The sequence below is a fragment of the Camelimonas lactis genome, assembly GCF_004342915.1.
GTDB classification, from domain to species: Bacteria; Pseudomonadota; Alphaproteobacteria; order Rhizobiales; family Beijerinckiaceae; genus Camelimonas; species Camelimonas lactis.
This window is the reverse complement of sequence record NZ_SLWL01000001.1, coordinates 629,764-687,434: the sequence shown is the minus strand read 5'-3', so window position 1 is coordinate 687,434 and position 57,671 is coordinate 629,764. Positions and strand designations below refer to the sequence as shown.

The 57,671-nt window shown below is 68.3% G+C and carries 38 protein-coding genes (2 of these 38 only partly in view); 20 read left to right on the top strand and 18 right to left on the bottom strand.

Annotation, left to right across the window (positions count from 1 at the left end):
- Positions 1–201: the 5' end (the start) of a chloride channel protein gene (locus EV666_RS02855; RefSeq protein WP_132002608.1), read on the bottom strand. 1,623 nt of this gene lie to the left of the window's left edge; the window shows 201 of its 1,824 coding nt (coding positions 1–201); its start codon is at positions 199–201; the stop codon falls past the left edge of the window.
- 274 nt (positions 202–475) lie between these two features.
- Here EV666_RS02855 and EV666_RS02850 point away from each other — a divergent pair, with 274 nt between their 5' ends.
- Positions 476–1,102 (top strand): CoA-binding protein, encoded by a 627-nt coding sequence (locus EV666_RS02850; RefSeq protein ID WP_132002605.1) that lies wholly within the window; start codon positions 476–478, stop codon positions 1,100–1,102.
- 109 nt (positions 1,103–1,211) lie between these two features.
- Complete coding sequence (locus EV666_RS02845) at positions 1,212–2,492, top strand: O-acetylhomoserine aminocarboxypropyltransferase (RefSeq protein ID WP_132002602.1); 1,281 nt, start codon at positions 1,212–1,214, stop codon at positions 2,490–2,492.
- A 1,039-nt stretch (positions 2,493–3,531) separates the two neighbouring features.
- On the opposite strand, the gene EV666_RS02840 is transcribed toward EV666_RS02845, so the two are convergent.
- Positions 3,532–4,650 (bottom strand): COX15/CtaA family protein, encoded by a 1,119-nt coding sequence (locus EV666_RS02840; protein WP_132002599.1) that lies wholly within the window; start codon positions 4,648–4,650, stop codon positions 3,532–3,534.
- A gap of 444 nt (positions 4,651–5,094) precedes the next feature.
- Here EV666_RS02840 and EV666_RS02835 point away from each other — a divergent pair, with 444 nt between their 5' ends.
- Positions 5,095–5,301: a DUF2842 domain-containing protein gene (locus EV666_RS02835; protein ID WP_132002596.1), complete on the top strand. Its 207-nt coding sequence runs from the start codon at positions 5,095–5,097 to the stop codon at positions 5,299–5,301.
- A gap of 269 nt (positions 5,302–5,570) precedes the next feature.
- On the opposite strand, the gene EV666_RS02830 is transcribed toward EV666_RS02835, so the two are convergent.
- Both EV666_RS02830 and EV666_RS02825 read right to left on the bottom strand, forming a co-directional pair.
- The gene (locus EV666_RS02830; protein WP_132002593.1) at positions 5,571–6,011 is read right to left on the bottom strand and encodes a Crp/Fnr family transcriptional regulator; all 441 of its coding nucleotides are present in this window, start codon (positions 6,009–6,011) and stop codon (positions 5,571–5,573) included.
- Positions 6,012–6,199: 188 nt separating this feature from the next.
- Complete coding sequence (locus EV666_RS02825) at positions 6,200–8,881, bottom strand: ABC transporter ATP-binding protein/permease (RefSeq protein ID WP_132002590.1); 2,682 nt, start codon at positions 8,879–8,881, stop codon at positions 6,200–6,202.
- Between the two features lie 368 nt (positions 8,882–9,249).
- On the opposite strand from EV666_RS02825, the gene EV666_RS02820 reads away from it, so the two are divergent.
- The 8 genes from EV666_RS02820 to EV666_RS02785 all read left to right on the top strand — a co-directional run bounded on the left by EV666_RS02820 (position 9,250) and on the right by EV666_RS02785 (position 21,440).
- A complete protein-coding gene (locus EV666_RS02820) occupies positions 9,250–10,539 on the top strand; it encodes a glycosyltransferase family protein (RefSeq protein ID WP_132002587.1) in 1,290 nt (429 codons plus the stop codon).
- Between the two features lie 63 nt (positions 10,540–10,602).
- Entirely contained in the window at positions 10,603–11,961 is a 1,359-nt protein-coding gene (locus EV666_RS02815; protein WP_132002584.1) for a glycosyltransferase family 4 protein, read from the top strand.
- 10 nt (positions 11,962–11,971) lie between these two features.
- The gene (locus tag EV666_RS02810; protein WP_132002581.1) at positions 11,972–13,156 is read left to right on the top strand and encodes a glycosyltransferase family 4 protein; all 1,185 of its coding nucleotides are present in this window, start codon (positions 11,972–11,974) and stop codon (positions 13,154–13,156) included.
- Positions 13,153–15,141, top strand: coding sequence for a glycosyltransferase (locus EV666_RS02805; RefSeq protein ID WP_132002578.1), 1,989 nt, complete (start codon positions 13,153–13,155; stop codon positions 15,139–15,141). Before EV666_RS02810 ends, EV666_RS02805 begins: the two co-directional genes overlap by 4 nt.
- Positions 15,142–15,407: 266 nt before the next feature.
- Positions 15,408–17,279, top strand: coding sequence for an ABC transporter ATP-binding protein (locus EV666_RS02800; protein WP_132002575.1), 1,872 nt, complete (start codon positions 15,408–15,410; stop codon positions 17,277–17,279).
- Positions 17,276–19,225, top strand: coding sequence for an ABC transporter substrate-binding protein (locus tag EV666_RS02795; RefSeq protein WP_132002572.1), 1,950 nt, complete (start codon positions 17,276–17,278; stop codon positions 19,223–19,225). Before EV666_RS02800 ends, EV666_RS02795 begins: the two co-directional genes overlap by 4 nt.
- Positions 19,222–20,238 carry an ABC transporter permease gene (locus EV666_RS02790; RefSeq protein ID WP_132002569.1) on the top strand — a complete coding sequence of 339 codons (1,017 nt, stop codon included), beginning with the start codon at positions 19,222–19,224 and terminating at the stop codon, positions 20,236–20,238. The genes EV666_RS02795 and EV666_RS02790 overlap by 4 nt, the downstream gene beginning before the upstream one ends.
- Before the next feature lie 5 nt (positions 20,239–20,243).
- Positions 20,244–21,440, top strand: a complete 1,197-nt coding sequence (locus tag EV666_RS02785; RefSeq protein ID WP_207906311.1) for an ABC transporter permease — start codon at positions 20,244–20,246, stop codon at positions 21,438–21,440.
- Between the two features lie 230 nt (positions 21,441–21,670).
- On the opposite strand, the gene EV666_RS02780 is transcribed toward EV666_RS02785, so the two are convergent.
- The 3 genes from EV666_RS02780 to EV666_RS02770 all read right to left on the bottom strand — a co-directional run bounded on the left by EV666_RS02780 (position 21,671) and on the right by EV666_RS02770 (position 30,254).
- On the bottom strand, positions 21,671–22,222 hold the full coding sequence (locus EV666_RS02780) for a PRC-barrel domain-containing protein (protein ID WP_132002566.1): 552 nt from the start codon (positions 22,220–22,222) through the stop codon (positions 21,671–21,673).
- 419 nt (positions 22,223–22,641) lie between these two features.
- Positions 22,642–24,891 carry a penicillin-binding protein 1C gene (locus tag EV666_RS02775; protein ID WP_132002563.1) on the bottom strand — a complete coding sequence of 750 codons (2,250 nt, stop codon included), beginning with the start codon at positions 24,889–24,891 and terminating at the stop codon, positions 22,642–22,644.
- Positions 24,888–30,254, bottom strand: a complete 5,367-nt coding sequence (locus tag EV666_RS02770; RefSeq protein WP_245514165.1) for an alpha-2-macroglobulin family protein — start codon at positions 30,252–30,254, stop codon at positions 24,888–24,890. Before EV666_RS02770 ends, EV666_RS02775 begins: the two co-directional genes overlap by 4 nt.
- Positions 30,255–30,662: 408 nt before the next feature.
- On the opposite strand from EV666_RS02770, the gene EV666_RS02765 reads away from it, so the two are divergent.
- Both EV666_RS02765 and EV666_RS02760 read left to right on the top strand, forming a co-directional pair.
- Positions 30,663–32,231, top strand: a complete 1,569-nt coding sequence (locus tag EV666_RS02765; protein ID WP_132002561.1) for a hypothetical protein — start codon at positions 30,663–30,665, stop codon at positions 32,229–32,231.
- Between the two features lie 399 nt (positions 32,232–32,630).
- Positions 32,631–34,169: a DEAD/DEAH box helicase gene (locus tag EV666_RS02760; RefSeq protein ID WP_132002558.1), complete on the top strand. Its 1,539-nt coding sequence runs from the start codon at positions 32,631–32,633 to the stop codon at positions 34,167–34,169.
- A gap of 103 nt (positions 34,170–34,272) precedes the next feature.
- Here the strand turns inward: EV666_RS02760 and otsA are convergent, their stop codons facing one another.
- The 3 genes from otsA to EV666_RS02745 all read right to left on the bottom strand — a co-directional run bounded on the left by otsA (position 34,273) and on the right by EV666_RS02745 (position 37,290).
- On the bottom strand, positions 34,273–35,691 hold the full coding sequence (otsA, locus tag EV666_RS02755) for an alpha,alpha-trehalose-phosphate synthase (UDP-forming) (RefSeq protein ID WP_132002555.1): 1,419 nt from the start codon (positions 35,689–35,691) through the stop codon (positions 34,273–34,275).
- A gap of 293 nt (positions 35,692–35,984) precedes the next feature.
- Complete coding sequence (otsB, locus tag EV666_RS02750; protein ID WP_132002552.1) at positions 35,985–36,785, bottom strand: trehalose-phosphatase; 801 nt, start codon at positions 36,783–36,785, stop codon at positions 35,985–35,987.
- 319 nt (positions 36,786–37,104) lie between these two features.
- Positions 37,105–37,290 carry a hypothetical protein gene (locus tag EV666_RS02745; protein WP_132002549.1) on the bottom strand — a complete coding sequence of 62 codons (186 nt, stop codon included), beginning with the start codon at positions 37,288–37,290 and terminating at the stop codon, positions 37,105–37,107.
- 399 nt (positions 37,291–37,689) lie between these two features.
- Between EV666_RS02745 and treS the strand changes: the two genes are divergently transcribed.
- Positions 37,690–40,971 (top strand): maltose alpha-D-glucosyltransferase, encoded by a 3,282-nt coding sequence (treS, locus tag EV666_RS02740; RefSeq protein WP_132002546.1) that lies wholly within the window; start codon positions 37,690–37,692, stop codon positions 40,969–40,971.
- A gap of 121 nt (positions 40,972–41,092) precedes the next feature.
- Here treS and EV666_RS02735 read toward each other — a convergent pair whose 3' ends face one another.
- From EV666_RS02735 to EV666_RS02705, 7 genes are all read right to left on the bottom strand, one after another.
- Positions 41,093–42,148 carry an NAD(P)H-dependent flavin oxidoreductase gene (locus tag EV666_RS02735; protein WP_132002543.1) on the bottom strand — a complete coding sequence of 352 codons (1,056 nt, stop codon included), beginning with the start codon at positions 42,146–42,148 and terminating at the stop codon, positions 41,093–41,095.
- Positions 42,149–42,517: 369 nt separating this feature from the next.
- Positions 42,518–42,838, bottom strand: a complete 321-nt coding sequence (locus EV666_RS02730; RefSeq protein WP_132002540.1) for a GCG_CRPN prefix-to-repeats domain-containing protein — start codon at positions 42,836–42,838, stop codon at positions 42,518–42,520.
- Between the two features lie 356 nt (positions 42,839–43,194).
- A complete protein-coding gene (locus tag EV666_RS02725) occupies positions 43,195–43,749 on the bottom strand; it encodes a hypothetical protein (protein WP_132002537.1) in 555 nt (184 codons plus the stop codon).
- Positions 43,750–43,971: 222 nt separating this feature from the next.
- The gene (locus EV666_RS02720; protein WP_132002534.1) at positions 43,972–45,174 is read right to left on the bottom strand and encodes an acetyl-CoA C-acyltransferase; all 1,203 of its coding nucleotides are present in this window, start codon (positions 45,172–45,174) and stop codon (positions 43,972–43,974) included.
- Between the two features lie 140 nt (positions 45,175–45,314).
- Positions 45,315–46,244: an SDR family NAD(P)-dependent oxidoreductase gene (locus tag EV666_RS02715; protein WP_132002531.1), complete on the bottom strand. Its 930-nt coding sequence runs from the start codon at positions 46,242–46,244 to the stop codon at positions 45,315–45,317.
- Between the two features lie 207 nt (positions 46,245–46,451).
- Complete coding sequence (locus tag EV666_RS02710; protein ID WP_376886328.1) at positions 46,452–46,877, bottom strand: MaoC family dehydratase; 426 nt, start codon at positions 46,875–46,877, stop codon at positions 46,452–46,454.
- Positions 46,878–47,388: 511 nt separating this feature from the next.
- Complete coding sequence (locus EV666_RS02705) at positions 47,389–48,585, bottom strand: ABC transporter substrate-binding protein (protein ID WP_376886330.1); 1,197 nt, start codon at positions 48,583–48,585, stop codon at positions 47,389–47,391.
- A 572-nt stretch (positions 48,586–49,157) separates the two neighbouring features.
- On the opposite strand from EV666_RS02705, the gene EV666_RS02700 reads away from it, so the two are divergent.
- From EV666_RS02700 to EV666_RS02675, 6 genes are all read left to right on the top strand, one after another.
- Entirely contained in the window at positions 49,158–51,992 is a 2,835-nt protein-coding gene (locus tag EV666_RS02700; RefSeq protein WP_132002522.1) for a bifunctional transaldolase/phosoglucose isomerase, read from the top strand.
- A 181-nt stretch (positions 51,993–52,173) separates the two neighbouring features.
- Entirely contained in the window at positions 52,174–53,205 is a 1,032-nt protein-coding gene (gene gnd / locus EV666_RS02695; RefSeq protein ID WP_132002519.1) for a phosphogluconate dehydrogenase (NAD(+)-dependent, decarboxylating), read from the top strand.
- The gene (zwf, locus tag EV666_RS02690) at positions 53,202–54,728 is read left to right on the top strand and encodes a glucose-6-phosphate dehydrogenase (protein ID WP_132002516.1); all 1,527 of its coding nucleotides are present in this window, start codon (positions 53,202–53,204) and stop codon (positions 54,726–54,728) included. The genes gnd and zwf overlap by 4 nt, the downstream gene beginning before the upstream one ends.
- A 153-nt stretch (positions 54,729–54,881) precedes the next feature.
- Entirely contained in the window at positions 54,882–55,637 is a 756-nt protein-coding gene (gene pgl / locus EV666_RS02685; RefSeq protein WP_132002513.1) for a 6-phosphogluconolactonase, read from the top strand.
- 8 nt (positions 55,638–55,645) lie between these two features.
- Positions 55,646–56,200, top strand: a complete 555-nt coding sequence (locus tag EV666_RS02680; protein ID WP_132002510.1) for a gluconokinase — start codon at positions 55,646–55,648, stop codon at positions 56,198–56,200.
- 45 nt (positions 56,201–56,245) lie between these two features.
- The gene (locus tag EV666_RS02675) at positions 56,246–57,088 is read left to right on the top strand and encodes a Cof-type HAD-IIB family hydrolase (protein WP_132002507.1); all 843 of its coding nucleotides are present in this window, start codon (positions 56,246–56,248) and stop codon (positions 57,086–57,088) included.
- Positions 57,089–57,098: 10 nt separating this feature from the next.
- Here the strand turns inward: EV666_RS02675 and EV666_RS02670 are convergent, their stop codons facing one another.
- Positions 57,099–57,671, bottom strand: partial view of an SDR family NAD(P)-dependent oxidoreductase gene (locus EV666_RS02670; RefSeq protein WP_132002504.1) — the 3' portion only. 222 nt of this gene lie beyond the right edge of the window; the window shows 573 of its 795 coding nt (coding positions 223–795); the start codon falls outside the window, past its right edge; the stop codon is at positions 57,099–57,101.

The following is a 57,671-nucleotide window of genomic DNA, read 5'->3' as shown; positions in this document are numbered from 1 at the left end:
CTGCGCCAGCGCATTGATGCCGAACACGCCGACGCCGGCCACCAGACCGATCAGCGCGCCGAGGATCAGCGGCGACAGTTCGTCCGCCCGCACGAACGAGCGCCAGCGCCGGCCCACGAGCACCCGCACCGCCCGGACGCGGCGGCGCGGCGTCCAGCGGGCTGGAGCCGGAGTCGACCTTGCTGTTTCGCTCGCAGTCATGTCCAATCCCCGGCGGCGCCCGCCCGCTATCCCCGCATGCCAGACCCCGCATGCCAGCCCCGCATGTCAGGCCCTGCATGTCAGGCCAACGCCAGCATGGCGCAGGTTTTACAGCTCCCGCCCATCTGTACGCAGCGTAACCCGAATCCGGCAATCCGGCTGTTTGCGCCAGAACACTTGCTTCCGCGGGCCATATAGATGGTATGAGGCAAGCAGGTTCATTTTTTGTTGTCGCCGGCCGCCTGCGCGTCGCCTGGCGCAGGAGGAAGAAGCCATGACCCGGCATCCTGGCGATGCGTCCGCCGCCGTGTCCCCGCCAGAAGCGTCGCCGGCGCCCCCTGGCGCAGGCGCCGATCGCCACGCGACCTATCCGGATGACCTGATCCGCTCCATTCTGACGGACGTGAAATCCATCGCCGTCGTCGGCGCCTCCAGCAACACGGTGCGCCCGAGCTGGATTGTCACCAATTACATGGCGAAGCGCGGTTACAGGGTGTGGGCCGTGAACCCGGGCCTTGCCGGAACCGAGATCGCCGGCTGCCCGGTGGTCGCCAGCCTGCGCGACCTGCCGGAGCCGGTCGACATGGTCGACATTTTCCGCAACGCCGCGGCGGCGGGCGCCGTCGTTGATGAGGCGCTGGCCCTGCCGGTTCCGCCCAGGGTCATCTGGATGCAGCTCACCGTGCGCAATGACGCGGCGGCGGAGAGGGCCGAAGCGCGCGGCTGCACCGTCATCATGGACCGCTGCCCGAAGATCGAATACGGCCGCCTTTCCGGTGAAATCTCCTGGAACGGCGTGAACTCCCGGGTGCTCTCCTCGAAACGGCGGGTCAACGCCGGCGGCAATGTGCAACGCATGACGCTGGGGTCCACCGGCCCGTCGTTCCGCGGACGGGGCTGAGCAACAGCGTCCGCGTTTCGCCGGCAATGGCGTTTGACGGGAGCCCGGGCGCTCATTTAAACATTATCACACGGGTTATATTTCAATATACATCCAGACGGGGGTAAATATGTCCGGACGCGAGCCAAACTTCCACACGCTGGCCGTTCACGCAGGCGCCAGCCCTGATCCCACCACCGGCGCCCGGGTGACACCGATCTACCAGACGGCGTCATTCGTGTTCGACGACGTGGATCACGCCGCCTCGCTGTTCGGGTTGCAGGCGTTCGGCAACATTTACACCCGCATCACCAACCCCACGACGGCCGTTCTGGAAGAGCGCGTCGCGGCGCTGGAAGGCGGAACCGCCGCCCTCGCCGTCGCCTCCGGCCACGCCGCCCAGATGATCGCCTTCCACTGCCTGATGCAGGCCGGCGAGGAGTTCGTCGCCAGCCGCAAGCTCTACGGCGGCTCAATCAACCAGTTCAACAATTCGTTCAAGAACTTCGGCTGGAACGTCATCTGGGCCGACAGCGACGATCCGGCCTCGTTCGACCGCGCCGTCACGCCGCGCACCAAGGCGATCTTCGTTGAATCCATCGCCAACCCCGGCGGCGTCGTGGTCGACGTGCAGGCGATTTCGGCCATCGCGAAGAAGCACAACATCCCGCTGATCGTCGACAATACCCTGGCCTCGCCCTACCTGTGGCAGCCGATCAAGGATGGCGCCGACATCGTGCTGCACTCGGCCACCAAGTTCCTGGGCGGCCACGGCAACTCCATGGGCGGCGTCCTCGTTGACGCCGGCACGTTCAAATGGGCCGGCGACGACCGTTATCCGATGCTGTCGCAGCCGCGCCCGGAATATAACGGCCTGGTGATCGCCGAAACCTTCGGCAACTTCGCCTTCGCCATCGCCGCCCGCGTGCTGTCGCTGCGTGACCTTGGCCCGGCGATCTCCCCGTTCAACGCCTTCCAGATCATCACCGGCATCGAGACCCTGCCGCTGCGCATGGCCCGCCAGTCGGAAACCGCGCTCAAGGTGGCGCGGCATCTGGCCAGTCATCCGGCCGTCTCCTGGGTGAGCTATCCGGGCCTGGAGAACGACCCCTATCACGCGCTGGCGAAGAAGTACCTGCCGCGCGGCGCGGGCGCCGTGTTCACCTTCGGCCTCAAGGGCGGCTATGACGCGGGCGTCAGCCTGGTGGCGGCGCTGGAGCTGTTCTCCCACCTCGCCAATATCGGCGACACCCGCTCGCTGGTGATCCACCCGGCCTCCACCACCCATCGCCAGCTCAGCGACGCCCAGAAGACCGCCGCCGGCGCCGGCCCGGATGTGGTGCGCCTGTCGATTGGCCTGGAAGACGCCGACGACCTGATCGCCGACCTCGACGCCGCCCTGCAGGGCTGAAGCCTGCCCGGGATGCGCCTGACGGCCCCTGACAGGCGCATCCGGGGGCGAAAATGCCCTCTCCGGCAAGGTTCTCTCTGCAAAGCCCTCTGTGGCCGGCCAGCGTTACGAAGGAGAACCGCCGGCTGGACGACCGCCCGGGCTCCGGCGCCCTGCAGGGCGCCCGCCTGTTCGGGGCCCCTCCGGCTGGGGCCGCGCGGTCCAGGCTTCGTGATGCAGGGGAGTTTTCGTGACGCGACGGGCGCGTGCTTCGTGACGCGTTCGTGACGCGGAGGATGAAGCGGCGGCGGCGCGGCTTGCGCCAGGCCCCAAGAGCGCGGAACCGACCCTGGCGGCGCTGAAAACGGCGTCACGCGCCATGCAACGGAAGGCTGGCCCCGCGCCAGCCTTTTGCTTGTCAAAATCTCGCTCACCCGACCTCCGGGACGCTGCTGTTCTGGCCCACGAATGGCGACAGCTACGTCAGGCGCGGCGACGCGCCTGACGCCAGCGACGCGGCTTGTTTCGCGCTGGCGCGCCCACGCACAGCCATTTCCCCTCAACACCGCCAGAAATTGTCACGACCACAACGCTGGTGGCCGCCACCGCCATACGCCATCGGGCAGGCACTACAATCGTCACCATAACGCGTCTCCCCGCCTGTTCTGGACAAGTGTAGGATTGTCACTGGTTTACGATTCCTTAATCGCGCGACATTCGAAACATAAATTACGTATAGCTTGCAGTTAAAATATGCTTCGTCAATCTCTTAAAGAATTCACCGCGAAACAACCGTCCGATTATTGAACATGCGTGATTCGCGGCGGTCACCGGCGCGACAACCCGCCTTTGTCATGAGACGCATGAACCTGTCCGGCAGTTCCACCTGTCCCGGCAATTTGATCGCATTGACGCCGTCGCCGGGAGCTCCGCACGGGGGCAGGCCATGAAAAACCCCGCCGGAGCGGGGTTGAAACATCGCGAACTGCCGTTCCACCGCATGAATCGCCTCCGGCCTGACGGGCCCGCGTTGGGGCGTCCGTCCTGGCCAGGCCCGGCCTTAACCTGCGCCCCCGCCGGCGCCCAACCTGCTTTCGCCCGCCCACGCCAGCCGGCGAAAGTGAATCACCGCCGTCACCAGCACCACCAGGGCGCACGCCTGGTGCAGCAGGCCGGCCCAGATCGGCACGGCCAGCAGCAGGGTCGCCACGCCAATGACGCCCTGGAAGGCGACGACGCCGGCCAGCGCCATGGCGCGGTGCGCCGCCCCGGCGGACGCGCGGCCCGCCGCCGCCAGCCGCCGCACGTCGATGGCGTGGAAAATGGCCAGCGCCAGCAGGATGTAGGCGCCCATGCGGTGATTGAACTGCACCGTCGGAATGGTCGCCAGCGCGTTCATCCACCAGGGATCAAGCGGCGCCAGCGTCGCCGCGTCGGGAATGAAACGCCCGTCCATCAGCGGCCAGGTATTATAGGTGAGGCCCGCGTGCAGACCCGCCACCAGCGCCCCAAGGCCGATCTGGATGAAGCTGCCCGCCACCAGCACGCCGGCCGTCCAGCGCGCACGGCCGGCCGATGCCGCTTCCGCGCGCGGCGACAGGCGGACAATGACGGCGACAACGCAAGCGAGCAGGATGCAGGCCGCCAGCAAATGCAGCATCAGCTTGACCGGGGCCACCGCCGTCATGCCGGGCTGCAGGCCCGAATGCACCATGATCCAGCCAATGGCGCCCTGCAACCCGCCGAGCAGGCCAATCACCGCCAGCATCAGCAGCAGGCGGCCACGCACGACGCCGCGCACGGCAAACCAGACCAGCGGCGCCATATAGGCGAGGCCAATGAAGCGGCCGAGCTGGCGATGCCCCCACTCCCACAGATAGATGAACTGGAATTCGCCCAGCGACATGCCGGCGTTCAGCAGTTTGTACTGCGGCGTTCCCCGGTAAAGATCGAATTCGGCCATCCAGGCGCCGTGCGACAGGGGCGGAATCGCCCCGGTGATCGGCTTCCATTCGGTGATCGACAGGCCGGAGCCGGTCAGCCGGGTGGCGCCGCCCACCACCACCATGACGAAGATCAGACAGCTGACGAAGATCAGCCAGTTGCGCACCGCCCGCAGGCCAGGCATCGCCCCCGGGGGCGCTGCGGCGATGGCGTCGTCGATGCTGGTTGTCGTCATGGCGCACTCCATACAGGCGTCGCGTGTCTGGTCGTCGCCCCCGCCTGTCGTATAATGCCCGTTCGCCGGCCCAGCCAAGGCGGACAACCGCCGCACCCCCGGCCTCTCAGGCAGGCGGCGACGGCGAAAGCGGTTTCAACCAGGGCGCTATTGGTCTAGAGGCTGTGCAGGCGACGTCAGCGCGGTCTGCTCCCCGGTTCCCGGGATGCTGCGCCGCTGGCGGACGCCCCCTGCGCGAAGAACAGTGGCGATTTCACCGTTCATCCCGAACCGCCAATCCATCCGGCGGGGAAGCGACCCGACGCCGGGGCGCCCTCGGGAAAGACCGTCGCCGCGCTTCGAACAGGCGCGTAAATACAATGGGTTGCGGCGTCTGGCGTGAACAACGCTTTCACAGGCGGCGCCCAGATCCCAGATGCCAGACCCCAGATCCCCGGAGACGACATGACCCGCCGCAAACGCAAATTCTTCGGCTCGATCGGCATGCTGGTTTTCGTGATGGTTTATGCCCTGATCGTCATGGTCATCGCCCAGGGCCGCATCCAGGAAGCCGGCAAGACGGCGCAGTTCGTATTCTTTCTGCTGGCCGGCGTTGGCTGGGTGCTGCCGGTGATGCCGCTGATCAAATGGATGGAGCGCGCCGACGACTGACAGCGCCCGCCGGCGCGGCGCGCCAGGCGGCAGCCCCCCGGGCTGGCGGATCAGGAACAGCAGGGGGGCGCCCCGCGACACCCACTGCATGCCCTGGGCCTCGCGCGGCCATCATCCAGCGCGGGGGCCTTGCAACGCACGGCGGAGGGCCTCTTCGGGACACGTCCACCAACGGCCGCGCCCTGGCGTAACCGCCGGACTGCGCGCGAACCCCGGCTGCGCGCAAACAACCGCGCCGCGCCGGGCATGACCACGGGCGCCGGGCGTCCTCAGTTGCGGCTGGCGAGGCGCGCGTTGGTGCGTTCGAGACGGGTGGCGATCTCGCGCATCACGGCGATCGCCATCTGCGGGAATTGCGCCAGCAGTTCGATGAACACCCGCTTGTCGATGCGCAGGGCCACCACGTCGCCTACGGCCGTGATGGTGGCGCTGCGCGGCGTCTCCGCCAGCACCGCCATTTCGCCGATCAGGTCGTTGCGCCCGAATTCGGCCACCTTGAGCTGGCCGTGGGCGGTTTCCAGCAGCACGTCGGCGGCGCCGTCGAGGATGACATAGGCGGCGTCGCCCACGTCGCCCTGGGTGAAGAAGCGCTGCCCGTCGGTGAACGTTACGCGCTCACTGGTGAACGCCAGCAACTTGAGCCGGGCCGGGTCGATATCCCGGAACATCGGCACCTGTCGCAGTGACTGGACTTCATTCTCAAGCGTCATTCCGCCTCCCTGGGCCAGAAGGCGGCCCGCCAGCATGCCCACGCGCAGGGCGGGTCGCCCGGCGTGGGGAAAACACCAAACCGGACGGGTGATCCTGTCGCCGGATCACCTCCCGCCCAGAGCCGAAACGACCCAGGCCAAATCACCCAAGTCAAATCACCCAAGTCAAATGACCCAGGCCAACCACCTCAGCCGGCGGCCGGGGCCGCATGGTGGTCGCGCACGACAACCGGATGCACCCCCTCAAAGCGCACCAGCATGTCGAAAACCTCTGGATCCGCCAGCGTTTCCCCATGCAACACCGCGACAATCGATTTGCCCGCCATGCGCTCCGAAATGGCGGACAACATCTCGCGGGCGTGGTTTTCGCCAAACGCTGCAAATACGCCGTCCAGGATCAGCATATCGGGATTCTTGATCAGACCTCGCGCGATGTAAACCGCCACCCGGTGCTCCGCCGAAAGCAGCCGGCCGGCCGGGCCTATCTGGTAGTCCAGGCCCACCCGCTCCACATCCAGCCGCAACGCCAGTTCGTCGATCAGCTCTGTCGTCTGCGCGGTGATGCGCGGCAGCGCGTCCGCCACGCTATGGCTTAGCCGGCCGAACGCCAGATTGTTGCGCAGGGGCGCCGCGACCGTCAGCCTGTCCGGATCGTAAAACTCGACGGCGCCGCGCAAGGGGCTCCCGGCAAGGGCGTCGTGCAGCCGCTTGCGCGCCCGCACCAGAGCCTGACGCAGGTCGTCGTTGAGCAGGCCCAGACGATGCTTCGGCTCGATATAATCCAGCGTCAGGGCCAGCAGGCGGGCGCGCTCGTCGTGGGTCAGGCCCTTGAGGCCCCGCGATTTCCAGCGGGCGACGATATCGTCGAAGTCGGCGATTTCATCGGCGTCGATGAACGAGAACTGCTCGAACAGGGGGTGCCCCGGCGGCAGGTCGCGGAAGATTTCGTTCATGGTGGCGGCGATGCTCGCGCCCATGCTGGTGAGGGCGTCCAGAATGTCCTCGGCGTCGAGCACCCGCGTCGCCAGCCGGTTTTCAGCCAGCGCCTCGCCCATGAAATCCGCGTGGACCGGCACGCCGAACAGCAGGTTTTCGGCGACGGTGGCCTGATTGTTGTAAAGCTCGAAATCAAACGGCTCGATCAGGTTCGAGAGCCCCTGCTCCTCCAGGCGCTGGCGCACGACCTTGCGCGCCTCCACCACCTTCTCCGCCAGGCGCGGATAGCGCTCCGGGTCCACGAGGCCCCACATGCCAAGCTTCAGCAGGGTCTCGCGCATCCCCACCAGTTCGAGCACGTCCGTCAGCCGCGCGTCGAGCGCGGTGGCGTCGTCGACGCCCGCCAGCTCCAGATCGAGCCAGCCCTCGCCCGTCGCCTCCAGCGCGCCCTCGGTGCGCAGGGCCTCCATGCGGCGCGCGCCCGTCAACTCCGGCGCGTCCTGCTGCCGGTGGCGCAGGCCGTAAACCAGGTTCTCGCGCAGGGAGCCCGCGAACAGCACCGGCTCCGGCCCCGCATAGGCAATGCGCCGCCCGGTCAGGTGCTCGGGCATGCGCGACAGCTCGAGGTCGCCGAACGTCACGGCGCCGCGATATTCGGTGATGCGCCGCGCCAGCACGCGCGCCACGGCGCCGGGCGCGGCGCTGTCCTGCGCCACCAGCGCGATGCGCAGGGGCAGCGCCCGGGTGAACGAGAGGTGCTCCACCAGCACCAGGCCGTGGCTGTCCGTAATGTGCAGATCGGCAAGCGCCACCGGGCCCTGCAGATGCGGCGGCTCGACGCCGGGCGGCAGCGGCGCCAGCGTCTCCCCCGGCAGCAGCCGGTCCGGCGAGAACTGCTGCACCACCTGCTCATATTTGATCTGCACGTCGAGACGCTGCTGGTCCCAGTCGATCAGCTCCTTCAGCGGCGGCGGCAGATCGCGGTAGGCGGCGATGACGGCGACGAGCTGGCCAATGTCCAGCGTGCCCTTGAGAGCGAAATAACCGCCGACGGCGTAGAAGAAAAACGGCGTGATCTGCGCCAGCAGATTATTGAGGAACTTGACCATGAATTTCCACTTGTAAATGCGGAAACGCAGGTCGAAGAGCGTATAAAGCCGCTCGCTCACATCAGCGCGTTCGTAGGCGGTGGCGTCGTTGTCGTGCACGGCCTCCAGATCATCCACCACCTCGCTCACCTTGCCGGCGAGACGGCGGGAGAGGATTTGCCGCTGCTTGCCAAGGCGAAGCTGCACGCGGCGCATGCGCGGGATCACCGTGAACTGGATGGCGACGATGCCGCCGGCGATCAGCCCCAGCCAGACGTTCTGCAGCATGATGAACGTCATGGCGGTGATCGCCTGGGAGCCCAGCAGCAGGGGCTGGGAGAAGGCGTCGCCGATGAAGCCGCCGATCGGCTCCACCTCGTCCTTGATCATGGTCGCCGTCTCGGAAGACTTCACGGTCTTCTGGGTTTCCGGCGTGAACCGCAGCACGATGGAGAACAGGTCAAAGCGCAGGCGGCGCAACATGCGCTCGCCCAGCGCCCCCTTGGCCACGTTGATCCAGTACTTGAAAGCGCCGTTCACCAGCACGAAGAACAGGAACAGGCTGGAAAGCCCGAACAGCAGGCCAATCTGGCCCACCTTGTAGCCGTCATGGATCGAGACATAGCCGCCGCCAAGATAGGACGGGAGTTCGACGCCAAGCTTCAGGAAATCCGTGGTGGGAAGGCCGCTTCTGAAGGCGCCGCCCTGGATCGCCTCGTTGACGATGCGTTTGGGCAGATCCAGGGACCAGTAATAGAAGGGCAGCGAGGCCAGCACGACCGCGAAGATGACCAGCTGGTCGCGCCGGGAATGGCGCCAGACGTACCGGAACAGATTTCGCTCCAACGTCTCTCCTCCAGGGGCTGGGCGGAGCCCGTGAGTAATCCCAAAACCGCCAGTTGCAAAGAGGGCCGGGCAAACCAGGACGCGAAGCGCCTCCGCATCCTGAATGGCGCAAGCGCCCCGGGGAGGCCGGATCGCGCAAGCCTAGCTGCGGATTCGCGTTTTTGACAGACATGAGCCGCCGGGCCGAAGCGCGCCGCGCGCCGTCCACATGCGGCGTCCCCGAAAACCATTCCCCTGGGGGAAGTTGTGCGCTGCGGCGTTTCCGAGTTGAACAGAAATGTTCTAGGCTATGGTTCAGGGGAGCCGGGCGGCGCGCGCAGCGCCCGCCAGGAGGGGCAGCATGGGCCGGCGGCCGCAATGAGGTCTTCATGATCGTGAAGGACGCCGGGGGGCGTGCCGGCGCACCAGACGCTGGAGCAAAAACAGGCGCGCGCGTGCTGATCTACAGCCACGACACGTTCGGGCTGGGACATTTGCGACGTTCGCGAACCATCGCCAACATTCTCGCCAGCGAGGCGTCCGACGTTTCGGTCATCATCGTCTCGGGCTCGCCGGTCATCGGCAGTTTCGAGTTCCGCCCCGGGGTCGATTACGTGCGGGTGCCGGGCGTCGTGAAGATGGCCAATGGCGACTATCGCACCCTCAATCTGAACATGGGCGTCGATGAAACCGCGGCGTTGCGGGCCCAGCTCATCCGCCAGACCACCGAGAGTTTCCGCCCCGACCTGGTCATCGTCGACAAGGAGCCCACCGGGTTTCGCGGCGAGATCACCGGCGCGCTGGAGCTGGCGCGCCGTCATGGCGCGCGCATCGTGCTTGGCGTGCGCGACGTGATGGATGACCCCGCCCTGCTGGCGCCGGAGTGGGAGCGCAAGGGCGCGCTCCAGGCGCTGGAAAGCCTGTATGACGATATCTGGGTCTATGGCCTGAAGGAAATTTACGAGCCGCTGGCCGCCTTCAACCTGTCGCAACGCCTGCGCGCCCGCACCCTGTACACCGGCTACCTGCGGCGCGGCCTGCCCAACGAACCGACGCTGACGCGCTACCCCAAAATCACCCGTGGACCGTTCATCCTGGTCACCAGCGGCGGCGGCGCCGACGGCGACGACATGGTCGACTGGGTCATCAGCGCCTATGAAACCGATCCGGGCCTCCAGACGCCCGCCCTGATCGTTTTCGGACCGTTCATTGCCCGCGACCGCCGGCGCGACTTCATGGAGCGCATCAACCGCCATCCGCGCCTCGCCGCCCTGTCGTTCGACAGCAAGCTGGAGACGCTGATGAACCGGGCCACGGCGGTCGTGGCGATGGGGGGCTACAACACCTTCTGTGAGGTGCTGTCCTTCGACCGGCCGGCGCTGATCGTGCCGCGCACCCGTCCGCGTCGCGAGCAGTATATTCGCGCCATGGCGGCCGAGCGGCTCGGGCTGGTCTGCGCCATTGTCGATGAGGACGGCGCCCGCGACCCGCTGCGCATGGCGGCGGCGTTGCGCCGCCTGCTGGAGCAGCCGCGCCCCAGCGCCGCGACGGCCTGCGCAGACCAGTTGCTGGGCGGCGCCGGCGCGATCCGCCGCGACTTCGCCGCCTGGCTCGACGCCCGCGGCGGGCGGGAGCCGGATGACAGCCTGGAGCGCCCCCAGCGCGCCGCCCACGCCTGACTTGCGCCTGCGGCGCCGGTATTCCCGCATGTCCCGCCTGAAGATGCTATAGCCCACGGCCAGATGACCCGCGCCCAAGCCCCTCAAGCCCCCGCCAGCCAGCCGCCCGCCGCCGCGAATGAAATCGCCATCGTCGTGAAAGGCTATCCGCGCCTGTCCGAAACCTTCATCGCCCAGGAAATCCTGGCGCTGGAGCGGCGCGGCCTGAAGCTGCGCATCATCTCCCTGCGCGAGCCCACCGACAGCGCCGTGCACCCCATGCACCGGCAGATCCAGGCGCCGGTGGCCTATCTGCCGGAATATCTGCATGAGGCGCCCATCCGCGTGCTGAAGGGGCTCGGCTGGGCCATGCGCCAGCCGGGGTTCAGCCGCATGCTTGGCGCTTTCATCCGCGACCTGCGCCGCGACCTGACGCGCAACCGCATCCGCCGGCTCGGCCAGGCCATGGTGTTCGCCCGTGAACTGCCCGCCAGCGTCGGACATGTGCATGTGCACTACCTGCACACGCCCGCCTCTGTCGTGCGTTACGCGGCGCTGCTGCGCCGGTCGGCCAGCAACCCGGCGGCCTGGAGCTTTTCCGCCCACGCCAAGGACATCTGGACCACGCCGGACTGGGAAAAGCGCGAAAAGATCGCCGAATCCCTGTTCGGCGTCACCTGCACCCGCCAGAATCTCGCCGCCCTGCAAGCCCTGGCGCCAGCGCCGGAGCGGGTCGCCCTCGCCTATCATGGCCTCGACCTGTCGCGCCTGCCGGCGCCGCCCGCCAGCCGCCCGGCCTGCAATGGCGGCGACCCGGCCAGCCCGGTGCGTATTGTCTCGGTGGGTCGCGCCGTCGCCAAGAAGGGTTTTGGCGATCTGCTCAAGGCCCTGGCGGGGCTGCCTGGCGATCTGCACTGGCAGTTCGTACATGTGGGCGGCGGCGAGTTGCTGCCGCGCCTCAAGGCGGAAGCGGAGCAGCTCGGCCTTGGCCAGCGCGTGGCTTTCATGGGCGCCCTGCCCCAGCCGGACGTGATGGCCCTGCTCGGCGCCGCCGACATGTTCGTGCTGCCGGCGCGAAAAACCCGCTCCGGCGATCAGGACGGCCTGCCCAATGTGCTGATGGAGGCGGCCAGCCAGAAGCTGGCCATCATCGCCAGCGATTTCGCCGGCATCCCGGAATTCATCCGCGACGATGTGGAGGGCGTGCTGGTCCCGCCCGCCGATTTCACCGCCCTCGCCAACGCCATCAATCTGCTGGCGCGCGAACCGGAGCGCCGCGCCCGCCTCGGCGAGGCCGCCTGGCGGCGGCTGCGCGCCGATTTTTCCATGGAGGGCGGCATCGACCTGATCGAAGCCCGGCTGCGCGCCGCCCTCGGCGCCGCCGGGGCCGTTTCGGACGAAGCGGGCGCCCGGTCCGCCAGACAACGCTCTGGCGCGGCCTGAGGGAGGCGGAATGGCCGGTCCCCTGGCGAACATTCCCATCGCTTTCTACGCGCCGATGAAGCCGCCGGACCATCCACGGCCATCCGGTGACCGCACCATGGCGCGCAACCTGCTGGCGGCGCTGGCGGCGGCCGGCTTCACGCCGCAGATCGCCGCGCGCCTGCGCAGCCACGAAAAGGCCGGCGACCCGGCCGCCCAACGCGCCATCCGCGACGCGGCCCTGCGCGAAGCCGACCTGCTGGTCGCGCGCTGGACCGCGACGTCCGCCCCGGACCGCCCGCGCCTGTGGTTCACCTACCATCTCTATGACCGCGCGCCGGACTGGATCGGCCCGGCCGTGGCCAGAGCGCTCGCCATTCCCTATGTGGTCGCCGAGGCCTCGCTCACCCCCAGCCGCGCCGATGGCCCCTGGCGCATCGGCCACGTCGCGACCGTGGCGGCGTTGCGCCAGGCCAGCGCCGTGTTCGTGCTGAATGAGAACGACAGGCCCTGCCTGCTCGGCGCCGCTGAACTGGCGGACGCCGCCATGGCGGAAAAATGCCACGCCCTGCCGCCCTTCCTGGCGCGACCGGCCCTGGCGCGGCCGCCGGCGCCTTCGCCCCTGGCGTCCCGGCCGCAACCCGGGGTGGTGCGCCTGCTGGCCGTGGCCATGCTGCGCCAGGGCGACAAGCTGGCCTCGTTCCGGGTTCTCGCCGACAGCCTCGCGCTCCTCGCTGGCCGGAACTGGCGCCTGACCATCGTCGGCGACGGTCCGGCCCGGGCCGAAGTCGCGGCGCTGTTCGCGCCGTTCGGCGAGCGGGTGGTTCTGGCGGGCCTGGCGCCGCCGGAGGCGATCGACGCCATCTATGCGGCGCACGATCTGCTGGTCTGGCCGGCGATCAACGAAGCGTTCGGCATGGCGTTGCTGGAGGCGCAGGCCAATGGCTGCCCGGTGCTGGCCGGGGATGCCGGCGGCGTCCGCGGCGTGGTGCGGAACCATGAAACCGGCTGGCTGGTGGCCAACAGCCCGCGCGCGACGCTGGCCGGGCGCTTCGCCGCCCGCCTCGATGACCTGCTGGCGCAACCGGAGTTGTTGCCGCCCGCCGGCGCGGCCGGCGTCGCCTTCATCCGCCAGCAGCGCAGCCTCGCCAGCGCCGCCTCCATCCTGCGGGATACGCTGACGCCGCTGCTGCCCAGCCAGGATGGTCCCCCATGAGCCTGCGCATCGCCATCATCGTCACCCATCTGCTTGGCGTCGGCCACCTGACACGCGCCGCCGCCCTGGCGCGGGCGCTGGCGGCGCGCGGCCACGCCGTGCAGTTGATCAGCGGCGGCCAGCCGACGCCGCTGCTGCGGGCTGAAGGGGTCGAACTGATCCAGTTGCCGGCGCTGCACGTGGTGGGGACAGCGTTTTCCGACCTGCGCGAGGGCGACGGCGCGCCATTGCGCCCGGAAACGGCCCGGCGCCGTATCGCCATCACCGGCGACGCCCTGCGCCGCCTGCAACCGCACGTGCTGGTCACCGAGCTGTTTCCCTTCGGCCGCCGCGCCCTCGGGACGGAATTCAAGGCGATTCTGGACGCGGCGGCGCAACTGGCGCGGCCGCCCCTCGTGCTGGCGTCGGTGCGGGACATTCTGGCCCGGCCGGCGAAACAGGCCAAGATCGACGCCGCCCACGCCCTGCTGCGCGCCCGTTATGACGGCGTGCTGGTTCATTCCGATCCGGCGCTGGCTCCGCTGGAAGCCTCCTGGCCCATCGCCAGCGACCTGAAGCCGCGCCTGCACTACACCGGCTATGTGGATGACAGCCGCCCGGCTGCGCCGCTCGCGGCGGCGGATCGCTCCCATGGCGACATCATCGTCTCGGGCGGTGGTTCGGCGGCGGCGCTGCCGTTGCTCAACATCGCCCTGGCGGCGGCCGCCGCCGACCCGCAACAGCGCCTCTGGCGTCTGCTCGTCGGCCACAAGGTGGCTGAAGACGCCATGGCCAGCCTGCGCCTGGCGGCGACGCCCAACGTCGTGATCGAGCGCGCCCGGCCGGATTTTCGTGAGCTGCTGCGCCGCTGCGCCGCCTCCATCAGCCAGTGCGGCTACAACACCGCCCTCGACATTCTCGCCACGGACGCGCCGGCGGTTGTGGCGCCGTTCACGGAAGCCGGCGAAACCGAACAGGCCCAGCGCGCGGCGCTGTTCGCCGCCCGCGGCCTTGTCCAGAACCTCGCCCTGGAAGGGGCGACGGCTGCAACGCTGCTCGCCGCCATCGGCGCGGCGCAGGCCGGCAGCAGGGCCGGCGACCATGGGGTGGCGGTGAACGGCGCCGGGCGCGCGGCAAAGATCATCGAACAGCTGGCGGCCGGCCGGACGCCTGTCGCCAGCCATGGCGCGCCCGCGCTGGTCGCCAGCCTGGCCGCAACCCTGCAACCGGCGCGGGCCGCCCTGGACCGCGCCGCCGACGCCGGGCGCACTGTCGCTTTCTGGCATCGCGACGACGACGCCATCGCGCCGACACCGCAACTGGAGCGGTTGCTGGAACTGACCCGCGCCCACGGGACGCCGCTGGCCATCGCCGCCATTCCCGCCCATGCAACGCCTGAACTGGCCGCCCGCCTCGCCAGCGAGAGGCACGTCGCCGTGCTGGTTCATGGCCTCAGCCACGAGAACCGCGCGCCGGGGGACGCCAGGAAGGGAGAATTCAGCCACGGCGAGCCGGCGGAGCTGGCGCAGCGGGCAGCGGACGGGCTTGCCCGCATCCGCGCCCTGTTCGGCGCCCAGGCGCGCCCGGTGTTCACCCCGCCGTGGAACCGGATCAGCCCCGCCCTGACGCCACGCCTGGCCGGGGTCGGCTTCGCCGGCCTGTCGACCTTCCGCCAGCGGCCAGCGCGCTTCGCGGCGCCGGGCCTGGTTCAGGTCAACACCCATGTCGATCCCATCGCCTGGCGGGGTGATCGCAGCCTGGCGGACCAGGCGACGCTCGCCGAAACATTGCGCCAGGCCATCGCCTGCTTCATGGCCGCCGCCGACCCCGAGCCTGTCGGCCTGCTCACCCATCACCTGGCGCACGACGCCCGCATCGACGCCTTCGTCGCCGGCCTGCTCGACCTCATCGCCAGCCACCCCGCCGCCCGCATAACGGCTATTGATGACGCGCTGGACAGAAAGACGGCGACGCCAGGCCAGGAGAAGGCGGCCACGCCACGGTAGAGGAGCGCGGTAGCGCCAGAGCGGAAGAGCCCGGCTGGTTGGGAGCAGAAATAGCCTGGAGAACGCGTCGGCGTGCGCATGCGGCTTCACGCCGCGCCGCCGCCAGCCCGCCGCCGGCCGATCCATTCCCCAGGCCTCCGGTTTTCGCGGCGGCGCTCTATAGCCTTGCGGGGCCAACCTGTTTAATGCTTGGGGAAGACAGATCCACACGCACGAATGTGGAATATCCGCCGCGATCTTGAGACGCCAAAGTCCGGGGGCACGAGTTGAGTGAAACGCCGCTGTTCAGCATCAGGGACCTGGCCGTGAACTTCACGGGCGCCGGCGTCGTCACGCAGGCGCTGCGGGGCGTTTCCTTCGATATTCCACGCGGCCGCACCGTGGCGCTGGTGGGCGAATCCGGCTCTGGAAAGTCCGTCACCGCCCAGGCGATGATGGGCATCCTGCCCAAGGCCGCGACCGTCACCGCCGGCTCCATTCTGTTCAACGATCCAGGACGCCCGGACGCGCCCCTTGATCTGGCGCGGCTGGACCCTTCAGGCAAGCAGATGCGCGCCCTGCGCGGCGACCGCATGACCATGATCTTCCAGGAGCCGATGAGCTCGCTCTCGCCCCTGCACACCGTGGGCGACCAGGTGACGGAAGCCTACATGCTGCACAACCGCGTGCCGCCGCATGTGGCGCGCGACGTGGCTGAAGCGGTGTTTGAGCGGGTCGGGCTGCCCGATCCGGCCCGCATCTTCAACACCTATCCGTTCGAGCTGTCCGGCGGCATGCGCCAGCGCGCCATGATCGCCATGGCGCTGATCTGCCGCCCCGCCCTGCTGATCGCCGACGAGCCCACCACCGCCCTCGACGTCACCACCCAGGCGCAGATTCTCGAGCTCATTTCCGACCTTCAGGCGGAAACCGGCATGTCCGTGCTGCTGATCACCCATGATCTGGGCGTGGTCGCCAATGTGGCCGACGACGTGGTGGTGATGTATCGCGGCCGCATCGTCGAATCGGGGGATCGCGAAACCATCTTCCGCAATCCGCAACATCCCTATCTGCGCGCGCTGATGAACGCCGCGCCCCACTTCGACATGAAGCCGGGCGAGCGCCTGACGCCCCTGCGCGAGGTCGCCGACGCGCGCCTGCTCGCCGCCCAGGCGCGCCCGGCGACGAAGCGCCCCGCCGGCCCGGTGCTGGAGGCGCGCGACATCTCGAAAACCTTCACCCTGCGCTCCGGCTGGTTCTCCGGCCAGACCCGCCAGGTGCGCGCCGTGTCCAACGTGAGCCTGACGCTGATGCCGGGCAAGACGCTCGGCCTCGTTGGCGAGTCCGGCTGCGGCAAGACCACGGTGTCGCGGATGATCATGCGCGCCATCACGCCGGATTCGGGAGCCATTCGCTACGACGATGGCGACGGCCTGCGTGACATCAGCACGCTGAAGGGCAAGGACCTGATGCGCTATCGCCGCGCCGTGCAATTCATTTTCCAGGACCCCTACGGCTCGCTCAATCCGCGCATGACGGTCTACCAGCTGCTGACCGAGCCCATGCGCATCCACAACGTCGGAACGGAGCAGGAGCAGTTCGAGCGCGCCAGCATGCTGCTGGCCATGGTCGGCCTCGACCGTCACGCCCTGCGCCGCTATCCGCATTCGTTCTCCGGCGGCCAGCGCCAGCGCCTCGGCATCGCCCGGGCCCTTGCCCTGTCGCCCCAGGTGCTGTTGTGCGACGAGCCGGTGTCGGCGCTCGACGTCTCGGTGCAGGCGCAGGTGCTGAACCTGCTGAAGGATCTGCAACAGGCGCTCGATCTCTCCTACATCTTCGTCTCCCACAATCTGGCGGTGGTGGACTACATGGCCGACGACATCGCCGTGATGTGCCGGGGCCACATTGTCGAGCAGGCCCCCAGGGAAGTGCTCTTCAACGCGCCGCTGCACCCCTACACCCAGGCGCTGCTGGCGGCGGTGCCGGCGCCCGATCTCGATCATCCGCTCGACTTCGCAAAACTGCGCTCCGGCCGCTTTTCCGAGCCCACGCAATGGCCGGAGCCTTACCGGCTGGCGTGCGGCGAGGCTGGCGCCATGCGCGAGGTCGCGCCGCAGCATTACGTGCGCCTGGGCGAAGCCGGGAGGGCGGCGGCATGACCGGCCATCGCCCCACCATAACCCGCCGCGCCCTGCTCTCCGCCGGCGCCGCCCTAGGCGCATCGCCGCTGCTCGGTCACCCTGTGTTCGGCCATGACGCCGGCGAGAGTCCGTTGCTGCGGGCGCAGGTGGCGGCGGGAGTCATGCCGCCGCTGAAAGAGCGCCTGCCCCAGGACCCGCTGGTGGTGGACCTGCCGGCCCAGGGGCGTCGCGCCGGAACCCAGGGCGGCGAAATGACGACCCTGATCGCCCGCGCCCGCGACATCCGCTATCTGTCGGCCAACGCCTACACCCGGCTTGTCGGCTATACGGAACAGTTGCAGTTACAGCCAGACATACTGGCCGGCGTTGATGTGGTTGATGGCCGGATTTTCACCCTGCGGCTGCGCCGCGGCCATCGCTGGTCCGACGGCCATCCCTTCACCAGCGAGGATTTCCGCTACTACTGGCAGGACATCATCAAGAACCAGGCGCTCACCCCGTCCGGCCCGCCGCTGTTTCTGCTGGCCGATGGCCAGGAGCCGGCATTCGAAGTGCTGGACGAGGTCACCGTCCGTTATTCCTGGCCGCGCCCCAACCCGCTGTTCCTGCCCACGCTCGCCGGCCCGCAAGACCCGTATATTTACCGCCCCGCCCATGTGCTTCGGCAATATCACATCAAATACGCCCCGGCCGAACAACTGGCGGAACTGGTGAAAAAGGCTCGGGTGAAATCCTGGGCGCCGTTGCACAATCGCATGGACGCCATGCTGGAGAATTCCAGCCCCACCCTGCCGACCCTGTTTCCCTGGCGGCCGGTGGAAGCCGGCGCGACGCAGATCATCTTTGAACGCAATCCTTATTTTCACCGCGTCGACAGCGCCGGGATCCAGCTGCCCTACGTGGACCGGGTGATCGCCAACATCGCCTCCGCCAGCCTGTTCGCCGCCAAGACCAACGCCGGCGAGGTCGATCTGCTGGCGCGCGGCCTCATCATGAGCGATATCCCGGTGCTGAAGCAGGGCGAAAAGGTCCATGATTACGCCACCCTGCTGTGGCGCATGGCCCGCGGCTCGGAGCTGGCGCTCTATCCCAATCTTACCGCGGCCGATCCCATGTGGCGGGCGCTAAACCGCGACGTGCGCTGGCGGCGGGCCCTGTCCCTCGCCATTGATCGCCACACCATCAACAACGCCCTGCTGTTTGGCCTCGGCAAGGAGGGCAACAACACGGTGATGGAGGGCTCGGCCCTGTTCCGGCCGGAATATCGCAGCCGCTGGGCCGGTCACGACCCGGACGAGGCGGCGCGGCTGCTGGACGGGATCGGCCTCAGGCTGACGTCGTCCGGCATCCGCGCGGCGCCGGACGGACGACCGCTGGAGGTGGTGGTGGAGGTGGACAGCGACACCGGCCTCGCCGTCGACACCCTGGAGCTGGTCGCCGAGTTCTGGCGCGAGGTGGGGATCAAGCTGTTCATCAAGCCGCAGGACCGCACCATCCTGCGCAACCGCGCCTATGAGGGGCGCGCCGTCATGGTGGCCTCCGCCGGCCTCGACAACGCCATCCCCACCGCCCAGATGGCGCCGACAGAACTGGCGCCGGTGCAGCAGGACAACATGTCCTGGCCGAAATGGGGCCAGTACGTCGAGACGAAGGGCAAGAGCGGCGAGGCCTGCGATGAGCCGCAGGCGAGACGGCTGCTCGTCGCCATGGACGCGTGGTTGAACGCCACCGACGATGCGGTGAAAGCGCGCGCCTGGCATGAGATGCTGGGCCTGCACGCCGACAACGTATGGTCGATCGGCACCGTGGCCGGCGCCCTGCAACCGGTGGCCCTGCGCAACGGATTGATCAACTTCCCCAAAACCGCGCTTTACAGCTGGGCGCCCACGTCGCTGCTCGGCATTTACCGCATGGACGAGCTGTTCTGGGACCGCCCGGAGCGTCGCGGGAGCAACCCGGCATGATCAGTTTCGTTCTGCGCCGCCTTGTCACCATGGCCGTGACCCTGCTGCTGATCAGCGCCCTGGTGTTCCTCATCATCAAGCTGCCGCCTGGCGACTTCCTGACCAACCAGATCGCCGAACTGCGCGCCCAGGGCGGCGAAGCCGCCGCCGCCAAGGCCGCGTTCCTCATCAAACAGTATGGTCTGGACCGGCCGGTGTGGGAGCAGTATCTCGCCTGGCTTGGCGTCTGGCCTGGTCCCAGCGGTTTTTCGGGCCTGCTTCAGGGCAACTGGGGCTGGTCGTTCGAGTATGACCGCCCGGTGAACGAGGTGGTGGGCGACGCCCTGTGGCTGACCCTGGCGATCAATATCGCCGTGGTGATCTTCGTCCACATCGTCTCGATCCCGATCGCCATCTATTCGGCGGCGCGGCAGTACTCGTGGGGCGATTATCTGGCGACGCTGCTCGGCTATCTCGGCCTCGCCATCCCCAACTTCCTGCTGGCGCTGGTGCTGCTGTATTACATGAACCGCTGGTTCGGCATTTCCATCGGCGGCCTGTACGACCCCAGATACGCCACCGCGCCGTGGAACTGGGACAAGTTCAAATCGCTGCTGCAACACATGATCGTGCCGACCCTGGTCATCGGGCTCTCGGGCACGGCGGCGATGATCCGGCGCATGCGGGCCAATTTGCTCGATGAACTGGGCAAGCAGTATTACGTCACCGCCAAGGCCAAGGGCCTGCCGCCGACCCGGGCCCTGCTGAAATACCCGTTCCGCATGGCGCTGAACCCGTTCGTCGCCGACATTGGCCACATCCTGCCCGGCCTCGTCTCCGGCTCCATCCTGGTGTCGCTGGTGATGAGCCTGCCGACGGTTGGCCCCATCCTGCTGGCGGCGTTGCGCAGCCAGGACCAGTTCCTGGCCGCCTTCATCCTGATGTTCGTGGCGGTGCTGACCGTCGTTGGCATGCTGGTTTCCGATCTGCTGCTGGCGTGGCTGGATCCGCGCATCCGCATGGGCGCGAGGTGAGCCGCATGAGCACGACCCCGACCATGGCCTTTCCGCCCACCGGACGCGACGCGCCCAAAACCCCGCACTTCGTCGATGACGCGCCGTTCGACCCAGGCGCCAGCGAGCCCACCGTCAATGAGGACGAGCGCTACCTGCGCGCCTCGGCCCTGACGCTGATCTGGTGGAAGTTTCGCCGCCACCGGCTGGCCGTCATCTCGGCCCTGGTGCTGGTGGCGCTTTACGCCAGCCTGCCGTTCGTGGAGCTGATCGCCCCTTACGGCCTGACCAAGCGGCACGGTGATTTTCTCTACGCGCCGCCGCAAACCATCCACATTTTGCACGAGGGAAGTCTGCATCGTCCCTTCGTCTACCCTTACAGCTTCACCTTCAACGAAGAGACGTTCACCCGCGATTACAAGGTGGACATGAGCCGGCCGCAGCCGATCCGGTTCTTCTGTTCGGGCGAACCCTACCGGTTCTGGGGACTGTTCGACGCCAGCTTCCATCTGGTCTGTCCGCCGAAGGACGGCGAGATGTTCCTGCTGGGCACGGACCGGCTGGGACGCGACATGTTCTCGCGCATCATCTATGGCGCGCGCATCTCGCTGACGGTGGGTCTGGTGGGCATCGCCGTGTCGTTCGCGCTTGGACTGTTCTTCGGCGGTCTCGCCGGCTATCTCGGCGGCTGGGTCGACAATGTCATCCAGCGACTGATCGAGATTTTGCGCTCGCTGCCGGAGCTGCCGCTGTGGCTGGCGCTTTCGGCGGCGCTGCCGGCGAACTGGAGCCCGCTGCTGGTGTTCTTCGGCATCACCATCATTCTGGGCCTGCTCGACTGGCCGGGCCTTGCCCGCGCCGTTCGCTCCAAACTGCTGGCGCTACGCGAGGAGGATTACGTCAAGGCGGCTGAACTGATGGGCGCCTCGCGCTCGCGGATCATCGGGCGCCACCTCATTCCCAATTTCATGAGCCACCTCATCGCCTCGGCCACCCTGTCGATTCCGTCGATGATCCTGGGTGAAACGGCCCTGTCGTTCCTCGGTCTTGGCCTGCGCCCGCCGATCACCAGCTGGGGCGTGCTGCTCAACGAGGCGCAGAACCTCGCGGCCGTGAACCTCTACCCCTGGCTGCTGGCGCCCATCATCCCGGTGGTGATCGTGGTGCTGGCCTTCAACTTCATGGGCGACGGCCTGCGCGACGCCGCTGACCCCTATCACTGACAGGCGCCGCCAGGGCTGGAGAACGGCCTGCGCCGTGGAGCCCGGCCGACGTCACGGCGCAGGCAGGCTTTCGTGCGCGCACTGGCCCTGGCCCGTCAGCGCTGTCCCCCATGGTCCCGGACGGGTTCCCGCACAGGTCGCCGCCCAGCCGGCGCGCAAACGCGAAAATGCCCGCGACAGGCGCGGGCACGGTGCGTTGCGAATGAGGATGTCAGGCGCGCCGGACAGCCTTATTTCGGCGGCCTGGCCGGCCCCGAGGCTTTCGCCCTGGCTTTCTGCTCGGCCAGGGTGACGAAGGTCGGGGCCTTTTCCAGTTCGTCGCGGGACAGGGCGACGCGAACCTTGTCGACCTTGCCGTCATCGCCGCGCATGACTTCAAGCTTGCCGAACGGCACCGCGACCTTTTTCTCACCGACGCCCAGGAATCCGCCCACGCCGATCACGGCGCCTTCCGTCGCCCCGTTCTGCCCCAGCATCAGATCCGTGATGGCGCCGACCGCCTTGTCATCGGCTCCGACGACGGTGGCGCCGATCAGCTTGCTGGCCATCCATTGGGAGCCATCCTGACTGCTGAAGAACGCCGTCGCGGGGGCGCTGGCGGGCGCCGCCACCGCGCCAACCGCCGTTGGAGCGCGGGTCGCATCCTTGCCCGTCGCCGTCACCGCGCCTGAAGCAGCCGGAGCCTCGCCATTGGCCTGCGCCAGCGCCGGGGCGGCCGTTCCCGCAGCCAGCGTCGCCGCCAGCGCAACCGTGCGGGAAATGGCCCCAAACCTGATCTTCATCAGTCACCTCTCAAAAAAACACCGCGCCGCGACGGCCCATCCGGCGCCACATCGGCCCGGAGCGCGAACGGCGCCAAACCAAAAAATCTCCGCGCGCCCCGGCTTCGCCCATGCGGCCTCACCTGGAGCCGTTTGGCCAGAACCAGTCTGGCCACCAGCTTTTGGCCAGATCTGTTCTGACCAGGTCATGGCGGCATATGGGAATTCCGTCCACACGCCTCAACCGGCCGCCGGCCGATGCTCCCCGCAGCGAACGGTCCCTTCATGGCCTTCATGAGCACACGCCCACCGCGACGGCCAGGCGCCGTGCGCGCCTTTGTTGCGTGCGATACGCCGACATTGGAGCTTTTTAAGGACTGCCCCGCGCTTTCCGTATGACGCCTGCCCCTACCCAGGGGCAGCGCCTCCAGCGGCCATCCTTATTCGATGCGCACCTGCACGCTGTCGCTGCTTCCGCGTGAATCCATCACCGAAACCCGGGCAAACCCCGCGCCGTCTGGCTTCCAGAAGCTCTGGCGTCGCATCTGCGCCTCGCCCACCGGCGCGCCATTGACGAACCAGCGCAGCGGCGGCGCTCCGCCGTTGGCGCGCAAGGCCAGATCAGGCATGGCCTCACCTGTCCCGGCTCCCAGATCGACGCGGGAGCCATCCGGGGGAAACGAGATGCGCAGGGGCGGAACCAGCGTCGCCGCGACGGTCTTCGGCGCCTCCTTGCGCAGATGCCGCAACGGCGGCGGCAACGTCGCCGTTGTCGCCCGCAATACTCCTGGCGGCTGCGGCAAGGGCTGCGGCTCGCCGCCAATGCGGGCGAAGACGTCGAACAGCACCGGCGCCGCCGCCACGCGTCCCACCAGCCCCGGAACCGACGCGCCGTCGGCCCGCCCCAACCAGACGCCCACCGTGTAACGACGGTCGTAGCCCACCGCCCAGGCATCGCGGTATCCCCAGGACGTGCCGGTCTTGAAAGCGATCCGACCCGTCACGGCGTTGGCCGGCGGCGGCGCCTCGCGCAGGGCGTCGGCCACATACCAGGCCGCCACCGGATCGGTAAGCCGCCGGCTCTGCCCCACCGGATCGTTCAGCCGCCAGCGCAGCGGAACCACATCGCCGCCCCGCGCCAGCCCTGTATAAAGCATGGTGAGATCGACCAGCGACACGCCAAGGCCGCCAAGCCCGACAGCCAGCCCCGGCGACGCGTCGTCCGGCATGACCAGCCGCGCCCCGGCGCCGCGCAACCGCGCCAGCAATTGTGGCGCGCCAAGCTCGGCCAGCAACTCCACCGCCGGCAGGTTCAGGGACATCTGCAACGCCTTGCGGGCGCTGACCGTGCCGAGAAATCCCATCTCGAAGTTCTCCGGCGCCCAGGCGCCGTAACGCGAGGGCCGGTCGTCCAGAACGGTTTCCGGGTGGGCCAGCCCCTGTTCGAAGGCGAGGCCATAGATGAACGGCTTCAGCGCCGAGCCCGGCGAGCGGATGGCGCGACTGGCGTCGACCGCCCCGGCCCGCTCCGCGTCGAAATAATCAGACGATCCCACATGCGCCCGCACCTCGCCCGTGGCGTTGTCGACAACGACAATGGCGGCGGAAATGCGCCGCCCCAGCGCCGCCGCCCGCTCCTGCGCCAGGGCCTGGAGAGCGGCCTGCAAACGCGCGTCAATAGCGAGCGTGACATTGGTTCCCGCCTTCGCCGCTGGCTCCGCGCCCTGGCCAGGAGCGCCCGGAACCAGGGCTACCGCCGCTTCTGGCTCCAGCGCCGCCATGTCGACGGGCGCGGCGGCGCCTGAACCGCCATTCTGCGCGGCGACAACCTGTTCGGCGACAACCTGTTCGGCGAGGTGCGGCGCCAGCATCGGCAACGCCCGTCGCGCCGTCGGCATGGCGGCGGCGTTGGCGCGTTCGGCTTCGGCGGCGGTCAGGGCGCCTGCTTCCAGGCCGCGCTGCGCCACCCGGGCCCGCGCCGCCATGGCCGCCGCCGGATGGCGATCCGGCCGCCGCGCCTCGGGGGACTGGGGCAGCGCCACCAGCAAAGCCACTTCAGCGGTGGAGAGCCGCGCCGGCTCCTTGCCGAAGTAGATCAGCGAGGCGGCGCGCACCCCTTCGATATTGCCGCCGTAGGGCGCCAGGGTCAGATAGGCGGCGAGCACCCCCTCCTTGCCCAGGCGCCGCTCCAGCTGCACCGCCCGCACCATCTGCCGCAGCTTGGCGGAAAAACTGCGCGTCTCGCGCGGCTCCAGCAGCCGCGCCGCCTGCATGCTGAGCGTCGAGGCGCCGGACACCACGCGGCCGTTGCGCGCCAGCTGCCAGGCGGCCCGCGCCACGCCGATCACATCCACGCCGCCATGGGCGTCAAAGCGCCGGTCCTCATAGACCTTGAGCAGATTGATGAAATGCGGATCGACCTCGGCCAGCTTCACAGGCAGCCGCCAGCGCCCCTCCGGCGTGGCGAAGGCGCGCAGCAGCAGCCCTTCCCGGTCCAGCGCCAGCGGCGACGTCCGCTGCAACACGCTGAGGTCGATCGGCCCCAGCGCCGCCGCGTAAGACCGCAGCGCGAGATAGGCGCCGCCGGCGCCCGCCGCCGTCACCAGCAGCGCGACAAGCCCCAGCCGCCGCAGCCTGCGGCCGCGACGCCCGCCAGGAGCGCCATCCCCCGCTGTTCCGGTCCCGCTCACGGCTTGCGCGCCGCCTCCACCGTCATGACGCCCGAGGCCGAACGGCCAAAGCGGTCCGGCCGGTACATGTCTTCCGCCGTCGCCGGCGGATGCACGAAGCGCCCTGGCGACACCACGCGGATGATATAGCCCACGTTGATGAACGCCGGCTGGCCCTTTCGCCGCTCATAGGCCACGACGAAGCGGTCATCGCGGAACTCGGTCGCCGACGGCGTCGCCTGGTCCTTGTCCATCCAGGCGAAGGCCGACAGGGACGCGCCCTCCACCAGCTTCGGGTTCTCGATCTCGACGCCGGCGGGCAAATGGTCCACCACCAGCAGGCGGGCGTTTTCCGCCGCCGCCTCGGTGATGCGCAGCACCACCGCCAGCCGGTCGTTCTGACGCAACGTCGCCGGGTCGACCTTCGTTCCATCGAGACGGTAATAGGCGCGTTCCACCTTGTAGCCGCGCGACAGCTCCGGCTCTGGCGCCAGCGGATTGCCCGAGGTCGTCACCGTCAGCTGCGCCGGTTCGTCCCCCGCATTGCTGATGCGAACCGGCTGGGCCAGCGCCGCGGCGTCCAGGTTGCGGAACAGGGCGCCCGACGTGGTTTCGCCATTGAAGCTGATGCGGAGCTTCTTCGCGTCCTTCTCCAGCGCCAGGGCCGCCAGCAACAGCCAGACGTTCTCCTGGGTGCTGGTGTAGGTCACCATCGCCCGCGCCTGCTCCACCACGCTCGCCGCCTGCTGCACCAGATCGGCGCCGACGCCCGCCTCGGCGGCCAGCGCGAGGATCGCCGCGCCGTCGCGCAGCCGCGAGCCATAATCAGCGCGCCACACGCCGCTGGTCTCGCGTTTCAGGCTGGCGACGGCGGCGCCAAAAGCGCTGTTGGCGCGCGGCCGGTCGCCCAGCAGCGCCAGCGCCGCGCCCACCTGGGCCCGGCCCAGCGGCGTGGCGATGTCCCTGATCTTCGTGTCCGCCAGATAACGCAGGTCGCCCATCACCGGCCGGCCGTTACGGGCCAGCACATAGATGGCGTAGGCGAGGCCATCGCTGCTGCTGGCGTTGAAATCACCCGCGTTGGCCACCGTGTTGCGCAGCCGCTCCAGCGCCAGATCGAACGGTTGTTGCGGCACGGAAAAGCCGCGTTCGCGGGCCCGGGTGAGGAAGTCGCTGACATAGGCGTCGAGCCAGACGTCATCGCCCCCCACCGACCACAGGCCGAATGAGCCATTGCTGTCCTGCCGCGACAGCACGCGGGCGATGGCGTCGTTGACGCGGCGGTCGGCGTCATTGTCCGCCGGCATGGCGTGCGCCGCCGCCAGCTGGTTGCTGTACAGCAGCGGCAACGCCTTGCTCACCGTCTGCTCGGTGCAGCCGTAGGGGTAGAGATCGAGCGCCCGCAGCAACGCCGGGGCATTGAGCGCCGTCGATTGCGTCGCCGCCACCGAGGCCACGCCGGTTCCAGGAACCAGATCGGCCAGCAATTCGCCGGTCAGCTCCACCGAGGCGCCAGGCGGCAGCGGCCGCACCGTGCGCCGCGCCAGCGCCGGCGCGCCGGGCTGGGTCCGCAGCGCCACGGTCTGGCTCGCCTCCACGTCCCTGCCGTTCACCTGGATGGCGAGCTTCACCACGCCCTTGCCCGTCGCGGTCAACGGGACCTCGAACGAGGCCTTGCCGCCCTTCGCCAGTTTCAGCGTGCGCGACAGGGCGTCGGCCGACGCAAGGCCGGGGCCAGCCAGATCGACATTGACGGCATAATCACCGGGCGCCGCGTCCACATTGTCCACCTGAACGTGCAGGCGCGACTGGTCGCCGATGGCCATGAAGCGCGGCGCGGTCGCTGTCACCACCACCGGATCACGCACCACCACGTCCGTATGGGCCGAGCCGACGCGCCCGGCGCTCCACGCCGTCGCCATCACCCGCACCGTGCCGTTGAACGACGGGATGTCGAAATTCACCACCGCCTTGCCGTCCGGCCCGACTTTCACCACGCCGGAGTAGCGCGCCAGCGGCTCCTGGGTGGGGGCGTCGCCCTGCATCAGCGCCGCCGCGTCGCCGCCGGAGCGCAGGGCGCCGCGCGCGCCCTGCATGCCGTCGATGAGATAGCCGTAAAGGTCGCGCAGCTCCGCCCCCAGCTGCCGCTGTCCCAGATAATAGTCCTGTGGCTTTGGCGGCTCGTAGCGCGTGAGATTGAGAATGCCCACATCCACCGCGGCGACGGTGACGAACGCCTCCTCGCCTGGCTTCAGCCCGGTCAGCGTCACCGGAATGGCCAGCGCGCCGCGCGGCCGCATCTGCGCCGGCGGCGCCAGCGTCACCCCAAGCTCACGTTGCTCGCGATCGATGGAGAACCACGACAGGCCAAGCGCCCGGCCCGGCATGCGCTTCGCCGCCACGTCCAGCGGGCGATGGGCGAACGCCACCGCATAGGCGCCCGCCCCCCAGTCCGCCTTCACCGGCACGTTCACCGTCGTCCCATCGGCGGCCAGCGACACCGCCTGCTCGTGCTGAACCCGGTCGGTGACGATCATCAGGGTGGCGGTGCCGGCGAAGCGGGCGTTGATCCGCGCCTGCATCATGTCGCCGGCCTTGTAGGCAGCCTTGTCCAGCGTCACCTCCAGGGCGTCCGGCGTATCGGCGCTGGCCTCCACCCCATAGCCCACATGGAAGGAAACGCTGGTGACGGCGCCGCCGCCGCCATCGGACGCCACCTCCAGTCGCCAGGAGCCCCAGTCCACCGGCGCGGCGATGCGCGCCGGCGCCCCGGCCGTCGCCTCGACGACCCCGTCGCTGACGCGGCGACTGGTTTTCACCGGCTCGGAATTCCAGCGGCCATCGCTATTGAACCACTGGTATCGCCGCTCGACCTTGTACAGGCTCCACTTCAGCGGGCGCGTCATGCGGGCGCCGTCAGGCTGGGCCATCACCACATCGAAATTCGCCGTGGCCCCGGCGTTCAGTTCGCTGAACAGCCGCTTGACGCCAATCACCGGACCGGAGGGCAGGATCGGCAGCGTCACCGAACGGGAAACGGCGCGGCCGCCGTCCTCGCCGACGCGCAGCGTCACCGTCGCCTGCAACGGTCGGGCGGCGGCCACGTCGCTCACCGGCGCCGAAACCACGGCCCTGCCAGAGCCATCGGTGCGAACGGTTTCCTCCAGTTCGGCGGTCACCGCCTCGAATTTTTCGTCGTCTATGCCAACCTGATAACCGTCCAGCCCCTTCACCGCGGTCGCCGGCGCCTCGGAGACGCCAACCTCGCCGCTCACCGTCAGCCCGGAGCCCGGCGCGCCATAAAGATAGCGCGCGTCCACCGTCACCTGCGCCGGCTCGCCCGGTTGCAGCAACGGCGCGGCCGGCTTCAGATTCACCTCCAGCCGCTCCGGCACGTAGTCCTCGACCAGGAAGGCGGTTTCGCCAACGGAATCGCCCTTCGGGTCCACGTAGGCCTTCACGCGCCACGCGCCGCCCTGCGCCCCGGAAAGCAGCGGGATCGACAGCGACCGGCCGCCCAACCCCTGATCCTCCACCACGGCGCGGCGGTATTCCACGCCATCGGGCCGGCGCACCACCAGGGTCAGCGGCGCGCCTGTCGTGGCCTCTGCCCGGTTATCGCGCAGCAGGGCCGTGAGAAACACCGTCTCGCCGGAGCGATAAACGCCGCGTTCGGTGAACAGGAACGCGTCCATCTGCCCGGGCGCCTCGCGGCCTTTCACACCCCGGTCGCTGAGGTCGAACGCCGTCTGCTCCAGATCAAGAAAGCCGTAGTCGCCATCGGCGCCGCTGGCCACCACCATGCCCGGGGCAAGGCCGCCCTTGCCACGCGCAAGCCCCGGATCGAAGGCGACAACCCCGCTGGCGTCGCTCTTCTGCGTCGCCAGCACGTCATTGTTGCGGGCGATGAGCCGCACCTCGACGCCGGAGACCGGCTTGGCGGTGGCGAGGGAGCGCACAACCGTCCTCACGCCATTTTCTGAAGAAACAGCCGTAAGCCCCAGATCGGAAACGACAAACCATTGCGTCGCCCGCTCGCCATAATCAGATTCCCGGTCCAACGGCACGGCGCCGACCGGTTGCGCGGTCATCACATAAACGCCCGGCTCCAGCCTGCCGCCCGTCGCCTCCTGCACCGGAAAAGCGGTGATGACGTCGGCGTTGAGCTGCGACTTCACCTCCAGGTCGCCGGACCAGACCTTGTAGCCCTTCTGGGTCAGCACCTCATCGACGCCATAGCGCGACAGCTGCGCCATGAAATTACCCGAGCGCACCGTCGGCAGCAGCGAACGGTCGCCGATGCGCGCCAGTTCGATCCGCACCGCGTTGGTGTTGACCGAAACAACCGGAATGCCTTCCTGGCCGGTGCGCGGCAGCACGTAATTGCGGCCGGTGAAGCGCGCCATGGCCGAACGGTCGCGGACGTAAATCTGGTAGTCGGCGTTGGCCAGCAGGTCTTCGCCAACGGCGGACGGCACCCCCTGTCGCAGCACCACGCCATAGGTCTGGCCATGCCTGAGCCCATCGACGCAAAGCTGCTGCCCCTCCGTCGTCACCGCCGCGTTGGCGGCGCCGGCCAGCGCCACGAAGGGCGCGAAATCGACCCGGCCGCGCGCCAGCGGCTCGGAGAAGGTGAAGCAGACGCGCGGCGAAGCCGCGTCGGAATCCACCTTGTAATTGGTGATGCGGAAGCCGTGCTTCTTGCGCAGTTCGGTCCAGATCGCCCGCACGTTTGGCGTTTCCACCAGCGCCAGCGACGCCGCATAGGCGTTGAGCGCCGGACGCCAGGAGCTGGCGGCGGCAAGCGCCGCGCCCAGCTCCGCCAGGGCCCCGGCCTTTTGCGCCCGGTCCGTCCCGAACTGGTAGCCGGCGTAAGCGGCGGCGATGGCGTCATTGCGCAACCGCCAGCTGTTGGCGCGATCGCCCGGCGCGGCCTCGCGGGCGGCCCTGGCCCAGAGCAGCCAGGCCGCCGCGTCCTTGCCATTGGCGACAATGGCGTCGCGGGCGGCGGCCATCGCCGCGCCCCACTGCCCCCGTCCCAGCGCTGATTCCGCCGCCTGGCGGGCTGGCGCGCCCGGCCGCTGGCCGGCGCCTGGTTCGGCCCGCAGCCGGGTTTCCAGCCGCACGGCGTTGCTGGCCAGATCCTCGCGCACGAACGCATCCGCCTGGCGGGCAGCCGGGTGGGCGGGCGCCGTCGCCGCGCCCTGGGCCAGCGCCAGTTGCGGCGCGGCGAGCGGGAGAAAGCCGGTCAACCCGGCGAACAGGGCCGCGGCGAAACCGCAGCGCCGCCGTTCATGGGTTTTGCCTGGGAGGCGCGGATGAGACGGCTTCGCGTCAGGCCGCGTCATCGCGACGCCCGCCCCGCCGGAATGCCTGTTGCCCATGCCATTTCTCCCTGACTGACCCGTCATGCCCAATCCAGGCGAGGGCATTCTGCCCCCGCGCCACACGGGCTTTCAAGCAACCCGGTCGCCCCCATCCGGTAAAAATATGTAATATCAACAGGATGGGAGACTAGGTTCTTTCCCGTCCCGCCGCCATGCGCGACGTCGGGCGAGTCTCCCGCGCCGCGCCGGTCGCCGCAAGACCATGCGCGCCACTCCGCCCTGTTTCGCGGGACCTGCGACGCGCCTGCAACGTGCCGGAGCGGCGCCAGCCATCGGCCAGCGGCCAGCCATAGCCGCGTGCGCCGCCTGTCACCACCGTGGAATTGACCTCCACCACACCGGCTGTTTGATTCCAGGCGCCCGGATGCCTTGATCGCCGGATGCCCTTGGGAAGAAGGAAAACGCATGAGCCAGACAGGAGCAATCGTTGGCGATCACGATCGGGCGGCGGGCCGGGCTGGCGCCCGCTCTGGCCGCGTCGGCCTTGCCTGTCTTGGTCTTGTGACCGGTCTGGCGCTGGCCGTCACGCCGCTGCAGGCGCAAATCCAGGGCCAGCCGCCAAACCAGAGCCAGGCAAAAACCCCGCGCCCCGGCAACGCCGCCGACAGCCAGCAACTGCAGCAGCAAAGAGAGCTGTGGGACGCATTGCCCGAGGTGGATCGCAAGGACGTGCAGGATTCGCTCGTCTGGCTCGGCTTCTACAATAGCGTCACCAACGGCGCCCTTGGCCAGCGCACCGCCGACGCCATTGCCGCCTTTGAAAAGCGTGAGCTGCTGGAACCGGGCGCGGTGATCGCCGGGCCGGGGCTCGCGGTGCTGCGCGCCGAGGCCAACAGGCAAAAAAGCGCCGTCGGCTTTACGCTGATCGACGATGCGGCCACCGGCGCGCGCATCGGCGTCCCCAGTCGCCTGTTCGACCGCAAGGAAAGCGCCCCCGGCCGCACCCGGCTGTGGTCATCGCGCACGCCGGCGTCGCTGACCCTGTTCGCCAGCGGGGCGGAGGATGGCGGACTGCCGGCCTGGTTCGCCCGCGCCACCGCCGCCGCGTCTGGCCGCAAGATCACTTACAAACTGATGCGGCCGGACTTCGCCGTGGTGACCGGCGACGAGGGCTCCCGCCGCTTCTTCACCCGCGTCGCCGCGGGCCCGGACGGCCTGCGCGGCTTCACTTTTGTTTACCCCGTGACCGACGCCGTGACGATGGACCGGGTGACCATCGGCATCGCCAACAGTTTCGCGCCATTCGCCGGCAAGCCTGGCGCGATCTCCTCTGGCGCGATCTCCCCTGGCTTGATCTCCCCGGGAACGGTTTCATCAGGGGGCCAGCAAGCCGCGGGCGTCCCGGCCGCCCGGCAGCCTGGCGGCGCGCCGCTCACCGGCGGCGCGCTGCTGCTCGGGTCCGGGCGCGCCCTTGTCGCCACCGCCGCCGTGCGCGGCTGCAAGGACATTCGCCTCGGCGATACATCCGCCACGGTCACCGCCAGCGATCGCCAGAGCGGCCTCAGCCTGCTCGCCGCCGCCGGGGCCAACCCGGCGAACGCCGGCCCCATCGTTCTTGCAAAGGCCGATGCGGCGCAACCCGCCAGCGACCTGGCGCTGGCCGCCTGGATCTCCGACGCGGCTGGCAAACCACAGCTTTCCGTCATCCCGGGCCAGTTTTCCGAAACCACACAGGCTGGGAAGGTCAACGCCGCGCTCCAGCCCGGCGGCGCCGGAGCCCTGGCGCTGGACAGCTCCGGCGCCCTCGTCGGCATTGTTTCCAGCCTGACGGCGGCCCCGGCCGTCGCCGGCGTGACGCTGGCCGCCAACCACCCGCTGGCCAGCGCCGACAGCATCCGCCGCCTGCTCGCCGACGCTGGCGTCACGCCGCAGGCCAACGCCCCTGGCGCCGGTCCCGCCCAGCGCCAGGGCTCCGGCGCCATCGTCGCCCGCTGGCGCGCCCGCCTCGCGCCGGTGTCATGCCTCGCCCGTTAGGGCCTTTGCCGGTGAGCCGGAAACGTCTGCTGCACCGGGGCTTGCCCGGAACGGCCAACCGGCGGCGCCGCGTCAGCCTCTGATGGGAAGGGGCTCCCGGGGGGAGCGCCCGGCCGCCGCCAGCGCCGCGCCCTTGACATTTCAGCCCAAAAGCCGCACATCGGCGTCGTAGCCGCCTGATGCGGCCTGCGGCGTGCGTGCCGCGTGCGTGAAGCTTCTGAAGCATTTTCCTTAAAATGCGTCTTCCGAAAAGGCAGGGCAAAACGCCGGTCTGGTTGGCCGGATTTCGCTCTGCCCCGCTTCGCCCCGCCGACGCCCAATTTCTGGACGCCCCACACGCAGGGCGCTCCGCAACGGCCCTTTGCGTCCTGCGCGACCCAGGGCTCCGGAAGCTTTACATTGACATCTTTCAAGGAACTCGGCCTTGCGGCTCCGATCCTCTCGGCGCTGTCTGACGAGGGCTACGCCAATCCCACGCCGATTCAGGCGCAGGCAATCCCGCACGTCATGGCCGGCCGCGACCTCATGGGCATCGCCCAGACCGGCACCGGCAAGACGGCTGCCTTCACCCTCCCGATTCTGCACAACCTCGCCGCCGAAAAGGGCCGGACGCCGCCGCGCCAGTGCCGCGTGCTGATCCTGTCGCCGACCCGCGAACTTGCTGGACAGATCGCTGATTCCGTCCGCGCCTATTCGCGTCACATGCGGATTTCCGTCGCCACCGTATTCGGCGGCGTCTCCCATGGCCCCCAGGCCCAGATGCTGCAGCGCGGCGTCGACGTGCTGGTGGCGACGCCCGGGCGCCTGCTCGACCATATGGCGACCGGCTCCCTGCGCCTCGACGGCGTCAAGGTGTTCGTGCTCGACGAAGCCGACCAGATGCTGGACATGGGCTTCATCCACTCCATCCGCAAACTGGTGAAGGTCCTGCCCAAGCAGCGCCAGACCCTGTTCTTCTCGGCCACCATGCCGAAGGAGATCGCCGCCCTGGCCGCCGACATGCTCGACAATCCCGAGCGCGTCGCCGTGGCGCCGGTGTCCAGCACCGCCGAACGGGTGACCCAGAAGGTGGTGTTCGTCGATGCGCCGCAAAAGCGCGTCGAGCTGGCCCATCTGCTGGCCAACACCTGCGACGGCCGCACCCTGGTGTTCACCCGCACCAAGCACGGCGCCGACCGGGTGGTGCGCCACCTGGAGAGCGCCGGCCTGACGGCGGCGGCGATCCACGGCAACAAGAGTCAGGGCCAGCGCCAGCGCGCCCTCGATGGTTTCAAGGACGGCTCGACCCGCATCCTCGTCGCCACCGATATCGCCGCGCGCGGCATTGACGTTGACGGCGTCACCCACGTCGTCAATTTCGAACTGCCCAACGTGCCGGAAACCTATGTGCACCGCATCGGCCGCACCGCCCGCGCCGGCGCCAGCGGCTCGGCCATCTCGCTGGTCGACCGTGAGGAGCGCGGCCTGCTGCGCCAGATCGAACGGCTGACCCGCCAGTCGATCCCGGTGGAGGCGCGCGCCACCGAGGACGCCGAGATCGCCCCCGAAGCGCCGCGTCCGCCACGCCAGCAGCAGCGTCGTCCCCAGGGCGCCGGTCGCGGCGACGGCCAGCGCGGCGAAGGTCGTGACGGCCAGCGCGGCCAGCGACAGGAGAGCCGTGGCCGCAACGGCCAGGGTAATGGCGGCAACGGCCAGGGCAACGGCGGCCGTCGCGCCGCGCCGGCTGGCGAAGGCCGCGAGCAGCACGCCGCGCCACGCGCCGGCGCCGGCCATGGCCGGGACCACGCGAACCGTAACGGCGCCCAGCGGCGCGGCCCCCGCCCGGAAGGTCGCGGCCAGCCCGGCGCGCGCCGTGAAGGCGGCCGCCACCAGGAAGGCCACGGCGGCGATCTCGCCGGCATTGGCTTCATGAACAGCCCGCGCGGCAACCGTTCCTGAAACGGTGCGGCCTCACAGATACAAAAAGGCGGCGGGGAAATCCCGCCGCCTTTTTTCTGTTCCCGTCCGTGGCCGCGCGCCGCTGCAACGGACCTCCCTGGCGTCACATGAACATGGCCCGCAGATTGGCGGTGAGGCTGCGGCGTAGCGGCGGCTGCTCCAGCGCCTCCAGGAAGTCGGCCGCCCAGGCGTTGATGTCCTGGTTCCTCAGCACCCGGATCATGCGCAGGTAACGCGCCTTGCGCTCCTCCAGCGGCATATCCAGCGCCTGGCGGATGGCGGCGGCCATGCCCTCGATTTCATGCGGATTGACCACCAGCGCGCCCTCACGCAGATCGCGCACCGCGCCGGCGAAGCGCGACAGGATCAGCACGCCTGGATCATTGGGGTCCTGCGAGGCCACATATTCCTTGGCCACCAGGTTCATGCCGTCGCGCAGCGGCGTCACCAGGCCAACGCGGGCGCAGCGATAGATGGTGGCGAGCGCCGTGCGGGAATAGCTCTGGTTGATGTAGCGGATCGGCGTCCACGACACGTCGCCCCAGGCGCCGTTGATATGGCCGACCTTCTCGCTCACCTGCCGGTCCATATCCATGTATTCCGGGATATCGGAGCGGCTCTTGGGCGTGATCTGCACATAGCTGACCTTGCCCCGCCACTCCGGGTTCTCGGCCAGGAAGCGTTCATAGGCGTCGAGCCGCCCGGCGATGCCCTTGGAGTAATCGAGACGGTCAACGCCCACCAGCATCGCGGCGTTGCCAAGGCTGCCTTTCAGTTCGCGCACGAAGCGCGAGGACGAGGCGCGCCGCGCCGCTTTCATCATGATCCCCGTGTCGATGCCCACCGGGAAGGCGCCCAGCTGGACGCGGCGGCCGTTGATGTCAAACTGCGAATTGCCCATGCGTCCGACACCGCCGGCCTCCTGAAGGTAGCGGGCGAAATTGTCGCGATCGTTGGGGGTCTGGAAGCCGACCAGATCGAAATCGGTCAGCGCGCCAACGACGTCGGCGTGGTGCGGCAGGGCGTGCAGGATTTCCGGCGGCGGCAGCGGAATGTGCAGGAAGAAACCCATCCGGTTGTTATGCCCGCGTTTGCGCAGGAACCGGGCCAGCGGCATCATGTGATAATCGTGCACCCAGACGACGTCGTCCGGCTCCAGGATTTCCGATACCTGGCGGGCGAACCATTCGTTCACCCGCATGTACCCTGAAAGGTCGAGGCGCGAGAATTCGGCCAGGTCCACCCGGTAATGCAGGATCGGCCACAGCACCCGGTTGGCGAAACCGCTGTAATACTCCTGATAATCGGCTGAAGAGAGGTCCGTGACGGCATAAGAAATTCCGCCGCGCTGCATGACGTGCGGATGCCTGTCCGGATTTTCTGTAACGCGTCCGCTCCAACCGTACCAAAGTCCCGGGCGATTTTTCAGCGCGGCGTGCACGGCGACCGCGAGGCCGCCCGCTTGCGGTTTTCCGCCAGTTGGCGCCGCCACCCGGTTGGATACGACAATGAGCCGCGACAAGGCGAATCCCTCCTGTCCTGCTGTTCGTTATGTGACTCAACGCGCTGGCGGGCCGGGAAGCCGCGCCAGCCATTCCCGATGTGCGTCGCAAGAACCGTGCCACCGGTCTGGCCCCGGGGGCCGTGGCCGTCTGGGCGCGCCGCCTCGGGAGGCGCGTCCAGCTGGTCAGGACGCAGGAAACCTCTAGCTCAACGTTTATGTCCCCCAACGGTTCCGTCGTCTGGCGTGCAAAGTTCCGGCGCCCCTGGATATGCGGAAAAGCCGTGCGGTGACGAAAATTCTGAAGAAGGCCATCAGGTTCCGTAACCTGCCGCGGTGGTCGCGGCGGCCGGGCGCTCCGTCCGGGCATCCCCCTGGACGTACGCCCGCGCCTCGGCGGCGATCCATGCGCGCACGTCGGAGGCGTCATCGAATATCCGCGTCGCCGGAGCCAGTTCGCGCCCCACCGACCAGGCGCCGCCGCCTTCGCGCTTCACCACCGTGAAGGCGGCGATATCGGTGATGTCATCGCCGATGAACACCGGCCGCCGCCCGGCGAAAGCCGGCAGACGCATGAACGCCGCGACCGCGGTGCCCTTGTCCACGTGATTGCGCTTGATTTCATAAACCAGCCGGCCGGGCAGCACCGTCAGGCCGACCTCGCCGCTGCGGGCGATGATGCCCTCCAGCTCGTACCGCAGGGCCGCGCCCAGCGTTGGCGCGGCGCGATAGTGCACCGCGACGCAAACGCCCTTGTCTTCCAGCAGCAGACCGCGATGGGAGGCGGCCAGGCGCTTGAGATTGTCCATGATTCCGGGCGGCAGCCGCCCGCTGGCCGCCATGAACACGTCGCCGCCTGGCAGCAGGCGCAGCTCCCCGCCATGACAGCCCGAGGCGCGCGGCTTCAGGTCGCCGAACAGGCGGTCGATGTCGCGGATGCTGCGTCCACTGACCAGGGCAAGCGCGCCGCCAAATTTCCGGGTGAGCTGTTGCAGGCCTGTCTTGAGCGAAGCCGGAACGCTGACATCATCAGGCCGCGCCGCAATGTCGAGCAGGGTGCCGTCGATATCGAAGAACAGCGCATGGGAGGCGCTGTCGAGGGCGAGATTTTTCATGAGCTATTTCTGGCCCGGCCGCGCTGGAGCGAATCCGCCGCTCCGGCGCGCCGCGCCCAATCCTCCTGTGACGCCGGTCCGCGCGGGACCGGGCGGGGCTGTGCGACGCCGGCGCGTGGCTGGGGCGGGAATGCCCCGCCATTTGCCATTCCAGCGTTCTGCGACCTTCGCGGAGCAGGTTACGCTCCACACGAGAGATGCCTGCGGCGGCCGGGGGGAGCGCGTCAAGGGATGCGCGCCATGCGGCCAGAATCCACCTCGCGGCGGACTGGCGCGGCAAAACAAATGCCGGCGCCGAACCATGTTCTGTCTGCTGCAATCATGACCATACGCCAACATTATGACAACAGTTTTGTTCCACATCAGCCGCCATCCTGGCCACGACTGCCCGAACATGAGGCGCATCCGCCTGTGAAAACAGCAGGAATGCCGGAGGGGATTTTGCCTTGTCTCCAAAACCGGACTTGAATGTTTCGCCATATTTGGGCTGCATGTATCCTTGCATGTATCCATCACTGACGCGCCGCTAGGGCGAACACAAGAAAGCGCGCAAGAAAGCGCGCCGTCGCCCGTCCTGGCTGTCCTTGCCGCCGGAACCCGCTCGGACGGGCGGCGTTCACCATGACGGCGACGCCTGACGCCGCGGGAGCCGGCTCCGCCCGGAAAGGCCCCTGTTCAGGCGCCGCCGGCGCCACTGGAATGCCTGGAGCGTTTCCGGCCATCATCGCGGCCATGGAAGCGCTCCATCTTTTTGGTTTGCGGCGCGCTCCCCCGGATGCATCCGCTCCGGGCGCCGCCGCCGCAGGCTTCGGGGTGCAGCGGCCCCAGGCCAGCCCACCCCGGGCCCGCCCACCCAGGCGCGCCCTGGCGCGCGCGGCGCCCCGGGGTCAGCCGTGAGGACGACATGATCGATCGTGATGACATCCACTGGTACCGTGACGCCATCATCTACCAGGTGCACGTCAAGTCATTCTTCGATTCAGACAACGACGGCGTCGGCGATTTTGCCGGACTGACCGAACGGCTCGACTACATCCGCGAACTGGGCGCCACGGCGATCTGGGTCATGCCGTTCTACCCATCGCCTTTGCGCGACGACGGTTACGACATCGCCGACTATCGCGGCGTCAATCCGGCCTATGGCCAGATGCGTGATTTCCGCCGCTTCATCCGCGAGGCGCACGCCCGCGGCCTCCGGGTCATCACCGAGCTGGTCATCAATCACACCTCGGACCAGCACCCCTGGTTCCAGCGCGCCCGCACCGCGAAACCAGGTTCACCGTGGCGGGATTTTTACGTCTGGTCCGACACGGAAGACCGCTACAGGGACGCGCGCATCATCTTCTGCGACGTGGAGAAATCCAACTGGACCTGGGACGCCACCGCCGGCGCCTACTACTGGCACCGCTTCTATTCGCACCAGCCGGACCTGAACTTTGAAAACCCCCGCGTGCTCGAGGCGGTGATCGAGATCATGCAATACTGGTTCGAGATGGGCGTCGACGGCCTGCGGCTCGACGCCATCTCCTACCTGGTCGAAGCCGAGGGCACCAGTTGCGACAACCTGCCCGGCACCCATGAGGTGATCCGGCGCATCCGCAGCTTCATTGACGCGCGCTACCCGGATCGCATGTTGCTGGCGGAGGCCAATCTCTGGCCGGAAGGCATCGCCAAATATTTTGGCGACGGTGACGAATGCCAGATGGCCTTCCACTTTCCGCTGATGCCGCGCATGTACATGGCGGTGGCCAGTGAGGAGCGCCGCCCGATCACCGACATCCTGCGCCAGACGCCGGATATTCCCGACACCTGCCAGTGGGCGATATTCCTGCGCAACCATGACGAGCTGACGCTGGAGATGGTGACGCAGCAGGAGCGGGATTACCTCTGGACCATCTACGCCGCCGACGCCCGGGCCCGCCTCAACCTCGGCATCCGCCGCCGCCTCGCGCCGCTGCTGGAAAATGACCGGCGCAAGATCGAGCTGCTGACCAGCCTGCTGCTGTCTATGCCCGGCACGCCGGTGATGTACTACGGCGACGAGATCGGCATGGGCGACAACATCTATCTTGGCGACCGCGACGGCGTGCGCACCCCCATGCAATGGTCGCCGGACCGCAACGGCGGCTTCAGCCGCGCCGACCCCGCCCGGCTGGTGCTGCCAGCGGTGCAGGACCCGGTCTATGGCTTCGACGCGGTGAACGTGGAGAGCCAGCGCCGCAACCCCTCCAGCCTGCTCAACTGGATGAAGCGGATCGTGGCGGCGCGGCGCAACACCCGCGCCTTCGGCCGCGGCTCCATGCATTTCATCTATCCGGACAACCGCAAGATCCTCGCCTATATGCGCGCCTGCGACGGCGAAACCATCCTGTGCGTCGCCAACCTCTCGCGCGCCCCCCAGGCCGCCGAGATCGAGCTGCCCGAGTTCGCCGGCTGGCGGCTGGTGGAAATGAGCGGCGGCGCTGAATTCCCGCCGGTCAGCGAATTGCCCTACCAGATCACCCTGCCCGCCTACGGGTTCTACTGGTTCCGCATGGAAAAGGCCGCCGTGGTCGACGACCGTTTCGGCCCCCGCCCGGTGCCGGAGCTGTTTACCCTGGTTCTGACCGGCGCGCCGCAGGACCTGTTCGAAGGCCGGGAAGGCAAGGCCCTTACCGGCGAGTCCCTGCCGCGCTACCTGGCGACCCGCCGCTGGTTTGTCGGCACGCGCCGGCGCATCGCCAGCACCAGCGTCAGGGATGTGGCTGTACTGCCCGGCTGCGACGATGGCTCGCTCATGCTGTCGCTGGTTGACGTGACGCTGCGCAGCGGCGGGCAGCAGGAATATTTCGTGCCTCTGGCCGTCGACGAAACCGGCGAGCACGAAGCGCTGCTCCCCTACGCCATCGCCCGCCTGCGCCGCGGCGCCCACATGGGCCTGCTGCACGGCGCCGAAGCCGCCCCCAGCTTCGCCATCGGCATGGTCAGGGCCATGCGCGGCGACGCCCGCAGCCCCACCCTGCATGGGGGCGTCGTCGAATTTCGCAGCGGCGCGGGGTTGAAGGATGCGCCGGAGCTCGACCCGCACGACCTGTCGCGCATGCGGCTGGACCAGAGCAACACCTCGATGGCGCTCGGCTCGCGCATGGTGCTGAAGCTCTACCGACGCCTGCAGCAGGGCGTTCACCCGGAAGAGGAAATGTGCCGCTATCTGACCGAGGTCGCCGGCTTCGCCCATACGCCCCGCTATCTCGGCAGCGCCCGCCACGTGGCCGCCGACGGCGAGATGACCACCCTGGCCCTGTTGCAGGAATATGTGCGCAACCAGGGCGACGCCTGGGACGTGGCGACCAGCGTGATGCAGCGCGAGATCGAGCATCTGGCGCAATTGCCGGTGGCGGATCGCCCCTCGCCCGAGGAAGCCTTCCAGTCATTTGGCCATTACGCCCACATCATCGGCCGCCGCGTCGGCGAGATGCACGCGGCGCTGGCGCGGCAGTCCAGCGATGCGGATTTCGCGCCAGTCGCCATGACTGGCGCCGATGTGGACGCCATCGCCCGCGACGCCCATGAGCAGGCGGAAAAAGCTTTCGCCAGTTTGCGCCTGCTGCTGGAAAGTCCCACCCCGCCTCCCGCCGGCGATGGCGCCATGCTGGTCGCCAGCCTGCTGGATCGCGAGGGCGAGTGCCGGGAGCTTGTTAACGCGCTCGCCAGCGCGGAGCCCCAGGGTCTGTGCACCCGCATCCATGGCGACCTGCATCTGGGGCAGTTTCTGATTGAACGGGCGGACGTCTTCATCGTCGACTTCGAGGGGCGCTCCGACCGTTCCGTGGCGGAGCGGCGCCGCAAGACCACGCCGATGCGGGACGTCGCCAGCATGCTGCGCTCGGTGTCCTATGTCACCGAAACGGTGCTGCACAATGTCTGCCAGCGCATCGCCCATGTGGATGCGGAGCTGGTCGGCGCGGCGCGGCGCTGGCGCGACCTGTCGGCGGCGAGCTTCCGCGAAAGCTACGACGCCGCCATTCGCGACACGCCGCTGTGGATCCACGACCCGGCGGAGCGGGAGCGGCTGCTGCGCCTGTGCCTGCTTGGCAAGACGATGCACGAGATCAACCACGAACTGGAGCGTCGCCCGGACTTCCTGCACATTCCCATCAAGGGCGCCCTGGACCTGATCCGGCAGGGCGACGTCCAGGCGTCATGACCGGTCGCTACGCACTCATGAGCGCCAGGCTGCCAACGGCGCGGCGCACGCCGGCAGCCGCCCGCTGAAGCCATCCACCGCCAGAGCCTGGCGGTGAGCCAGGAATGACGGGAGAGGCCGCCTACGCCGCCACGTCGCCCATTTCCGCGACCAGCGCCCGCATCAGCTCCGCCGCCGGCAGGGCCCGGGCGCGGGGGGCCGCGGTTCCCGCCCACCAGGCGCCGAAGCCCTGGGCGCCGCGCGCAGCCGCCAGGGCAAAGAGCTTCTTGGTCACATCATAGGTCAGCGAGTAATCCGCCGGCGGCGGCGCGCCCGCCGCCGCGCCATGACGAATGAGACGGTTGACCAGTCCCCGCGCCGGCCGACCCGAAATGGCGCAGGTCATGGCGGTTGCGTCCGCCCCCGCTCCAGCCAGGGCCTCGCGATAGCTGGCGTTCGCCGCCGATTCCGGGCAGCCAACAAAGGCCGTGCCCAGTTGCGCCGCCGCCGCGCCCGCATCCAGCGCCCGGCGGATGTCACGCCCGTCCATCAGGCCGCCAGCAGCGATCAGCGGCAGTTTGCAGGTCCGCGTCAGCCTTGCCATCAGATCGAAGGTCGCCAGGCGCGCATCCTCGCCATCCGGTTCGAACACGCCGCGATGCCCGCCGGCCTCGTAACCCTGCGCGACGATGGCGTCGACGCCCGCATCCGCAATGGCGCGCGCCTCCGCCTCGCTGGTCGCGGTGGCGAATGTGATGATCCCGGCCTGACGCAGCGCCCCCAGCTGCGCGCCCGTCGGCAAGCCAAAATGCATGCTCACCACCGCAGGGCGCAGCTCCAGCAACATGGCGGTGGCCGCGTCATTGCCGGTGAACGTGGGGTAAACCTCCGCAAGGGTCGCCGGCGGTTCAGCGCCAAATTCCGCGAACAGCGGCGCCAGCCAGGCCAGCCACGCCGCCTCCCTGGCCGCATCGCGGCGCGCCGGGCGGTGACAGAACACGTTGACGTTGAACGGCCGGTCGGTCAGCTCCCGCGTCCCGGCGATCATGCGGGCGGCGTCAGCGACGCTGCTGCCGCCGATGCCGAGCGATCCAAGACCGCCGGCGTTGGACACCGCCGCGGCCAGCGCCGGCGTCGCGGTCCCGGCCATGGGCGCCTGAATGATGGGATAACTAACGCCAGGAACAATCGTCTGCATCACGCTCACCTGTTTCCGGGTGACTCACGCAGCCGCCCCGGTCGCCGCGAGGATAGGCCCGATTGGGTCCCGGCGTCACCAGAGCGTGGCGCCGCGCCGCCCCAGGGGGATGCGGATGCGCCGCAATGCGCCATGACGCAGGGCCGAAGCGCAGTCAAGGACGGCGTCTGCCTCCACGCTCCGGCGTCAACGGAGAGGCTGGCGCATTAAAAAGCCGGCCAGAAATTCTGGCCGGCGCGCCGCGAACACCGGGAGCATGCACCGTGACATACGCCAGGGCGCTTCGGAGCCTGGTTCACCAGAAGCGCCTCCAGCCCGTCAACCGGCGCCTGCTGCGCCAAAGGCAGGCCCCGGCCTTCCCCCCAATGGTTAGCGGCACACCCGCACCGAACGTCCCCAGGGGTCGGTGCGCCACCAGCAGCGCGGCGGCGGCGGGCGATAACCGTACCCATAGGGCGGTGGCGGCGGTGGGCGATAACCATAACCATAGGGCGGCGGGCCATAGCCATACCCCATGGGGCGGCAGCGGCCCCACCCGTCGCGGAACCAGCCTGGGCCACAGCCTTGCGCCGCCAGCTGCACATGCGCGGGCCCGTCCATGGGCGCCGGCGCCGCGGGCATGGCCATGGCGGCGCCACCCAGCGTTACCGAGGCGCAGGCGGACACCAGCAAGGTACGAATTCCTGTCATCTTCCGAACTCCAGATGCGTTGCAACGCGAAGACCATCGCCCGGTTAAAAGCATCCGCCGCCTGATTTCCCCGCGCACGGAGCCCCCTGATGCGGGACGGCGCCAGGCCGCCGGAAAAGCCGGGCAAATCTGGTCGGGGAATCGCGTGACCCCGGCCGGACGCGCCTTTGCATTGCCTGCGGCCCCGAACATACCGCAAGCCGGCTGGCGAAATTATGCCGCTGGCGTGCGCATGACGGACATATTCACAAACAGAACAAACCCGCTATTACGCTGATATTTATTGCTGAATCACAACATATCGCGCGACTTCACGCCATCGCGACCGCAGCGCCGGAATTTCGCCACGAGTTCTGTCAGAAATCGTCCCGCGTCAACTTGCGTTTCTGCCAGAAATAAACGCCGACAATGCAGGCTATGGTCACCGCGGCGGCGGTCAGCAGCAGGGAAACCCGCTCCAGCCAGAAGACGCCGGGAATGGCCAGCGCCAGCAGCACGCCGACCAGGCCGATCTGCCACGACGCCAGGTGCACGCCGGCCAGCAGCGTGCCGATCGCCAGCAGACCCAGCACCGCGAGGCCCAGCGCCATCGGCGTCATCGCCGACAGCACGTCATGATAAAACAGGGTGCGCATGGCGATGACGATAATCAGCCAGTGCAATCCCTGACGGATCGCCATGCCGATCTTGTCGCTGCGGTAAACCTGCGCCCCCCACTCGCTGACAATGCACACGCCCGCGAACGCCACCGCCGTGATCTGCCAGTAGATCGCCGAGAAACCAGGCGCCAGGCTGGTCAACACCATGCCGGTGAACACCAGCAGCAGCATGATCACATAGGGCGCCTGCGCCGCCCAGAAACTGGTTTTGCTGACCGGCTGCGGATCGATGTCCAGCGGCGTTCCGCTCATGGTGGCTCTCCTTGCGCGTCGTGGTCGGGGGCGGCGCGTCAATCCGGTTTTCCGACCCCCGGTCGACGATCACACCGCCTGCCGGCTCTGGCAAGCCGGCGCGTGAGAGGCCGGCGCAGATATGTCGCGCGTAGCGGATGCAAAAAGGCGCCGGCCCTCGCGGACCGGCGCCGGAACCATTCCGTGTCGCCGGGGGCCGGAAAGGCCCCGGCGCCTGGAAAATCAGGCGACCTCGAACAGGCCGGCCGCGCCCATGCCGCCGCCGACGCACATGGTGCAGACGACGTATTTGGCGCCGCGGCGCTTGCCCTCGATCAGCGCGTGACCGACCATGCGGGCGCCGGACATGCCATACGGATGGCCGATGGAGATGGCGCCGCCGTTGACGTTGAGCAGTTCATCCGGGATGCCGAGCTGGTCGCGGCAATACAGCACCTGCACCGCGAAAGCCTCATTCAGCTCCCACAGGCCGATGTCCTCCACCTTCAGGCCGTGGGCCTTCAGCAGCTTCGGCACGGCGAACACCGGGCCAATGCCCATCTCGTCCGGCTCGCAACCGGCGACGGCGATGCCGCGATAGATGCCAAGCGGCTGCAGGCCGCGCTTCTCGGCCAGGCGCGATTCCATCAGCACGGCGGCGGAGGCGCCGTCCGACAGCTGCGAGGCGTTGCCGGCGGTGATGTACTTGCCTTCCTTGATCACCATGCCGTTCTTGAACACCGGCTGGAGCTGCGCCAGGTTCTCATAGCTGGTGCCGGGCCGGTTGCCCTCGTCCTTCTCCAGGGTGACGGCGACGTCCTTGACCTCTCCCGACACCTTGTCCTGAACCTTCATCACCGAGGCGAGCGGGACGATCTCATCCTTGAACTTGCCGGCGGCCTGGGCGGCGGCGGTGCGATCCTGCGACTGGGCGGCGTAGCGGTCCTGGGCCTCGCGCGAAATCTTGTAGCGCTCGCCCACCGTCTCGGCCGTCTCCAGCATGCTCATGTAGAGCGCCGGCACATGCTCGACCAGCCACGGGTCGCGGGCGCGATAGTGATTCTGCTTGTCGTTCTGCACCAGCGAGATCGAATCGAGACCGCCGCCGACCACCACGTCCATGCCGTCGGAAATGATCTGCTTGGCGGCGGTGGCGATGGCCATCATGCCCGAGGCGCACTGGCGGTCGAGCGACATGCCGGCGACCGTCACCGGCAGGCCGGCGCGCATGGCGGACTGGCGGGCGACATTGAGCCCCTGCGCGCCCTGCTGCATGGCGGCGCCCATCACCACGTCCTGGATTTCGGCCGGATCGACCCTGGCGCGCGACACGGCGTGCCTGATGGCGTGCCCGCCCAGCTCCTGCGACTGGGTGTCGTTGAACGCGCCGCGATAGGCCTTGCCGATCGGCGTGCGCGCCGTTGAAACGATGACTGCCTCTCTCATGGCGTCTTCCTCCAGTTCATTGATGTCGGGCGGGATGATGCGTCCGGCGCGTCTCCCATCTTTTCCGCTGTCACGCTATAGCACTTTGGGATGAAGCGGGCGCGGCGCAACCACGCCCGCTTCACGCGTGACACGGCGTCTTAACCGCGCTTTGGCAGTTCGATGCCCTGGGCGGCCGCGGCGATGGTGACGAAATTCGCCGTCTGCTCGCCCGCGCCGCTGACCTCGCGCTGGCCTTCCGGGCTGGTGATTTCGGCCCAGTGCGCGGCCACGCCTTCCGGCGTGTTTTCTTCCGGCTTCAGGTAGGCGCCGCGGGTCTGGTAAATCCGCGTCTGGGCGTAAACCCCCGCCGCCGCTTCGAGGATCACCTTCGACGGCGCATCCTCGCTGACCAGATACAGCACGCCAGGCGAGATCATTTCCGGCGTCATCATCGCCAGCATCTGCGGCGCCATCAACTCCTCGGTCATGCGGGTGGCGGCGGCCGGCGCCAGGGTGTTGATGCGGATGTTCTTTGATGCGCCTTCCTGGTGCAGCACGTTCATCAGGCCGACCATCGAGGCCTTGGCGGCGCCGTAGTTGGCCTGGCCGAAATTGCCGTAGATGCCCGAGGCCGACGCCGTCACCAGGATGCGGCCGTAGTTCTGCTCGCGCATGATCTCCCACACCGCCTTGGTGCAGTTGACGGCGCCCATCAGGTGTACGTCGATGACCTTCCAGAAGTCATCCAGGGTCATCTTGGCGAACGTCTTGTCGCGCAGGATGCCGGCGTTGTTGATCAGGATATCGATGCGGCCCCATTTGGCCTTCGCCTCCGCGACCATGGCCTCCACCTGGGCCATGTTGGAGACGTCGGCGCCATTGGCGATCGCCTCGCCGCCGGCGGCGACGATTTCCGCCACGACGCTTTCGGCCGCCGCCATGCTGCCGCCGGTGCCGTCGCGGGCGCCGCCGAAGTCATTCACCACCACCTTCGCGCCGCGCGCGGCCAGCGCCAGCGCATGCGAGCGCCCGAGGCCGTTGCCTGCGCCCGTCACGATGGCGACGCGATTGTCAAAACGGATGCTCATGAAAGTCCTGTCCCTGTCCCTGGGTCCCTGTCCCTGGCGCCGTCTCCGCCCGCGGACGCATCGTCCTGCCCGCTGCGGCCCCGCCGCCGGGCGTGCAGCCCCGACGACAGGTCCCCTGTACCGGATTTTGATGTCAGTCCTGCTGCTGAAGTTCCCGCCCTTGCGGAGGGGCGCAACGCGCCATGCTGGCGGCGGTTCTGGCGGGCTTCAGCTGATGAAGCTCATGCCGAGCCATTCGGCGATCAGGGCCGGCTTTTCCTCGCCCTCGATCTCCACCGTCACCTCGTGCTTCAGCAGCACCTGCGTCGGCGACTTGCGGGTGAACTCCTTCAGCACGAAGCGGCCGCGCACCCGCTTGCCCGACTTCACCGGCGCGAGGAAGCGCAGCTTGTCGAGGCCGTAGTTCACGCCCATGGTGCGGCCCTTGATGCCCGGCAGCACCTCATAGGACATTGGCACCATCAGCGACATGGTGAGGAAGCCGTGGGCGATGGTGGAGCCAAACGGCGTCTTCGCCGCCGCCTCCGGATTGACGTGGATGAACTGCCAGTCCTCGGTCACGTCAGCGAACTGGTCGATGCGCTTCTGGTCAACCTCGATCCAGCGCGACACGCCGACTTCCTTGCCGACCATCGCCTCCAGTTCTTCCGGCGTCAGCTCAACCTTGGTCCCGGCCGAATTGTCCGTGCGGGCTGCTGCATTGCTCATGTCGTTTCCTTCCCCGGGGCATCGCGGCGCCCCCCTTGCAGATTTATATCCGGCGGCCCTGGAGGGACGCGTGCGTTGACGCCGGGCGTCCCCCTGCCGGCGCGAAGCCTGCTCCTGCCAGAACGGGCGCCCTGCCGGGCAAGGCGCGCCCCGATGGATCCGCCGCCTCAATCCTGCATAGAATATACCAAATCCCAGGTCCAGCAGGCGGGCTGCAACCGACTGCGACGCGGGACGCGTTCCTGACGCGCCTGACTGGCATACCTGAGCGCGCGCGACGAAAAAACCGGCCAGGGCCGGTCCTTCGTCCAAAGACCAGGCTCCCGCCCGCCGCCGCCTGTTGATGAGCGCGCCCCCGCCCCTGCATGGCGCCGCGCAAATGATAACGGCGGCCACGCCGCCGCCGTTAATTCACATCTGGAAACGCCGTCGGCGCTTACTTCTTCGCCACCATCGGGCAGCCGCCGTCCGCGAGCGGGCGGAAGGCTTGGTCGCCTGGAATGGTGGCCAGCACCTTGTAGAGATCCCACTCGCCCTTTGATTCCTCGGGCGTCTTCACTTCAAACAGATACATGTCGTGAATGGCCCGGCCATCGGGACGGATATGGCCCTTGCCGACCAGCGGGTCGTCGATCGGCATTTCCTTCATCCTGGCCATGACGGCCTTGGGGTCCTTGCTCTTCAGCGCCTCGACCGCCTTCAGGTAGTGCAGCACCGAGCCATAGACGCCGGCATGCACGCTGGTCGGCATCTTGCCGCCAAATTTCGCCGCGAAGCGCTTCGAGAAGTCACGGGTCTTGTCATTGAGATCCCAGTAGAACGCCTCGGTCAGCACCAGACCCTGCGCGGCTTTGGTCCCCAGCGAGTGGATGTCCGACGAAAAGATCAGCAGGCCTGCAAGCGACTGGCCGCCCTTGGTCAGGCCAAACTCGCCCGCCTGCTTGATGGCGTTGATGGTGTCGCCGCCGGCATTGGCCAGCGCCACTACCTTGGCCTTCGAGGCCTGGGCCTGCAGAAGCTGGGAGGAGAAATCAGCATTGCTGAGCGGATGCTTCACCGAACCCAGCACCTTGCCGCCAGAGCTCTTGATGACATTCGAGGCGTCACGCTCAAGGGCGTGGCCAAAAGCGTAATCAGCGGTGATGAAGAACCAGGTGTCGCCGCCGCGCTTGATCATCGCCTTCGCGGTGCCATTGGACAGGGCGGCGGTGTCATAGGTCCAGTGCACCGTGTTGGGCGAGCAGTTCTTGCCGGTCAGGTCTGACGAACCGGTCCCTGAATTCAGGTAGACCTTGTTTTTCTCGCGCACCACCTCGTTCACCGCGAGGCCGACGGACGACGTCGGCACGTCGGCGATGACGTCAACGCCGTCCTGGTCGATCCACTGGCGGGCGATCGTCGAGCCGACGTCCGGCTTGTTCTGGTGGTCGCCGGTCAGAACCTCGACCTTGAGGCCCTTGTCGGCCGCCTTGAAATCTTCCACCGCCATGCGGGCGGCCACGGCGGAGCCCTCGCCGGTCACGTCCGCGTACAGGCCGGACCGATCGTTGAGCACGCCGATCTTGATGGGGATCGTCCCCTGCGCGCTGGCCGCCCCGGCGCCTACGGCGGACAGGGACACAGCGCCCAGCAACGCCGCCGCCAGCACGGCGCGGCGCGAAGCCCGGGGACGTTTCCACGACTGATCCGAATTATTCCGCTCTTTATTCACGACAGCACTCCCTCCTGGCGTCGCATCACCGGCAATGCCGGAAAGCATGGGGGCCCCAGGATCGTCATGTCCTGACGCCAGCTTTCGTCATCCATTGTCCAGATTTCCCGGGAGCCTGAGAAAACAGTGGCGCGAAATACATGCGGTCCGACTGCCAACGCCCCTCTTTTTTCTCAAACTGTCGCAGAGCTGAATGGTGGTCAATGTAAACCATCGTTGTAAGCCACGTCGTCCGGCCGCGACGGAGTCATCCATTCGGGGAACTTGCGTCGCTCCGCGCCGTTTCCCGGAGGAGCTGGGGCGGCCATGACAATTTGATCGTCCCGGCGCCCTCGACATGTGGGCCTGGCCCTCCCATTGTCATGTTTTGGCGCCATGAATCGGATGGGATGGGCATCGCGCGACCTGAACGATGCCCTGACGGCGCGTCCACCTGCCTGCTCTGGCGGGAGCGGCTCACGCGCCCGGAAAAAGACCGGAAAGAAAGCGATCGCATGAACCCACTCAAAACGCTGTCGGATTTCGGGCAGGCTGCATGGCTGGATTTTCTCGCCCGCAGCTTCATCGAGAAAGGCGACCTCAAACGGCTCGTCGACCAGGATGATCTGCGCGGCGTGACCTCAAATCCGGCGATTTTCGAGAAGGCCATCGCCGACACGGACGAATATGACGCGGCGGTCGCCAGCTTCCTCGCCGGCAACGACGCGTCGGTTTCCACACTTTATGACCACCTCGCCATGCAGGACATCCGCCGGGCGGCGGACGTGCTGCGGCCGGTGTATGAATCGACCCGGGGCGCGGACGGCTATGTCAGCCTCGAAGTCTCGCCCTATCTCGCCAACGATACGGAAGGCACCATTGCCGAGGCGCGCCGCTTCTGGGCCGAGGTGGACCGTCCCAACCTGATGGTGAAGGTTCCGGCCACCGATGCGGGCGTGCCGGCGATCCGCACGCTGACCAGCGAGGGCCTCAACATCAACGTCACCCTGCTGTTCTCGCAGACCGCCTACGAGCAGGTGGCCCGGGCCTATATCGACGGCCTGCGCGAACGGCTGCGCAATGGCGGCGACATCAGCCGCATCAGCAGCGTCGCCAGCTTCTTCATCAGCCGCATCGACGTGGCGGTGGACAAGCTGCTCGAGGCGAAAATGGCCGGCGCCGCGCCGGCGGAGGCGGAGCGCATCGGCGCCCTGCGCGGCAAGGTGGCGATCGCCAACGGCAAGCAGGCCTACCAGCGCTACAAGCGCCTGTTCGGCGAGGACTTCGACGATTTGCGCGCCGCCGGCGCCCGGGCGCAGCGCCTGCTCTGGGCCTCCACCGGCACGAAGAACAAGGCTTACAGCGACGTTCTCTACATCGATGAGCTGATCGGCCCGGACACGGTGAACACCATGCCGCCGGCCACCATGGACGCCTTCCGCGACCACGGCCACGTCGGCTACACCCTTGAGGCCGACGTCGATGAGGCGGACGCGGTCATGCGGTCCGTCGCGGACCTTGGCGTCGATATCGAGGCGGTGGCCCATGAGCTGGTGGTTGACGGCGTGCGCCTGTTCGCCGACGCCGCCGACAAACTGCTGGGCTCGGTGGCGCGCAAGCGTCTTGCCGCCCTTGGCGACAAGGTCAACGCCCAGAGCCTCGTGCTGCCGCAGGACCTGACCGACGCCGTTGCCCGCCTCACTGAAGACTGGCGCGCCTCTGGCGCCATCCGCCGCCTGTGGGCTGGCGACGCCAGCCTCTGGACCAACGCCGGCGAGGACAAATGGCTCGGTTGGCTGCGCGTGGTTGAAACCGAAACCAGCCGCGTCGACGAGCTGATCAAATTCCAGCGCGACGTGGCCGAACTGGAGTTTGCCGACGCCCTGCTGATCGGCATGGGCGGCTCAAGCCTCGGGCCGGAGGTTCTGGCCGAAACCTTTGGGGCGCCAGGACGCGCCGCGCGCCTGCATGTCATCGACTCCACCGACCCGGAACAGATCGCGGCGATCGAGTCGCGCATCAACCTGAAACGCACCCTGTTCATCGTCGCCAGCAAGTCCGGCGGCACGCTCGAACCGAATATTCTCAAGGATTATTTCTACGAGAAGGTCGCCGCCGCCCTGGGGCGCGGCGAGGTGGGCAGCCGTTTCGTCGCCATCACCGATCCGGGCTCTTCCATGGAAGAAGCGGCGAAGGCCGCCTCCTTCTGGCGCACGTTCCATGGCGAGCCGACCATCGGCGGCCGCTATGCGGTGCTGTCGCGCTTCGGCCTCGCCCCCGCCGCTGTCACCGGCATGAACCTGCGCATGTTCCTGCAGAACGCCCAGGCCATGGCCTGGACGTGCGGGCCGGATGCGCCGCCGGCCGACAATCCGGGCGTGCAGCTCGGCCTGACGCTGGGCGCCGCCGCCCGGGCCGGCCGCGACAAGGTCACGCTGATCGCCTCCCCCGCCATCCGCACCTTCGGCGCCTGGGCGGAACAGCTCATCGCCGAATCCACCGGCAAGCAGGGCAAGGGCCTGATTCCGGTCGACAATGAGCCGGCGGCGGATCTGGCGGCCTATGGCCCTGACCGCGTCTTCATCTACCTGCGGCTGCGCAAGGCGTCGAACCTGGCGCAGGATGAGTTCGTGGCGGCGCTGGAGCGCGCCGGCCACCCGGTGGCGCGCATCGACATCGCCTCGCCCGATCGCATCGTCCAGGAGTTCTTCCGCTTCGAGATCGCCACGGCGGTCGCTGGCTCGGTCATCGGCATCAACCCGTTCGACCAGCCCGACGTGGAGGCCAGCAAGGTCAGGACCCGCGAGCTGAGCGCCGCCATCGAGCAGACCGGCGCCCTGCCCGCCCAGCAACCGGCGGCGCAGGTGGGGCCGTTCACGCTCTACGCCGACCCCGCCGGCGCCGGCGCCATCGCCGAGGCGGCCCGCTCCGGCGGTCTTGCCGGGGCGCTCAACGCCCATTTCAACCGGCTTGTCCCCGGCGATTACGTGGCGCTGCTGGCGTATCTGAACCGCAACGAGGCGAACACCGAGGTGTTGCAGGGCGCCCGCAAGGCGTTACTGGAGCGCCGCCGCGTCGCCACCTGCCTCGGCTTCGGGCCGCGCTTCCTGCACTCCACCGGCCAGGCCTACAAGGGCGGCCCCAACACCGGCGTGTTCCTGCAGATCACCGCTGATCACGCCGCCGACCTGCCGGTGCCCGGCCGCAAGCTCAGCTTCGGCCAGGTCGAGGCGGCGCAGGCTGCCGGCGATCTGGCGGTGCTGGAGGAACGCGGCCGGCGCTTCCTGCGGGTCCACGTCAGCGGCGACGTCGCGGAAGGGTTGCGGCAGATCGCCGGGGCAGTCGGCTAAAAAAAACGGCGGGCGCCCCCGCGCCCGCCTCCCCGGATGGGGATGCCGCCGGTTCCGCGCCTGAAGCAGTTTCCGATCCGGCGAATCACATCCCGGAAGCCAGAATTTGAATGGACGCGTTTTCTTCACGCGAACGGATATCCACTTCGCTGGAGAACGCTTCGGAGAAAGGCGACGTCTAATGCAGCTTGGAATGATCGGGCTCGGCCGCATGGGCGGCAATATCGTCCGCCGGCTCATGCAACGCGGTCATCAGGCCGTCGTCCATGACCGCGCTGAAGCGGCGGTGGCGATGCTGGCTGCTGAAGGCGCTGTCGGCGCCGCCTCCCTCGCTGATCTGGTGCAGAAGTTGCAGGCGCCGCGCGCCGTCTGGGTGATGCTGCCGGCAGGCGCCGCCACCGAAGACACGGTGATGCAGCTTGGCGACCTGCTGTCGCCCGGCGACGTCATCATTGATGGCGGCAACAGCTTCTGGCGCGACGATGTCCGCCGCGCCGGCGTATTGCGCGAAAAAGGCGTCCACTACGTGGACGTGGGCACCAGCGGCGGCGTCTGGGGGCTGGAGCGCGGCTATTGCATGATGATCGGCGGCGACAGGGAGGCGGTTGACCGGCTCGACCCGATCTTCGCCGCCCTCGCCCCGGGTCTCGGCGACATTCCCCGCACGCCGGGCCGCGACGGCCGTGACCCGCGCGTCGAGCAGGGTTACCTGCACGCCGGCCCCAACGGCGCCGGCCATTTCGTCAAGATGATCCACAACGGCATCGAATACGGCATGATGCAGGCCTACGCCGAAGGCTTCGACATCCTGAAATCGGCCGATGCGCCTGTGCGGCCGGACAACGAGCGCTTCAGTTTCGATCTCGCCGACATCGCCGAGGTCTGGCGCCGGGGCAGCGTCGTCAGCTCCTGGCTGCTCGATCTCACCGCCGACGCCCTCGCCAGCGACGGCAAGCTCGACGGCTTCTCGGGCTATGTGGACGATTCCGGCGAGGGCCGCTGGACCATTCAGGCGGCGATCGAGCAGGCGACCCCGGCCGAGGTGCTGACCGCGGCGCTCTACACCCGCTTCCGCTCCCGCCAGGAGCATACCTTCGCGGAGAAGATGCTGTCGGCCATGCGCAAGGGCTTCGGCGGGCATGTTGAAGCGCCAGGCAAACCCAGCGCCTCCGACAACGCCGCCGTGGCGCGCGGCGAGGGAGGCAACGCATGAACGCCGATCCCGCCGAGCAGGCCCACCCCGATCCCTGCTGCTTCGTCATTTTCGGCGCATCCGGCGATCTGACCCGCCGCCTGCTGCTGCCGGCGCTCTACAATCTGGCCGCCAGCGACCTGATGCCGGAGCGTTTCGCCCTTGTCGGCGTGGCGCGCGGCGAGGACACGGACGACAGTTTCCGCGCCAGGCTGGAGGAGGCGCTGCGGGAGTTCTCCACCCGACCGCTCACCCGCAAGACCGTGGCGCGGATCCTGAAAAACGTCAGCTATGTCCAGGCTGACCCGGAGCAGGAAGGCAGCTTCGAACGCCTCAAGGCCCATATCGAAAAAGTCGAAACGGACGTCGGAACCGGCGGCAACCGTATTTTCTACCTGGCGACGCCGCCCTCGGGCTTCGCGCCCATCGTCACGGCGCTGGGTCAGGCCGGGCTGGTGAAGCAGAGCCGCGACGCCTGGCGGCGGGTGATCGTCGAGAAACCGTTCGGCACGGATCTCGAATCGGCCCGCAAGCTGAATGAATCCCTTCTGGAAATCCTTCAGGAGGACCAGATTTTCCGCATGGACCACTACCTCGGCAAGGAGACGGTCCAGAACATCATGATCCTGCGCTTCGCCAACGGCCTGTTCGAGCCGTTGTGGAACCGCAATCACATCGACCATGTGCAGATCACCGTGGCCGAGACGGTCGACGTCGGCCGGCGCGGCAAGTTCTATGACGCCACCGGGGCCCTGCGCGACATGGTGCCCAACCACATGTTCCAGCTGCTGTCGCTGGTGGCGATGGAGGCGCCCGCCCGCTTCGACGCGCCGGCGGTGCGCGCCGCCAAGGCCGAGGTGCTGCAAGCGATCAGCCAGTACACGCCCGCCGAGGCGATGAAGAACTCCGTGCGCGCCGCCTATGAGGGCGGCGTGGTGCGCGGCCAGAAGGTGACCGCCTACCGCGAAACGCCGGATGTTCTGGCCGACAGCGCCACCGAAACCTATGTGGCGTTGAAACTGATGGTCGACACCTGGCGCTGGGCCGGCGTGCCGTTCTACCTGCGCACCGGCAAGGCGCTCGGCGCGCGCAAATCCGAGGTAGCGATCAAGTTCAAGGAAGCGCCGTTCAGCATGTTCCGCAATACGCCGGTCGATCGCCTCGCCCAGAACTTCCTCGTGCTCGGCATCCAGCCTGACGAAACCATCAAGCTCCACTTCAACGCCAAGGCGCCGGGGCCGGAACTGGAGATCGGCGGCGTCGACATGACGTTCCGTTACGACGACTTCTTCGACGCCGCGCCGACCACCGGCTACGAAACGCTGATCTATGACTGCATGGCCGGCGACGGCATGCTGTTCCAGCGCGCCGACGCGGTGGAGGCCGGCTGGGCGGCGGTGGAGCCGTTCCAGAAGGCCTGGGCGAAAGCCAACGACAGGGATGGCGGCAAGGATCTGGCGACTTACCCCGCCGGCACCGATGGACCGGAGGAGGCCGACAAGCTGATCTCCCGGGATGGCCGCGCCTGGCGCCCACTGTTGTGAATGCGCCAGCGGCGCATCCGCCAGCGTCCGCATGTCAGACGGCCAGCGCGACAGGGCGCCGTCATGGCGACGGCGCAGCCCAGTGCATTCCCGCGACCGGCCAGGCCGGCCGCGACCAGCTTCACCTCCTGATGGAGCCGACCGGAGATCCGCATGCCTGCCGTGAAGACCAGGGTTGCCGCCAACGCCGACGCCCTCAGCCACACCGCCGCGCGCTGGCTGGAAAATGCGTTGACAGCGGCCGAGGCCAGGCGTGGGCCGGACCAGCAGTTGCGCGTCTGCCTGTCGGGCGGATCGACGCCGAAACGTCTCTATGAACTGCTGGCCACGCCGCACTGGGCCGAACGCCTGCCGTGGGACCGCATCGCCTGGTACTTCGGCGACGACCGCTTCGTGCCCCATGACCACCCGGACAGCAACGCCCGGATGGCCGACGCCGCGCTGTTCGCCCATACGCCGGACACCGACGTCAATGTCATTCCCTATGGCCCGGATATCGAGGTTTGCGCCCGGGCCTACGATTCCCTGCTGCGCGCGGCGCATGCCGGGGACGCTGGCGCGCCCCTGTTCGACGCGGTGATCTGCGGCGTTGGCCTCGACGGGCATACGGCGTCGCTGTTTCCGGGGAAGCCGGCGCTGGCGGTGGACGACCGGCTGGCCGTCGCCGTGCCCGAAGCCGGCCAGGCGCCTTTCGTCCCGCGCATCAGCCTGACCTTCCGGGCGCTCAACGACAGCCGCGCCACGGCGGTGCTCGCCGCCGGCGCCGACAAGCGGGACATTCTGACCCGTATTTTCGCCGGCGATGACCTCCCGGCCGGCCGCATCACGGCCCACGACAGCCTGACCTGGCTGCTGGACGAGGCGGCGGCGCCCGCCTCCCTGCCGCGCCCGGGCCCCGCCGCCGGCTGATCCGCGCGATGGCGGCGCGCCCTTCCTTCCCCCAGCCCGTGACGGCCATCGTCGTCATGGGCGTGTCCGGCGCCGGCAAGACCACCATCGGCAGGGCGCTGGCGCGGCGGCTGGACATGGCGTTCATTGACGCCGACGATCTGCATCCGCCGGCCAACGTGGCGCGCATGGCCGCCGGGCTGCCGCTCACCGACGCCGACCGCGCGCCGTGGCTGGCGCGGGTGCGCGCCGCCATCTGCGACGCCCGGCGCGACGGTCGCCAGCTGGTGATCGCCTGCTCGGCGCTGAAGCGATGTTATCGGCAGGCGATCGGCGGCGGCGCGGCCGATGTGCGCATGGTCTGGCTTACCGGCGCGCCGGAACTGATCCGTCGCCGGATGGGCGCGCGCCAGGGGCATTTCATGACGGCGGCCATGCTCGACAGCCAGCTGGCGACGCTGGAGCCGCCCGCGCCGGGCGAAAACATCCCCCGGGTGGACGTCGACGCCACGCCGGAGGCAATCGTCGACCGCATCCTCGCCGACCTGTTTCCCGGAATGCGGACCCGTTTAGCCGAATTCTGACCAGATGCATCCGTCCGGTCGGAAAGCGCTCCATGGAGGCATGACATGACGACTGAAGGCCAGCGCCGCGCCCCGCCCGACCAGTTGAAATGGGTGGTGTCAGATGTGGACGGCACCATCGTCAACCGGGACAAGGAGGTGACGGAGGCCAGCCGCCGCGCGGCCCAACGCCTGCGCGCCGCCGGCGTCGGCCTCACCATCGCCAGCAGCCGCCCGCCGTGGGGCATGCGACATGTGGCGGACGCGCTGCAGATCGACGGCCCGATCGCCGGCTTCAACGGCGGCGTGGTGGTCGGCAGCGACGGCAAGGCGCTGCGCGAAACCCGCATTCCGGCCGAGGCGGCCCGCGCCGCCCTTGATCTGCTGGCCGCGGAAAAGATCAGCGCGTGGCTGTTCACCGACAGCATGTGGCTGATTCTGGACCCGGAGGGGCCGCATGTGGCCCATGAACGGCGAACCATCAAATCCGATCCGGCGGTGGTCCCGGATTTCGCGCCATGGGTCTGCCAGGGCTGCAAGATCGTCGGCGCCAGCGACGATTACGATCACCTGGCCGACGTCGCCCGCCGCATGGGCGTTCTGCTCGCAGACAGCGCCAACAGCGGCCTGTCGCAGAAATACTACCTCGACGTGACGCCGCCTGGCGTCGACAAGGGTTCGGCTGTCGATTTTGTCAGCGAGGCCTTCGCCATTCCCGCCTCCTCCATCGCCGTCATCGGCGACATGGACAACGACGTGGCCATGTTTCGCAAGGCCGGTTTCGCCATCGCCATGGGCAACGGCTCGCCGGCGGCGCTGGCCGCCGCCGACATGGTCACCCGCAGCAACAATGAGGACGGTTTCGCCGCCGCCATCGACGCCCTGCTGGATGGCCGGACCGGGGTATGATGTCCCCGGTTTAGCCCACCCGCATCTTGCCGGCGTAGGGCAGCGAACTGGACAGGCCGCCATCGACCGGGAAAGCCTGGCCATTGACGTAAGAAGCGTCATCGCTGGCGAGGAACAGCGCCATCGCCGCGATTTCATGCGGCTGGCCAGGGCGGCGCAGCGGGTTGAGCTGGCCGATCTTGTCCTCGGTGCCGCGTTCCTTCGCCCCATCGAAGATCGGTTTGGTCATGCCGGTTTCGATCAGGCCAGGGCAAATGGCGTTGACGCGCACGCCCGTGCCATACAACGACGCCGCCGTTGTCTGCACCAGGGAAATCACCCCCGCCTTCGAGGCGCTGTAGGGATTGCCGCCGGCGTTGGCGCGCAGGCCGGCCACCGACGCGGTGCAGATGATCGAGCCGGCGCCCGCCTTCACCATGTGCGGCGCGCCATGCTTGATGGCGAGAAACGGCCCGATCAGATTGACCCGCAGCACCTCCTGCCAGTGCTCCACTGTCTGCTCGAACAGGGGCACAAGCCCGCCGCTGATGCCGGCGTTGGCGAACAGCACGTCGAGCCCGCCCAGATGCGCGACCGCTTTACC

Excerpts from the sequence above, each read along its gene's own strand:
- EV666_RS02780 (WP_132002566.1), bottom strand. The coding sequence starts at position 22,222 with ATGAAGATCAGGTTTGGGGCCATTTCCCGCACGGTTGCGCTGGCGGCG.
- treS (WP_132002546.1), top strand. The coding sequence starts at position 37,690 with ATGATCGATCGTGATGACATCCACTGGTACCGTGACGCCATCATCTAC.
- EV666_RS02785 (WP_207906311.1), top strand. The coding sequence starts at position 20,244 with ATGAGCACGACCCCGACCATGGCCTTTCCGCCCACCGGACGCGACGCG.
- EV666_RS02745 (WP_132002549.1), bottom strand. The coding sequence starts at position 37,290 with ATGCAAGGATACATGCAGCCCAAATATGGCGAAACATTCAAGTCCGGT.
- EV666_RS02765 (WP_132002561.1), top strand. The coding sequence starts at position 30,663 with ATGAGCCAGACAGGAGCAATCGTTGGCGATCACGATCGGGCGGCGGGC.
- EV666_RS02675 (WP_132002507.1), top strand. The coding sequence starts at position 56,246 with ATGACGACTGAAGGCCAGCGCCGCGCCCCGCCCGACCAGTTGAAATGG.
- EV666_RS02680 (WP_132002510.1), top strand. The coding sequence starts at position 55,646 with ATGGCGGCGCGCCCTTCCTTCCCCCAGCCCGTGACGGCCATCGTCGTC.
- EV666_RS02810 (WP_132002581.1), top strand. The coding sequence starts at position 11,972 with ATGGCCGGTCCCCTGGCGAACATTCCCATCGCTTTCTACGCGCCGATG.
- EV666_RS02730 (WP_132002540.1), bottom strand. The coding sequence starts at position 42,838 with ATGACAGGAATTCGTACCTTGCTGGTGTCCGCCTGCGCCTCGGTAACG.
- EV666_RS02710 (WP_376886328.1), bottom strand. The coding sequence starts at position 46,877 with ATGGTCGGCAAGGAAGTCGGCGTGTCGCGCTGGATCGAGGTTGACCAG.
- EV666_RS02805 (WP_132002578.1), top strand. The coding sequence starts at position 13,153 with ATGAGCCTGCGCATCGCCATCATCGTCACCCATCTGCTTGGCGTCGGC.
- EV666_RS02850 (WP_132002605.1), top strand. The coding sequence starts at position 476 with ATGACCCGGCATCCTGGCGATGCGTCCGCCGCCGTGTCCCCGCCAGAA.
- EV666_RS02795 (WP_132002572.1), top strand. The coding sequence starts at position 17,276 with ATGACCGGCCATCGCCCCACCATAACCCGCCGCGCCCTGCTCTCCGCC.
- gnd (WP_132002519.1), top strand. The coding sequence starts at position 52,174 with ATGCAGCTTGGAATGATCGGGCTCGGCCGCATGGGCGGCAATATCGTC.
- EV666_RS02700 (WP_132002522.1), top strand. The coding sequence starts at position 49,158 with ATGAACCCACTCAAAACGCTGTCGGATTTCGGGCAGGCTGCATGGCTG.
- zwf (WP_132002516.1), top strand. The coding sequence starts at position 53,202 with ATGAACGCCGATCCCGCCGAGCAGGCCCACCCCGATCCCTGCTGCTTC.
- EV666_RS02845 (WP_132002602.1), top strand. The coding sequence starts at position 1,212 with ATGTCCGGACGCGAGCCAAACTTCCACACGCTGGCCGTTCACGCAGGC.
- pgl (WP_132002513.1), top strand. The coding sequence starts at position 54,882 with ATGCCTGCCGTGAAGACCAGGGTTGCCGCCAACGCCGACGCCCTCAGC.
- EV666_RS02815 (WP_132002584.1), top strand. The coding sequence starts at position 10,603 with ATGACCCGCGCCCAAGCCCCTCAAGCCCCCGCCAGCCAGCCGCCCGCC.
- EV666_RS02835 (WP_132002596.1), top strand. The coding sequence starts at position 5,095 with ATGACCCGCCGCAAACGCAAATTCTTCGGCTCGATCGGCATGCTGGTT.
- EV666_RS02770 (WP_245514165.1), bottom strand. The coding sequence starts at position 30,254 with ATGGGCAACAGGCATTCCGGCGGGGCGGGCGTCGCGATGACGCGGCCT.
- EV666_RS02840 (WP_132002599.1), bottom strand. The coding sequence starts at position 4,650 with ATGACGACAACCAGCATCGACGACGCCATCGCCGCAGCGCCCCCGGGG.
- EV666_RS02715 (WP_132002531.1), bottom strand. The coding sequence starts at position 46,244 with ATGAGCATCCGTTTTGACAATCGCGTCGCCATCGTGACGGGCGCAGGC.
- EV666_RS02790 (WP_132002569.1), top strand. The coding sequence starts at position 19,222 with ATGATCAGTTTCGTTCTGCGCCGCCTTGTCACCATGGCCGTGACCCTG.
- otsB (WP_132002552.1), bottom strand. The coding sequence starts at position 36,785 with ATGAAAAATCTCGCCCTCGACAGCGCCTCCCATGCGCTGTTCTTCGAT.
- EV666_RS02830 (WP_132002593.1), bottom strand. The coding sequence starts at position 6,011 with ATGACGCTTGAGAATGAAGTCCAGTCACTGCGACAGGTGCCGATGTTC.
- EV666_RS02720 (WP_132002534.1), bottom strand. The coding sequence starts at position 45,174 with ATGAGAGAGGCAGTCATCGTTTCAACGGCGCGCACGCCGATCGGCAAG.
- EV666_RS02735 (WP_132002543.1), bottom strand. The coding sequence starts at position 42,148 with ATGCAGACGATTGTTCCTGGCGTTAGTTATCCCATCATTCAGGCGCCC.
- EV666_RS02725 (WP_132002537.1), bottom strand. The coding sequence starts at position 43,749 with ATGAGCGGAACGCCGCTGGACATCGATCCGCAGCCGGTCAGCAAAACC.
- EV666_RS02820 (WP_132002587.1), top strand. The coding sequence starts at position 9,250 with ATGATCGTGAAGGACGCCGGGGGGCGTGCCGGCGCACCAGACGCTGGA.